Source organism: Geobacillus sp. GHH01 (assembly GCF_000336445.1).
GTDB lineage: Bacteria > Bacillota > Bacilli > Bacillales > Anoxybacillaceae > Geobacillus > Geobacillus zalihae.
In genome coordinates this window covers 2,992,501-3,046,390 of sequence record NC_020210.1, presented here as the reverse complement: position 1 = coordinate 3,046,390, position 53,890 = coordinate 2,992,501, and the positions used below count along the sequence as shown (strand labels likewise).

The window sequence follows — 53,890 nt, the reverse complement described above, 5'->3', positions numbered from 1 at the left end:
CAGCGCCGATCCGGTGAAAATTAAAGACGCGCTGGCGCAAACGAAAGATTTGCAGCTTGTCACTGGAACATTTACGGTCGATCAAAACCACAATCCTGTCAAATCGGCTATTATTTTGGAATACAAAGACGGGCAGCAGCAATTCAAAACGAAAGTGAATCCGTAATGAAAGGCTGGATGGATGCATGGACGGGGGAGGCCCCTAAGGGGCGCCCTCCCATCCGGCATTTCTTTTGGTCAACGACGAGTTTTCGTTAAGGAGCGTGCGATCATGGAACTCATTCAACAGCTGGTCAACGGCATTTCGCTAGGCAGCATTTATGCGCTCATCGCGCTTGGCTATACGATGGTGTACGGCATCGTCCGCCTCATTAACTTCGCCCATGGCGACGTCTTTATGATTGGTTCATTCGTCGGTTTTTACGCTGTGACGATGCTTCACGTCGGCTTTGTTCCGGCGCTGTTGCTGGCGATGGCCTCTTGCGCCGTGCTTGGGATGATCATCGAGCGGATTGCCTACAAGCCGCTGCGCAATGCGGCACGCATCGCGGTGCTTATTACGGCGATCGGCGTATCGCTCTTGATTGAGTACGTCACGATTTATTTGCGCGGGGCTCAGCCGGAAGCGTATCCGAGCACATTGCTTCCGGATCGGAACTTGGAGCTGTTTGGGATTGTCATCAGCAGCCAGTCGCTGTTCATCCTCGGCACGTCCCTCGTTTTGATGGTCCTTCTTCAGTTCATTGTTCACCGGACAAAAATCGGGAAAGCGATGCGCGCCGTCTCTCATGATGCGGAAGCGGCCCGGTTGATGGGGATTAATGTCGACAATACGATTTCGGCCACGTTCGCCATCGGTTCGGCGCTTGCGGGGGCGGCAGGCGTTATTTTCGGCATTTATTATACAAAAATCGAGCCATTGATGGGCATTCTTCCCGGATTAAAAGCGTTTGTCGCCGCCGTGTTGGGCGGAATCGGCATCATTCCGGGAGCGATGGTCGGGGGGCTTTTGCTTGGCGTCATCGAATCGCTCGTCAGCGGGCTTGGGTATTCGCTTTGGCGCGACGGAGCGGCGTTTGTCATTTTAATTCTCATCCTCATTTTCCGGCCGGCCGGATTGTTTGGCAAGAACGTACGAGAAAAAGTGTAAAGGATGGTAGGGAACAATGGCAACTTGGAAGCGGACTCGTGGATTTTGGGTTTCCGTCATACTGGCCTTCGCCTTTTTCGCTGTTGTCGAGTGGCTGATTGCAAGCGGGACGCTCAATGTGTTTTACGTCAACACGCTCTTTTTCATGGCGATCAACGTCATGCTGGCTGCGAGCCTTCACTTGATCATCGGCATCACCGGACAGTTTTCGATTGGACATGCCGGCTTTTTCGCCGTTGGCGCCTATGCCTCCGCGATTATGACGATGAAGCTGCAGCTGCCGTTTGCGGTCGGCGTCTTGACCGCTGGGGTGGCGGCGGCGCTCGCCGGCCTCATCATCGGCGTGCCGAGCCTGCGTTTAAAAGGCGATTACTTGGCGATCGCCACGCTCGGCTTTGGCGAAATTGTCCGCATTGCGCTCTTGAACATCGATTACGTCGGCGGGGCGAGCGGCATGACGGTGACGCATATGACGACATGGCCATGGGTGTTCGCCTGCTTGTTTGCCACCATTTTGGTGATCGCCAACTTCACGAACTCGACGCACGGGCGGGCGTGCATCTCGATCCGCGAAGATGAAATCGCCGCCGATGCCATGGGGATCAACACGACGTATTACAAAGTGGCGGCGTTTGCGATCGGTTCGTTTTTCGCCGGCATCGCCGGAGCGCTGTACGCGCATCACTTTTACATCATTCAGCCGTCGAACTTTGGCTTCCTGAAATCGTTCGACATCTTGATTTTCGTCGTGCTCGGCGGGCTCGGCAGCCTATCCGGCGCGGTGGTGGCGGCGGTGCTGCTGACGATCGTTTCGACGTTCTTGCAAAACTATCCGGAAACGCGGATGATCATTTACAGCATCGTCTTGATTTTGGTGATGCTGTACCGTCCAACCGGGCTGATGGGGACGAAAGAACTATCTTCGCTCTTCAAATGGCGGAAGGCAGCGCAGGGAGGAATGAATCATGGCGGCAAAAACACCGTTGCTTAAGGCAGAAAACGTCGGCATCCAGTTTGGCGGGCTGAAGGCGCTCTCCGGTGTGACGATGGAGCTGCATCAAGGGGAGCTTGTCGGGCTCATCGGCCCGAACGGCGCGGGGAAAACGACGCTGTTTAACTTATTGACGGGCGTGTATGTGCCGACTGACGGGCGGATTATGCTTGACGGCGAGACGTTGAACGGACTGCCGCCGTATAAAATTACGCGCAAAGGGATCAGCCGGACGTTTCAAAACATTCGCCTGTTCGGCGAGCTGTCGGTGCTCGACAACGTGAAAGTCGCCTACCATGCGCACGCCCGCCATTCGATCGCGAGCTCCATTCTCCGCCTCCCGTCCCATTTCCGCGGTGAAAAGGAAATGGAAGAAAAGGCGATCGAGTTTTTGAAAATTTTTCAGCTTGACGGCGTCATGCACGAGAAGGCGAAAAACTTGCCGTACGGCCAGCAGCGCCGGCTTGAGATCGCTCGGGCGCTGGCGGCGCAGCCAAAAGTGCTTTTGCTTGACGAGCCGGCCGCCGGCATGAACCCGCAAGAAACGAAAGAATTGATGAAGTTGATTGCGTTCATTCGCGAACGGTTTGCGTTGACGATTTTGTTGATTGAGCATGACATGTCGCTTGTGATGGGCATATGCGAGCGCATTTACGTGTTGGATCACGGCCAGCTGATCGCCGAAGGCACGCCGGAACAAGTGCGCAGCAACCCGAAAGTGATCGAGGCTTACCTTGGCGAGGAGGTGTCGTGACCATGTTGAAAGTGGATGGAATCGATGTGTTTTACGGCAACATTCATGCCTTAAAAGGCGTATCGCTTGAGGTGAACAAAGGCGAGATCGTCACGCTGATCGGCGCAAACGGCGCCGGCAAAACGACGCTTCTGAAAACCATTTCCGGGCTGCTTAGGCCGAAAAACGGCGACATCGTGTATGAGGGAGCCTCGATCGCCGGCAAGGCGGCGCAGACGATCGTCAAGCAAGGCATTTCCCACGTGCCGGAAGGGCGGCGCGTGTTCGCCAATATGACGGTCGAGGAAAACTTGGAGCTCGGCGCGTTTTTGCGCAAAGACAAAGACGGCATTCAACAAGACTTTGCCAAAGTCTTTCAGCTGTTCCCGCGCCTTGAGGAGCGGCGCAAGCAGCTGGCCGGCACGCTTTCGGGCGGCGAGCAGCAAATGCTCGCCATCGGCCGCGCGCTCATGGCGCGCCCGAAGCTGCTCTTGCTTGACGAACCGTCGATGGGGCTCGCGCCGCTTTTGGTCAAAACGATTTTCCGCATCATTCAGGAAATCAACGAGTCGGGGACGACGATTTTGCTTGTCGAACAAAACGCCCATATGGCGCTCTCCATCGCCCATCGCGCCTATGTCCTTGAATCGGGGCGCGTCGTCTTGTCGGGAACGGCGAGCGAGCTGCAGGCGAGCGAGCAGGTGAAGCAGGCGTATTTGGGTGGGCGTTGAGAAGCGATAGGCGGAAGAACGTCAGCGGAAAGCGGTTTAGGACGGTTGTGCTGCCGTGGAAAAAAAGAGGCTGACCCAAAAGGCCGTTTGTCTTTAAGATAGGCACAACATAAAGAAGCGGTCAGCACGCATATATGGAGACGGAAGAGGGCGTCCCCATCCTTTTGGGACACCCTATTTTTCTTGACCGTTTCGGCCGGCGAACGCCGGCTGGGATGGACGGACGGGAAACATCGGCGTCCGGGACGTCTCTGCTCTTGAAAAAACATGCCGCTTATTTGGGCGGCTGGCGTTGGCGGAGAGACCCCCGTCGCGCCAGCCCCCGCGCGGCTAGCGGCGCCGTTGTTGCCGCTCGGCCCGCTCCCATGCTTTTAGGTGCGGGTACGGGTCAAACGCCCATTCGGTATAGCCGTTGTCTTTGTACATGCCGTAGTGAAGATGGGGCGGAAATTTCCCCGCCGTGCCGGGCGGACCGTAGCCAGAGCTGCCGACTGAACCGATGATCGTCCCCGGCTCGACGATTTGCCCCTCGCGAAGATCGGCGGCGAAGCCGTTCAAATGGGCAAAGTAATGGTACGTGTTGTTGATGTCGCGGATGCCGATGCGCCAGCCGCCGTATTTGTTCCACCCTTTCAGCTCGACGATGCCATAGCACGTCGAGCGCACCGGAACGCCGTAGCCGGCGAAAATGTCGGTTCCTTCATGAATGCGCCGCCCGCCCCAGCCGCGCGCATCCCCCCATGTATCGCGGTAGCTGTAATTGGCCCCTAGCGGAAGCGGAAACACGTGGTTGTCCAATTTCAACGTCTGATACTTTTTATAAATTCTCGCCTTTCCTAAAATCAAGTCGACGGTTTTGGCGCGTTGGTAATAGTTCCAAAGCGCGATTTTGATATGGCGGTGATCGATGCCGTACGTCTGCAAATAGCGGGCCATGGCCATGATCACATCGTCATCGTCATCCGCCCGCGCATAGCCGTCGCCGTCTCCGTCCACGCCGAGGCCTCCAAACTGGGAGATGGTGAACAGGTCTGTATCATGCGGGTTTTTGTTCAGCGGCCCGGCCCATATTTCCGGCTTCATATAAATGCCGAGAACGCCGGTCGGTTTGGGCAAGTCGCGGCGCACTTGCCGGACGTTTCGCTCATACTGGTCAATGGCCGCAAAGTAATACCACGGGATCAAGGAAACGGCCTCGGCCTTTTTGTACAGCTCCATTCGCTTTTCATACACCGCTTCTTCCTGTTCCGCCGCCGAAGCCGCGCCGGCGGCGATCCACAGCATCGCTGCCGCCGATATGGCGGCAAGCCATCGATGCACGCGTATTCCCCCTTTCCGCCCGTTTCATATGTTTAGTTTGGGGAGAAACGGGAATTTCATAAATGTTAAAAGGAGGAAAATCGTCTGATGGACGATTTTTTTGTGTTTTCCTGCGCTTTTCATTATAATGAGAAATGAACAATCATCGACAAGTGGAGTGAGAACGATGGCGACGAAAGAAGAACACGTCCGCAAGCCGGACTGGTTGAAAATCAAGTTGAACACGAACGAGAATTATATCGGTTTAAAGAAGCTGATGCGGGAAAACCGTTTACATACCGTTTGCGAGGAAGCGAAGTGCCCAAACATTCACGAATGCTGGGCCGTACGGCGGACGGCGACGTTTATGATTTTAGGCAGCGTCTGCACGCGCGCCTGCCGCTTTTGCGCCGTCAAAACCGGGCTGCCGACCGAGCTCGATTGGCAGGAGCCGGAACGCGTCGCGGAATCGGTGCGCATCATGAACTTGAAACACGTCGTCGTCACCGCCGTCGCCCGCGATGACCTAAAAGACGGCGGGGCGGCGGTATTCGCCGAAACAGTGCGCGCCATCCGCCGGAAAAACCCGTTTACGACGATCGAGGTGCTGCCGTCGGATATGGGCGGGGTGTATGAAAACTTGAAAATTTTGATGGATGCCCGCCCTGACATTTTAAACCATAACATCGAAACGGTGCGCCGCTTGACTCCAAGGGTGCGCGCCCGCGCGACGTACGAACGTTCGCTTGAGTTTTTGCGGCGCGCGAAAGAATTGCAGCCGGACATTCCGACGAAATCGAGCATCATGGTCGGCCTTGGGGAAACGAAAGAGGAAATCATGGAAGCGATGGATGACTTGCGCGCCAACCATGTCGACATTTTGACGATCGGCCAGTATTTGCAGCCGACGAAAAAACATTTGAAGGTCGTAAAATATTACCATCCGGATGAGTTTCAAGAGCTGAAAGAAATCGCGTTGAGCAAAGGGTTCAGCCATTGTGAAGCGGGGCCGCTCGTCCGCTCGTCGTACCATGCCGATGAGCAGGTGAGCGAGGCGGCGAAAGCGCGGCAGTTGAAAGCGTAACATCCAACGAACGGCGCGAAAGCAAGCGTTGTTTCAGCGGCTGAAAGCATCATCCCGGCCGGATGAACGCGAAGAAACGGTCATGCCTTTCATCAAGAAGGCAGACCGTTTCTTTTCCCTAGCGCCCCGCTTTCGTCGCCCGCGGCGTGCCGTCGCGGAAATCGCGGTCTAATTCATCGTTTGTTTCGTTGATCATTTCGCCGTTTTCATTTTCCCCGTCGCTCAGTTTTTTCCCTTGCGGATATTTCAACATCCGCTGAATCGTCGCATCGAGAATTTGGTCGATGTTGCGCGTGTTCGAATCAAGGCGCCCGAAGCGCTCAATGTCCTTCATCAGCTGCGGATTGTCGGCGACATACACATGGTAGTAGCGTGGAACGACGGAAAGCGCTGTTTTTTTCACTTGATCGGCCGTTTGCTGCCGATTGTTCGTGTCCGCGTCATACACGACGAGCACTTCCTCATCCGTGACGAGCGTGGCGACGTCTTTGACGCCCGGTAGCTGGGTGCACAATTTGCTGATTAAATCAGCCGCTTTCTCGCGGTTGAAGGACGGCATGTCGTTATAGCCGTTTGCATCGCCGAGGATCGGGCTTTTTTGATGGCGGACGTAGCCGAAGTTGTTCATCGGCGTGTCATCGCCGTTGGGCACCCCGTTTTCATTGTACAGCTCGTTGCGGTCGGTGACATTGATCGTGTTGCCGCTCCGCTTGTAAATATCGGTGTTTTCGTCCTCGGCCGTCTGTGCGCAGCCGGCTAGGGCGACGGCCGCTCCGAACATAACGGCCAACCATGGTTGTCTCATCGTCAGCACCCCCTTCGCTTTTAGGGTGGCACACGGATGATGGTTTGATGACAGTAATTGATTGGGGGCGATGCATCGTTTATGATGGAAGTGGAAAGGCGAGGTGAGAACAGTGATTTGCATTAACAATCATTGTTACGAACTGGTGGAAAATGTGAAAAACGCCTTTAATGAAGAAGCCTTTCGCGCCCGATATGCGGACATTTTGGCGAAGTATGACTACATTGTCGGGGATTGGGGATACAACCAGCTCCGGTTGCGCGGGTTTTTTGACGACCATAACCAAAAAGCGACGTACGATACGAAAATCAGCACGTTGTCCGAATATTTGTATGAATATTGCAACTTCGGCTGCGCGTATTTTGTGCTGCGCAAGGTGAAACGGTAAGCACGGCAGCCGCCCGCTTGCCGCGAGCGGCTGCCTCGTCATTCGCCTTCGTTGTACGGAAACTGTTCGCTTTGATGCGGATCGTCGTGCGGCGGGTGGGCGGCTGGGTCGCGCCTTGGAATGTTTTGGTGGAACGATTTAAACTCGTAGTTGAAGGCGCTGTAATGCCGCTGGCCTTCCTTCCAAGGCGTGCTTTTGTTTTCGACCGGCGCGTCGTCGCGGCGCGGCGAGCCGTACGGCCCTTCTGGGAACTCTTCAGCGGTCAAGAAATTGCGCTGTTTCTCGACGACGGAAAAATCGGCGTATGTTTCCCGTTCCGCCATTCGTCTCACCTTCCTTCGTTCGTGGGCTGTTTCATAAGATGCCCGAAACCGAGGAAGGTTATGAGAGATACTCCTCCAAAAAGGCGCGCAAATCGTTGGCATCTTGTTCATGAAGCTGGTAAGCGTGCTCGATATAGCCTGGCTCCTCCAAATCGTCGCGCCCGAGAATGGCAAAGCGGTTGCTTTGCAAGTCGAGCACGAGCCACTTTCCGTAAAAACGATCCGTTTCGATGAGCGCCAAATCAAACCGCTGCCGCTCGCCGACAAAGCTGACGAAGCGGACGGCCGCTTCGACGGTGTCGTCGTATAAATAAAACCGTTCACCCATCATTTGAGCCCCTCCTGTTTTTTCGTCTATGTCCATCATAGCAGACAGGCGGCGAAAACGGGAGACAGCAAATCGCACAAAGGAACGAGGAGGGATGACGGATGTATTTTGTCGATCGCAAAAAACTGGAAGAAACGCTCAGCTACATGGAACAAATGCTGGACCGTTACAAGGCCGAGGAGCGATGGGACGAGCCGCTTCGGCAATTGGCGCTCGAACGGATCGCTCATATCGTCATCGAGGCGGTGTTGGACGTCGGCAATGCCATGATCGACGGGTTTATTATGCGCGACCCGGGCAGCTATAACGACATCATCGACATTTTGGCTGACGAACAGGTGATCTCGCCGGCGGATGCTGACCGATTGAAAGCGTTCATTGCCCATCGGAAAATGCTTGTGCACGAATATGCGCGCGTCGATCACGCGAAATTGCTCGCCGATCTGAACGAACATTTGCCGGCGCTGGAGGCGTATCCGAAGGCGGTGCGCGCTTACCTTGAAAACGAGCTCGGCCCGGTGTCGGCGTTTCGCAATTGATGGCGGGAAAGGAGAGCAAATGCATTGAAACGATACAACGGCTACCTCATTGATTTGGACGGGACGATGTACCGCGGCACCGAATGCATCGCTGAGGCGCGTACGTTTGTCAACGAGCTGCACCGCCGTGGCATTCCGTATTTGTTTGTCACGAACAATTCGTCGCGCACACCGGCGCAAGTGGCGGAAAAATTGCGTTCGTTCGGCGTGCCGGCCGAGGAGAAGCATGTGTTTACGACAAGCCAGGCGACGGCGAATTACATTTTTGAAAAAAAACCGGATGCTTCCGTGTATGTGATCGGTGAAGAAGGGCTCCAAACCGCCTTGGCGGACAAAGGATTCCGTTTGGCCGGCGAAGATGCGGATGTCGTCGTCATCGGGATTGACCGGCAAATTACATACGAAAAGTTCGCTGTCGCTTGTCTCGCTGTCCGAAATGGAGCGATGTTCATCTCAACCAACGGCGACATCGCCTTGCCGACGGAGCGGGGGCTGCTTCCGGGCAACGGGGCGCTGACGTCGGTCGTCGCTGTATCGACGCAGGTGAAGCCGACATTTATCGGCAAGCCGGAAAAAATCATTATGGAGCAGGCGCTCAAAGTGCTTGGCGTCCCGAAGGAGGACGTGCTGATGATCGGCGACTATTATGAAACCGACATTTTAGCCGGCATGAACGCTGGCATTGATACGCTTTTAGTCCATACGGGCGTTACGACAAAAGAAATGCTCGCCCGCTACGAACGGATGCCGACGTATACGGCTGATTCACTTTTGGAATGGCTTGACCGCTTGTAAACAACGCCGCTTTGCCAAAAAAGGCAAGGCGGCGTTTCATGTTGCTCGGCGCGGATGGAGGGCGCGCATGGGCGGAGCCGGCGTTACTCCGCATTGGCGGCCCGATGCGCCAGGCGGCTTGACGCCGCTGCGGCGATGGCGCCGACAATGTCGTCCAAAAACGTGTTGCATTTGCCGGTCGATTTATCATTTAAATATTGCAAAATGCCCGGTTTTTGCTTATCGATATATCCGTAGTTCGTAAACCCGATCGATCCGTACACATTGACGATTGACAGCGCCAAAATTTCGTCGACGCCATACAGCCCTTCATCGCGGCGGATGATCGACTGCAGCGGTTCATCGAGCCGACCGTCTTCGGCGAGTTTATCCAATTGGATGCCGGTTAGAATCGCATTTTGCACTTCGCGTTTCGAAATGACGCGGTTGACGTTTTCGATGCACTCCTCCATCGTTAAATCGGGATGATATTTTGATTGCAAGTAATAAACGAGCTCCGCAATTTTTTCCACGGTCACCCCCCGTTCCTCAAGCCAGCGCCGAGCCGTTTGTTCCAGATTGTTCATAATGAATTCGCTCATGAACTTCACCTGTTTCTTTTAGAAAGTCGTTTTCTATATATATGTATCATGTCATAAATAAGTCCGTCATATAAAGAAAAATGCTCATCGGCTTTTTTGGCGCCCGCTGTCATATATAAAAAGTAGCCCTCTTTTTCCGCGGCCATGCGCTGGCTGATCAGCATAGGCGCGTGAATGGGGCCGTTTCATGCTGGAGCGGAGGCGGAATCGGCTCATCGATGGGGCGGCGATGAGATGAAGGTGTGGAACGAGCGGAATGACTGGTTTCGGCAAAAAGGAAAAAGGAGGCGCGGCGATGGAAGAATGGGTGCGTGAACAGTATGGCATGCGCGTCGAGAGGTTGGAGCGAAGCGGACGGCATGCGGCCTTTTGGCATCGGCAGGAGCGTTTTTTGCTCGTTCCCGCCGATGGGCAAAGCGAAGCGGAAATGGAAGAGCGCCAGCGAATGAGCCGCTATTTGCGGGCAAAAGGAGTGGACGGCGTCGGAGAACTGGTCAAAACGACGTCCGGAACGTATATCGCTTCCTATAATGGACAGCCGTTGGCGCTCGTTCGCGCTCCGCTTCCGGCGGCTCGCTTTCGTTCGCTCGGAAGGGAATTGGCGGTGATGCATGAATGCGGGAGAACATGTCCATGGCCGATCGTCGCCTGCCGGCGCATCGGCCAATGGCGGGAGCTGTGGGCGAAGCGGATCGATCAAATGGAGGCGTTTTGGTCGAGCAAGCTCGCTTCCGGGCCGTCGTCGCTGTTTGATCGTCTGTTTATCGAATCGTTCCCGTATTATTTAGGCTTGGCGGAAAACGCGGTGCAATACGTGGCGGACACGGAGATTGACGAAGAACCAGGGCGCATCGATTACGCGGCATTTTGCCATGAGCGTCTCCCCGAGGCGAAGTGGGTTGGGGGGATCGAAGCGAAGCTGCCGACCGACTGGGTGTATGACCATTGCGCCCGCGATTTGGCGGAATGGGTGCGCCATTTGTACGAAAAGAGCGGACTTGGCTGTCAGCGGGCGGTGCGGCAGTTTTTTCAAGAGTATGAACATGCGGCGCCGCTGTCGCCGTTTGCTTGGAGACTCGTTTACGCCAGGTTGTTGTTTCCGCTTTCCTATTTTGAATGTGTCGAGGCATATTATATCGCTGTGGATGAGAGCGAACGGACAAGGCGGGAGGGGGAGTTGCGGCGCTTGCTCGATCGATCGCATGAATATGAACGATTTTTGGCCGCGTTTGCCAAGATCGCCGGCATCTCGAACCGCATCCGCCTGCCGGCGGTCGAGTGGCTGCCGCCGGCGTAACGCAGGGAAGACAGCTTCCCGCTTTTTTTTGGCCTAAACGAAAAAACGACCGCTTCCCTGCCGTTAAACCCTAAGGACAACTTCCCGTTTTTTTTCGGCCAAAGTTGTGATAAGATTTAGAAAAAACGATGCGGGAGGCTGCACCATGACGAAGCCGTATGTATTCATTACGCGAAAATTGCCCGAGGACGTGGTCGCGCCGCTTTTGGCCATCGCTGAAGTAGAGATGTGGCCCCATGAAGATATGGCCGTGCCACACGATGTGCTCGTGGAAAAGGCGAAACGGGCGACGGCCATCTTGCCGATGGTGTCTGATCCGATCGATGAAGACGTCTTGTCCGCCGGTTCGGCGCTCCGAGTCGTCGCCAATATGGGCGTCGGCTACGATAACATTGATGTAGCGGCGGCGTCCCATCGAGGCATTCTCGTTTGCAATACACCCGATGTATTGACCGATACGACGGCCGATTTGACGTTTGCGCTTTTATTGGCCACCGCCCGCCGCCTTGTCGAAGCGGCTATGTTTTTGAAAGAAGGGAAATGGAAAAGCTGGAGTCCGTTTTTGCTTGCGGGCGCCGATGTCCATCATAAAACGATCGGCATCGTCGGCATGGGGAACATCGGCCAGGCAGTGGCGAAACGGGCGAAGGGGTTTGACATGAACATTCTGTATTACAACCGCTCCCGCCGTCCGGAGGCGGAAGAGAAGCTTGGCGCCGTCTATCGTCCGTTCGCCGACTTGCTTTCAGAGAGCGATTTTGTCGTCTGCTTGACGCCGCTCACCTCCGAGACGCGCCATTTGTTCAACCGCGAGGCGTTCCGGCAAATGAAGAAGTCCGCGATTTTCATTAACGCGGCGCGCGGAGCGGTCGTCGATGAACAGGCGTTGTATGAGGCGCTGGTCGGCGGGGAGATCGCCGCGGCGGGATTGGATGTATTTGAACACGAGCCGGTCGCGGCCGATCATCCGCTCGTTTCGCTTCCGAACGTCGTCGCCTTGCCGCATATCGGCAGCGCCACGTACGAAACGCGGCGCGCCATGATGACATTGGCGCGCGACAATATCATCGCCGTGCTCGAAGGACGGCCGCCGCTGACGCCTGTGAACCGGATCTCATAAAAATTTTCATTGCCAAATGGCCGATCGTCTTTTATAATGTCTACTATAAAAATACAAATGTCTACTGTACGTAAACAGAAGGGGCGGGAATCATGGAAAAACCAATTTTGGTCGGATTGTTAGGATTAGGAACGGTCGGGAGCGGCGTGGTCAAAATTATTGAAAACCATCAGGAAAAGTTGATGCATCAAGTCGGGTGCCCGGTGAAGGTGAAAAAAATCCTTGTCCGGGATGTACAGAAACCGCGTGATGTCGCCGTTGACCCGTCGCTCCTTACGACGAGTGCGGCTGAGGTGATTGACGATCCAGACATTGATGTCATCATCGAAGTGATGGGCGGCATTGAGGAGACAAAAGAGCTGCTATTGCGGGCGCTGCGCCAAGGGAAGCATGTCGTGACCGCCAATAAAGACTTAATGGCCGTCTACGGGTCGGAGCTGCTTCGGGTGGCGGCGGAATACCGCTGCGATTTGTTTTATGAAGCGAGCGTCGCCGGCGGCATTCCGATTTTGCGCAGCTTGGTTGACGGCTTGGCGTCGGACCGGATTACGAAGCTCATGGGCATTGTGAACGGGACGACGAACTACATTTTGACGAAAATGTCGCAAAACGGTGCTTCCTATGAGGACGTGCTCGCTGAAGCGCAGGCGCTCGGGTTTGCGGAAGCCGATCCGACGTCAGACGTCGAAGGGCTGGATGCGGCGCGGAAAATGGCGATTTTGGCCCGCCTTGGCTTTTCCATGGACATCGACTTGGACGATGTGCAAGTGAAAGGCATCACTCAAGTGACGGAGGAAGACTTGAACTACGGGAAGCGGCTCGGCTACACGATGAAATTGATCGGCATCGCCCAGCGCGACGGGCAGAAGGTCGAGGTGAGCGTCCAGCCGACGTTTTTGCCGGATTCGCATCCGTTGGCGTCCGTGCACAACGAATACAATGCGGTGTACGTATACGGCGAAGCGGTCGGAGAGACGATGTTTTACGGGCCGGGGGCCGGGAGCTTGCCGACGGCGACGGCGGTTGTCTCCGACTTGGTCGCGGTGATGAAAAATATGCGCCTTGGCGTCAACGGCCGCTATGCCGTCGCGCCGCAATATGAAAAGCAGTTGAAGACGCCGGCGGAAATTTTCTCGAAATACTTTTTGCGCATTCATGTCAAAGACCAGGTCGGCGCGTTTGCCAAAATTACGACGCTGTTTTCCGAGCGCGGGGTGAGCTTTGAGAAAATTTTGCAATTGCCGCTGAAAGAGGATGGCCTAGCGGAAATCGTCATCGTTACGCATGACGCCTCGCAGCAAGACTACGAAGACATTTTGCAGCAGCTCGGCGATTTGGAAATCGTCGAACGGGTGCAAAGCTCGTATCGAGTGGAAGGAGAGAAACGGTAATGGCATGGAAAGGACTGCTTGACGCCTACGGCGATTTTTTGCCGCTCTCTGCGGCGACGCCGAGGCTGTCGCTTTGCGAAGGGAATACGCCGCTCATCCCGCTGCCGCGCTTGTCGGAGGAGCTCGGCATTGCGCTCTATGTCAAGGTCGAAGGGGCGAACCCGACCGGTTCGTTTAAAGACCGCGGCATGGTGATGGCGGTGGCCAAGGCGAAAGAGGAAGGAAGCCATACGATCATCTGCGCCTCAACCGGCAATACATCGGCTTCAGCGGCCGCCTACGCGGCGCGCGCCGGCATGCGCTGCCTCGTCGTCGTTCCGAACGGCAAGATCGCCCTCGGCAAGTTGGCGCAAGCCGCCATGTACGGCGCGGAAATTTTTGCGATTGACGGCAACTTTGACGAGGCGCTGAAGATGGTGCGCCGGTTGAGCGAAACGGCGCCGATTACGCTCGTCAACTCGGTCAATCCGTACCGGATCGAAGGGCAAAAAACGGCGGCGTTTGAAGTGTGCGACCAGCTTGGGCGCGCCCCGGACGTGCTCGCCATTCCAGTCGGCAACGCCGGCAACATCACCGCCTATTGGAAAGGGTTTAAGGAGTACCATGGAGCGAAAGGAACGGGCTTGCCGCAAATGCGCGGCTTTGAAGCGGAAGGAGCGGCGGCGATCGTCCGCAACCGGGTGATTGAACAGCCGGAGACGGTGGCGACCGCGATCCGCATCGGCAATCCGGCGAGCTGGGACAAAGCGGTCGAGGCGGCGAGCGAGTCGCGCGGGAAAATTGATGAGGTGAGCGACGCAGAAATTTTGGCCGCCTACAAGCGGCTCGCCCGGACGGAAGGCATTTTTGCCGAACCGGCGTCATGCGCGGCGATCGCCGGGGTGATCAAGCAGCGCGAACGGAACGAAATCGAACGCGGCAGCCTCGTCGTCGCGGTTCTCACTGGCAACGGATTGAAAGACCCGGCCATCGCCTTGGAGACCGCGGCGATCGAACCGATCGTGCTGCCGAACGATGAACAAGTTGTCTTGGAGCATTTGCAAGGGGTTGTCCGGGCATGAAAGAAGACGAGATGTTGAAGATCGTCGTGCCGGGAAGCACGGCGAACCTAGGGCCCGGGTTTGACTCGATTGGGCTCGCGGTCAATCGCTATTTGACGCTTGACGTCCGCTTGGCGGATGCGTGGTCGTTTGCGCCGAAAACGGCGGAAGTGAGCGGCATTCCGCGCGGGACGGACAATTTGGTGTATCAAGTGGCGGCGGAGACGGCGGACGTTTACGGCCGCCGGCTGCCGAGCTGTGCAGTCGATGTGTACAGCGACATTCCGTTTACGCGCGGGCTCGGGAGCAGCGCGGCGGCGGTCGTCGCCGGCATTGAGCTCGCCGACGCGCTGCTTGGGCTTCAGTTGCCGCGCGAGCAAAAGATGGAATTGGCGACCCGATACGAAGGACATCCGGACAATGTCGGCGCCTCGTTGTACGGGGGGCTTGTCATCGGCTGCTGCCGCGAGGCGGGCGTGGATGTCGTCCATATTCCACAATTGGATGTGGAGCTTGTCGCTATTATTCCGGAGTATGAACTAGAAACGAAAAAAGCGCGCGGGCAGCTGCCGGAACAATGGCCGAGAGAGCGGGCGGTCGAGGCGAGCGCCGTCAGCAACGTTCTCGTCGCCGCGTTGCTCACGAAAAACTGGGAGCTTGCCGGCCGGATGATGGCCGCCGATCTGTTCCATCAGCCGTATCGGAGACAGCTCGTTCCGGAACTCGAGCGGGCGGAGGCGCTCGCTCTTGAATACGGAGCGATCGGTGCGGCGCTGAGCGGAGCGGGGCCGACGGTGCTCGTCTTTGCCGAACCGGGCCAAGGAGAGCGGCTCGCGCGCCGGCTGCGCCCGCATTTTCCGACGTGCGAAATCGCGCGTCTTTCCGTCGAGCCGCGCGGCAGCCGCGTCTACAAGCTGGCGCTTGAAGCTTGAACCTTCTTGGGCGCCGGCGCGAACAGAAGTCCGTTCAGCGGCCTGGCCGTTTCGCCGCCGCGCTTGGGAGCGGGCGAAAGATATGACGGTTTTCCTTGCACAATTGGAAGGAAACGAAAACGGAGAAGCGCCCGATCAGGCGGGTTGTGGCTGCCCATCAAAAGCCTCCCCGTCGGCTCGCCGCCCCGCTGGCGATAAAAAAATCCGAACAGCGGCCGCTGTTCGGATTTTTCATATTAAAACACTTGTTCCACTTCGACGACGCCCGGCACTTCTTCAAACAAGGCGCGCTCAATTCCGGCTTTGAGCGTAATCGTCGAGCTCGGGCAGCTGCCGCACGCGCCGAGGAGGCGAAGTTTCACGACGCCGTCTTCGACATCGACGAGTTCGCAGTCGCCGCCGTCGCGAAGCAGGAACGGACGCAGTTTATCTAAAACTTCTTGCACTTGTTCTTTGATTTCTTGATCCGTCATTTCCATCGACTCCTTTCCTTAGTTTTTATTATAATCATAGTGACAAAAAAAATCTAATGATAAATTTTGCTTTTGCAAAGGGTGACAACGATGACATTCAAGCCGGTTGAAATTTGTGTGTACGGGGCTGACGTCATTTGCCCGGCATGCGTGCAGCTGCCGTCGTCGAAAGAAACGTACGAGTGGCTCGAGGCCGCGCTGCGCCGCAAGTATCCGGATCAGCCGTTTGTGATGACGTACGTCGACATTTTTGCGCCGCCGGCCGATGACGAGGAGAAGCGGGAGCTCGCGCAGACGATCGTCGAAGAAGATTGGGTGTATCCGGTCGTGGTGATCGAAGGAAACGTCGTCGCCGAAGGCAACCCGCGGCTCAAGGCGATTTGTGCAGAAATGGAAAAATTCGGGTATCAACCGTCGGCGCCGGAAGGGAAAAAGGCGGAATGAACTCCGCCTTTTTCGCCGAATAAGGGCCAGTTGTGCTGTCAGTACCCATGGTGATGCTTGTACATCCACAAAATGCCTGATTTCAACAAACGCGGCACCCGGCCGGTGAGCGGGCGGTCGGCGAGCAAGCCGAAGCCGTGCTTTTTGCCGAGCGAGCCGAGAATGCCTTTTAATTTGATCGGCGGGAATTCGCTCGGTGGTTCTTCGCCGTTCCACCGCTTTTGCAGCACTTGGACGATTTGCTCGGCTTGCGCTTCAGCGAGCTGGGCGCTCGGGGAATGCGGCAGGCTCGCACAGTCGCCGACGACGTAGGCGTTTTCATAGCCGGGGATGTGATGGCGCTTCGTCAGCACGACGCGGCCTTGCTTGTCCTTTTCGACATTCAGTTCGCGGACGACGCGGTTGGGCTGAATGCCGGCCGTCCAGACGATGACGTCGCACTTGACCGGCTCGTCGTGGTTGTACAAGACGCCAGGTTCGACTTTCGTGACGTTGGAGTTGCGGACGATTTCCACCTTGTGTTCAACGAACCATCCTTCCACATAATCGCTCAACCGTTTCGGAAACATCGGCAAAATGCGCTCACCGCGGTCAAACAGCTTGATGTGCAAGTCCGGACGGCTCTCCGCCAGTTCGCTGGCCAGCTCGACGCCGCTCAATCCCGCGCCGACGATGCCGACCGTCGCTTTCGGCGGCAAATTGTTCAGCGCTTCATAGGCGGCGCGCGCCTTATCGATCGACTGGATGCTGTACGTATGCGCCTCGGCGCCCGGCACCCCGTGGTATTTGTCTTCGCAGCCCAATCCGATCACGACATCATCGTAGCGGACGCTGCTCCCATCCTTTAAATGGACGAGCTGCTGGTCGAGATCAATCGAGACGACTTCGCCGAATTGGTACACAAGCTGCGGATGTTCCGGAAACGGGACGCGGATGTGATGGTCGCTGACCGTTCCCGCGGCCAAGGCGTAATATTCCGTTTTTAAACAATGGTACGGAACGCGGTCGATGAGGATAATATGAATGTCGTTTGGCAATTCGTCCGGGAGGAGGCGCTGCAAAATGCGCATATTGCCGTATCCTCCGCCAAGCAATACAAGTTGTCTCATCGTGAAAAATCCCCTTTTGTCGAGTTTCTAAAGCCGACAATGCCATAGAAAAGTATAACGAAATTGTGACAAAAGAACAATCATTTTTCCGCTTCCTCGATCGAACGAGCATGTTCATTGACGCCGCGCCGGAAAACCGCTACGATGGGAAGCAGGAAGGTGAACATGCGCATGATGTTGCCAATCATCGAATTTTGCATCAGCAACTTAGCCAGCGGGTCGTACAAAGCAATGGAAATGTTGGAAAAGGATCCGAACTTGGACATCATTGAATACAGTTGCTTAAGCTATTGCACACGCTGCGCGGAAACGCTGTTTGCGCTCGTCAACGGCGAGTTTGTCAGCGGCGAAACGCCTGAGCAGCTCGTGGAAAATATTTATCGGCATCTCGAGGAAAACCCAATGTTTTAACGAAAAAAGGAGGATGTCCGCGATGCGGCATCCTCTTCAATGTATAATGAAAAAACGGGGGATATTCCCATTGTGCCCAGGAGATGCCGCCATTATACATGCGAAGCGCAAAAAATGTTCAGGAGGGAGTCATGTGCGTTCTTTTTCGTTTACGAAAATGCATGGATTGGGTAATAGCTACATATACGTTGATCTGTTCCGGGAAACATTGCCCGAGGAGGAGCTGCCGGCGATCGCCCGCAGCGTCGCCGATGTCCACACAGGCATCGGCTCCGATGGCTTGATTCTCATTTGTCCATCGGAGAAAGCGCCAGTCAAAATGCGCATTTTTAACAGCGATGGCTCGGAAGGGAAAAACTGCGGCAACGGCTTGCGCTGCGTGGCGAAATACGCGTACGAGCACGGCATCGTCAGCGACCGCACCTTTTTGATTGAAACGCTCTCCGGGCTTGTCGAAGCCCGTGTTGCAGTAGCAGATGGCGAAGTGACAAGCGTGACGGTCGATATGGGCGAGCCGCGCCTTGAGCGGAGCGCCATTCCGATGCTTGGTCCGGAAGCGGAGCGGGTCGTCGCCGAGCCGTTTGCCATCGCTGGGGGCGAATATGAAATTACGGCGGTGTCCATGGGCAACCCGCATGTGATCTTTTACGTTGATGACATCCAAAAAGCGCCGGTGACGACGCTTGGCCCGCTCGTGGAAAAGGACCCGCGCTTTCCGGAAGGGGTGAACGTCGAGTTTGTCGAAGTGGTGAACGAGCGCGAGCTTCATTTCCGCGTCTGGGAGCGCGGCTCCGGCGTGACGCAGGCGTGCGGGACCGGAGCGTGCGCGGCGGTCGTCGCTTCCGTGTTAAACGGCAAAACGGCGCGCGGGGAGGAAACGGTCGTCCATTTGGCCGGCGGCGATTTAACGATCGTATGGGGGCACGACGGGCGCGTGCGCATGACCGGTCCGGCGGAGACCGTGTGCACCGGCGTTTATTACTACCGAGGCGGGCGGAACGGTTGAGCATCGAAAGGCAAAGACGGTATACTATGAAGTAAGATCGGAATCATTCAAGGGATTCGCCCCATCTGAGCCGTCGGGTGAAAGCGGGCGAACCTGTCGAAAAACGGCCAAGTTGTTTGGCCAGTGTCAACCGTTAAAGGAGGGATCATGGATGGCAGAGGCAGTTATTACGCTGACAGAAGCGGCAGCGTTTCAAATCAAAGATATGATGAAAGAGCAGGAAGAAGAGGGCGCGTACTTGCGCGTCGGCGTCCATGGCGGCGGCTGCAGCGGGTTGTCGTACGGCATGGGCTTTGACCATGAGCGGCGTGAGGATGACATCGAATTTGAGCAGCACGGCATCAAAATTTTGGTGGACCGCGACAGCGCGCCGATTTTGCGCGGAACGGTCATCGACTATAAACAGTCGCTGCTTGGCGGCGGGTTTACGATCAACAATCCGAACGCCATTGCGACATGCGGCTGCGGCTCCTCGTTCCGCACAGCGACCAATGCCGGCACGCCGGAGCAATGCTAAGCAGGCGGGATGACGTCCATCCGCCCGGCAGAGGAAAACGGCCTGCCTTGCCGTGACGTCGGGCTCTTGAGAAGGCCGGTTTTCGCCGCACGGCCGGTTGAAAACGCGGGCGTGTACCGACTGGCGAAATGTTGGAAGGGTGGTCTTTCCCTCACGAAATTGGGGAAAACGGCCGCGCTCCAACATCGGCCTTTTCGGGAGCGCCAAAGGAGGAGAAACGATGAAAGGACAAATCAATGTCATCTTGGCGCTTGTCTTGGCGCTCATTGTGGCGCTGCTGGCGGTGGCGAATGTCGAGCAGGTGACGATCCATTATTTAGTCGGCGAAACCCGCTTGCCGCTCATTATCGTCATTTTAGGTTCGGCCGTCCTTGGCGGCCTTGTCGTCGGCATGCTCGGATGGGTGCGTTTGTTCAGCCTGCGCCGGCAGGTGAAGCTGCTCGAGAGAGAGCGGGAGGAATGGACGAAAAACAAGGCTGGGAATACTGATGGCGAGTCGGTTTCGCTGGAGCGAGAGGGATGAGGCATGAGTATGGCGCCCCCAACAAAGAGGGGCGCCTTTTGCTTGAAAAACGGGTGTGGACGGGGCGGGCTATATGAATGGCTCCAATCAGTCGGGATGCGGCGTTAAGGCGAAATGCCGAGCGCCCCTTCGCTTCCGCTTGTTTTCCCGACGGAGCGCCATTAAAACAGCGATGTCGAGTGCGCCGGCTGCATCCGCGCCGTCGGGTCGATGTACGTTTTGGCGCTGCTGATGGCGATCGGCGCTTCGCCAAAGCCGCAGGCGATCAGCTTGATTTTCCCGTCGTACGTGCAAATGTCGCCCGCCGCATACACGCCGGGGATGTTCGTTTCCATCCGCGAGTTGACTTTGATCGCATTTTTTTCGATGTCAAGCCCCCAGTTTTTGATGGGGCCAAGCGAAGAAATAAAGCCGTAGTTGACAATGACGGCGTCGACATCGATCGTTTCTTTCGTTCCTTCTTTCACATGCTCGAGGATGACTTGGCGGATGGCGTGTTCATCGCCGACGAGTTCAACGGGCACAAACGGCGTTTTCACTTGCACGCTGGACTTCTTGAGCTGCTCGACGCTATGTTCATGGGCGCGGAATTTGTCGCGGCGATGCACAATCGTGACGCTTTGGGCGATCGGTTCGAGCATGAGCGACCAGTCAACAGCCGAGTCGCCGCCGCCGCAGACGAGCACGCGCTTTCCGGAAAACTGCCCCAAGTCGTTGATGAAGTAATGCAAGTTTTTTCCTTCATAGCGGGAAGCGCTTTCGATTTCGAGCCGACGCGGCTGAAAGGCGCCGTTTCCGGCGGTGATGATGACCGTTTTCGAATAATGGATTTGTTGATTGGTGACGAGTTTAAACGTTCCGTCCTCCTGCTTTTCGAGCGTGTCGACCGACTCGTTTAGGCAGACGGTCGGCGAAAATAGGTTCATCTGCTCTTTCAGCTGGTTGACAAGCTCTTGGGCGCGCACTTTCGGAAATCCGGCGACATCATATATGTATTTTTCCGGATATAACGCGGCCAGCTGCCCTCCAAGCTGCGGAAGGCTTTCGATAATTTTGACTTTCATTTGCCGCAAGCCGCCGTAAAACGCGGCAAACATCCCAGTCGGCCCGCCGCCGATGATCGTGACGTCATACATCGTGCGATCTTCTTTCATCAACATCCCTCCCTGCATGAAATGGATGGCTGCACAACTCTATCTTACCATAAATCGACGCTGTCCAAACGAAAGAAATTTTTTAGGACAAAACGGCGAAAAAAGTCTTGAAATGGGAAAGAAAAACGACTAATATGATGAGTGGAGAAATTGTTAACGTTTTGTGACAGTCTCCCGACATTTTTTTGGCAAGGAACGTGAAGTATTTCACAAATTTTGCTCAATAAAAACGGGGGCCGCAGCAAAAGCTATAAGAAACGTGTGGAAAAAAATTAAAAAGGGTGGAAGTGATTCAGGTGAGAAAGCCAAACGTTGTCATTTTAGGCGCTGGCTATGGCGGGTTGATGACGACCGTTCGCCTGCAAAAGCTCATCGGCGTGAACGAAGCGAACATTACGCTCGTCAACAAGCACGATTACCATTATGAGACGACATGGCTTCATGAGGCGTCGGCCGGGACGCTGCATCATGACCGTGTCCGCTATCTGATCCGCGATGTCATCGACCGGAACAAAGTGAAATTCATCCAAGATACGGTGACGAAAATCATTCCAAACGAAAAGAAAGTGCTGCTTGAAAACGGCGAGCTGACGTACGATTATCTCGTCATTGCCCTTGGGTTTGAATCAGAAACGTTCGGCATCAAAGGGTTGAAGGAATACGCATTTTCGATCGCCAATGTCGACGCCGCGCGGCAAATCCGCGAACATATCGAATACCAGTTTGCGACGTACAACGCGGAAGAGGAAAAGAAAGAGGAGCGATTGACGATCGTCGTCGGCGGGGCGGGATTTACCGGCATTGAATTTTTAGGCGAGCTCGCCAACCGGATGCCGGAGCTGTGCCGCGAGTATGACATCGACCCGCACAAAGTGCGCATCATTTGCGTGGAGGCGGCGCCCACGGCGCTGCCGGGCTTCGATCCGGAGCTCGTCGAGTACGCGGTCAGCCAGCTTGAGCGCAAAGGAGTCGAGTTTCGAATCGGCACGGCGATTAAGGAATGCACGCCGGATGGCATCATTGTCGCCAAAGGTGATGATGTCGAGGAAATTAAAGCCGGCACAGTCATTTGGGCGGCCGGCGTGCGCGGCAGCCGCGTCATCGAGGAATCTGGATTTGAAGCGGCGCGGGCGCGCATTAAAGTGGACCCGTACTTGCGTGTCCCGGGGCATGAAGACATTTTCGTCGTCGGCGACTGTTCGCTCGTGATTGATGAAGAAACGAACCGCCCGTATCCGCCGACGGCGCAAATCGCCATGCAAGAAGGCCAGCTGTGCGCGAAAAACTTGGCGGTGCTCATCCGTGGACAAGGGGAGCTGGAGCCGTTTAAGCCGGATATTAAAGGGACGGTTTGCTCGCTTGGCCATGATGATGCCATCGGCGTCGTGTTCGGCAAAAAGCTGTGGGGCGCCAAAGCGAGCTTCATGAAAAAAGTGATTGACAACCGCGCCCTGTATTTGATCGGCGGTTCGTCGCTTGTGATGAAAAAAGGCAAATTTAAATTTTTCTAATCGATCCAAAAAGCTCCCGTGATGGCGGGAGCTTTTTGCATGGCAACGAAACAGGGATCCGCCGCTCGATTGTCGAAATACAAACGGTGCATAACGATCGGGAGAAAAGGATGAGGACGATGGACAACAAACGAGGAAACGTTTGGATTGCGGCGGCCGGACTGGTCATAAACGAGAGCGGGGAATGGCTCGTTGTCAAGAAAAAATACAGCGGGCTAAAAGGCAAATGGTCGCTGCCGGCCGGGTTCGTAAAGCCGGGGGAAATGCTTGATGAGGCGGCGGTTCGGGAAGTGAAGGAAGAAACGGGGATCGACGCCGAACCGGTCGCGCTTCTTGGCTTGCGCACCGGCGTCATCGCTGGGGAGATCAGCGACAATATGGCGATTTTTCTGTTGCGCCCGCTCTCGCGCGACATCGTCGTGCAGACGGATGAGCTGTATGCCGCCGCGTTTTTAAGCAAAACGGCGCTTCAGAATGATCCGAACACATCAGGCTTGCTTCGCTATTTGTTGGCGCTCGAGCCGCTTGATTCCCTTTCGCTGCATGATGGACTCAATCCCGGCGATCCGTTCGGCTACACGAAATACCGCCTTTACTTCGAATCATCGAAATTGAAAGAATAGTCAAGAAAATAAAAGCGATCGAAAGATGTATCCGCTTACACGGACGAAAATGGGGGAGAATCGCCGTTTGTTTTTACAGAAAATTTTGATATATTAACAAAAAAGAAACGGAGGGGAACATCGATGACAAAAACATGGACCATAAACGACTGCCCGTACTGCGAGGGGCATGGATACGTTCAGCTGCTTTTGGGCGGATCGGAAACGTGCTACAGTTGCCAAGGAACCGGAAGCGATGGCGAAGAGGATGACGACCATTGACGTTCGTCTGAGGATATGAAACATCGTTTGGAAACAATCAGGCGATCATAAAGAAGAGAACGAACATTGACGGTCATCCGCCCGATCCAGTACACTGAAAACGGGTGTACGGGAGGTGAAGGGCGGATGCAAATGAGTTTGCCGGTTGTTTTGATTTCGATGGTTTTATTTTTTGTGTTGTTTTTTGGCATTGGTTTTTTGTTGAACATGATTTTGCGCATGACGTGGATTTTGGCGGTCTGCTTTCCGTTGATTGCGGTTTTCATTATTGATGATGTGCCGTTGACGCGCTATTTCACCGCGCCGTCCGAGGCGTTCGCCGCGCTCGGCCGGAAAATCACTTCGCTGGCGGCGGCGGATCTGTTGATTTTGTCAAGCGGATTTGCCGGCGCTCTTTGCGCCGGATGGGCGATCCGCATGCTGCGGGCGAAAGGGTATCAAATGTTTTAGAGCGTCTCTGCCTTGGGCAGGGGCGTTTTTTTTTGTGAACAGCGCTGATGAGCGCCTGAGCGGATCACAACGTCGGTTCGTGTATGTTTTTGGCAAAACGCACAAGCTTTGCGCTCGGGTTTCACAATGAGGTTGTTCATGGACGGTTTTTTCGTTTTTTGTCTCATTCGCAATGAATATTTCGATTTTGGATGGAGATAAATAGAGGTGTGAGAGGAGTTGAGAGCATTGAATGGGTTTAGGCAGTTCGTGCGCCGAACCGCGATGACGCTGCTGTTTTTGGCGGCGCTCTTTGCGACATTCGAGTCCGTTTCCGGGGTTGACGCGAAGACGGTTCTCCATCCCTTTCCGAGCGCTTTATCGATGGATCATCAGCCCGTCTGGGGAATGAAAGAGCTCGCGAAAAACGGGGGCCGCTCCGTTTTGCGGCTTGAGGATCATTTTGACTGGTCAAAATATCCTTCCGTTGAAGTGGTCGCCACCGGCTATACAGCCGGTATTGAATCGACCGGGAAAACGCCCGATCACCCTGAGTATGGCATCACGTACTCCGGCGTCCGCGTCAAGCGCGACCTTTATTCGACGATTGCCGCGGATTTAACTGTGTTTCCGATCGGCACGATTTTGTTCATCCCCGGATACGGGTTCGGCGTCGTCGCCGACAAAGGCGGGGCGATCAAAGGCCATCGCATTGACTTATACTATGAAACAGTCGAAGATGTATATAAATATTGGGGAAAACGAAAAGTCAATGTCTATATCGTGCAAAAAGGCGATGGCAAGCTGTCAGAAGAAGAGTTGAAGCGGCTGAACGAAGATGAAACGATGCAAGTGTTTCGTCAACAATATTTGGAATCGAAAAGTTAAAGGAGGGCTCCCGCTCGTCAGCCGCCAAGGAGCGGATCGCTGTCGTCAGCGGGAGGGAACAGCGCCGGATGCAAAAGCGGCGCCAATTTTTTTAATCCGACCAAGAGGCGCGGAGACGGACGGCAATAGAGCGATTCTTCCAAAATATGGATGTTCCCAGTGCGGACCGCCTCGGCCTGTTGGGCATTCGGGCGCGCCGTGACGGCTTTCGGGCTCATTTTTTTTGTCTGCACGCCGACCCAAACGAGCAAGATGTGCGACGGATTGCGGGCGAGAACGTCGTCCCATTCCGTTTGAACGCTCGCTTGCGGGATGTCGGAGAAAATGTTGCGCCCGCCGGCGAGCTCACTTAGTTCGCTCAGCCAGTTGGCGCCGCCCGGTGTGAAGATCGGCCGCGGCCACCATTCCCAATAAAGGCGGGACGGTTCAGCCGATGCGGCCCGCTCGCGATGCCAATCAAGCACGTCATGATAGCGGCGGACGAGTTCGGCCGCTTTTTTCGTTTCGCCAAGCGCCTCGCCAAGCCGAAGAAGGTCGTTGGCAATGTCATCGAGCGAATTCGGCGCCAGCACGAGATGCGGGAGCCCGCGCCGTTTGAGCTCCTCGACGTTGCGCTCCATGCCGGGCACGCTTAGGGATGCGACGACGAGATCCGGTTTGAGCGCCTCGACTTGATCCATATCAATGCGCAGATCCGGCCCGACTTTCGGCAGCTGCTTCACTTCCGGCGGCCAGTCGGACGAATCGTCGACGGCGGCGACATCGCCAAGGCGGCCGAGATAGGCGAGCAGTTCGGTGTTGCTTGGACAAAGGGAAACGATTCTCATCAGCGTCGGTCCTTTCTACATCATCGTGATGATTACGGATTCGCCTTGCCTTGCGTGATTTCCTGTCCGTTTCAGCTGATTTTTTTGCATGAACGCAAGGAGAGAAAAGTTAGATAGTCGAAAGAATCGCTTTGCTTCGCTATAATGAAGGTGGGAATGAATCAACATGGAAAGGGATGAGACGATGTTTACGGTAAAACCTTTGCCGTCGGTGGAGGAACGGGATGAAGCGCTTGTCATCGGTTTGTTTGAAGGGGCGAATTCATGGAGCGGCCTTGCCGGCGAATACGATGCCCGTCTTGGCGGACGGCTGTCGGAACTGCAGAAAGAAGGCGATATTTCCGCGAAGCGGGGGCGCATCGCCACCGTTCATCCATTTTTGCCGATGGGGGCGAAGCGGCTGTATTTCGTCGGTCTCGGCAAAAAAGAAGAGTTGACGTTTGAGCGGCTGCGCGAGGTGTTCGGCAAGCTGTTTCGCGCGTTGAAGCAGGCGAAGCGGACGAAAGCGGCGGTCGCGCTGGACACGTTTACGACCGAGGCCGTCGATGGAAACGAAGCGGCGCACGCCTTGGCGGAAGCCTATCACTTGGCGACGTATGAATTCCCTGGGTATAAGCAGAAAAAGTCACAACCGGACTACCAGCTCGAATCGCTCATCGTCTACACGGCGGCCGAAGCGGCAGAAATTGAAGCGAGCTTGTTTGTCGGTTCGGTATACGGGAAGGCGACGAATTCGGCGCGCACGCTTGTCAATACGCCGGGGAATTTGCTGACGGCGTCGGATTTGGCTGATTATGCCGTGAAGCTCGCGAACCGATACGATTTTGACTATGAAGTTTTGGAGAAAGAAGACATGGAGCGGCTCGGCATGGGAGCGCTTTTGGCCGTCAATCAAGGCTCGAAACAGCCGCCCAAACTGATCGTCTTAAAATACCAAGGAAAAGACGAGTGGGAAGACGTGATCGCCCTCGTCGGCAAAGGGGTGACGTTCGATACGGGCGGCTATTGTTTGAAGCCGCGCGACAGCATGGTCGACATGAAAACCGATATGGCCGGCGCGGCGGCGGTGCTCGGGGCGATGGAAGCCATCGGCGAACTGCGGCCGGAACAAAACGTGCTCGCCGTCATTCCGGCGACCGACAATATGATCAGCGGCGAGGCGTTCAAGCCGGACGATGTCATTACGTCGCTGTCCGGAAAAACGATTGAAGTGAAAAACACGGATGCGGAAGGACGGCTCATTTTGGCCGATGCGGTGACCTATGCGAAACAGCACGGCGCCAGCTATATCATCGATGTCGCTACGTTGACGGGCGGAGTGATCGTCGCCTTGGGCACGGACAAAACGGGCGCGATGACGAACAATGAGGAGCTGTTTGAGCAATTGCTTGAAGCGTCGATGGAAACCGGGGAGTTCATTTGGCGGCTGCCCATTACAGAAAACGACCGCGAGCGGGTGCGAAGCAGCAAAATCGCCGATTTGAACAACTCTCCGGGGCGCGAAGGGCACGCCATTATGGGCGGGGCGTTTATTGGCGAGTTTGTGGAAGATACGCCGTGGGTGCATTTGGATATCGCCGGCACGGCCGCCACAAAGAAAGACGGCGACCTCGGTCCGGCTGGGGCGACAGGCGTGATGGTGCGCACGCTCACCGCGTTTGTCGAGCGGTTTGAATAAAACGAACGCCGGCAGGCTGATCGACAGGCGCTGCCTTGGCGCAGAGGCGCCCAGTGTGAGGGCGGGGTATGCCGGCAGCGAACGAGCCGAAGCGGACGTGCATAGCTTCGGCTTTTGTTTGGCACGCTACTATAGTACATAGCAGGAAAAGCGAACAGAATGTAAATGTAGTGTAAATTTCGTGTAAAGTTTTTTGTTGTCTTATTGTAAATGCTGTGTAAATTGTTACAATAAGTAGCGGTGATTTTGATTTCGCAAATGGAGGGTGTCCGATATGATTTTTTCACCGAAAAAAGACGTTTTCTTCGACATGTTGTTTACGATTTCGGAAAATGTGAAGGAAGCGGCGCAATATTTTGTCGAGTATAAGATTCAAAGCGTAAGCGACTTGAAAGAATTTGCCCGCGTCATGAAAGAGTACGAACGAAAGGGCGATTCATTCATCCATGAACTGGTCGTCCAATTGAACAAAACGTTCATTACGCCGATCGAGCGGGAAGACATCCACCAGTTGGCGATGAAAATGGATGATGTGCTTGACGGGTTTGAGCAATGTTCGGCGCGGTTTGAAATGTTTTCGTTCACGGACATCGATGAACATATGGTGAAGTTTTTTGACTATATTTATCAAAGCACGATTGAAATTGTTCACGCCCTCGAACTGCTTGCGAACAAAAAATTGCTCGATATGCGCCAACATGCCATTAAAATCAAGGACTATGAAACGAAGTGCGACGAAATTTTGCGCGCGTCGATCAAAAACTTGTTTGTGACGCAAAAAGACCCGATTAAGCTCATCCAATACAAAGAGCTTTACGAAATGTTGGAAGAGATTGCTGACAGCTGTGAAGATGTCGCGAATACGCTCGAGACGATTATCATGCGCAACGCGTAAAAGGGGACGTTGTTTTTATGGATATGATTTTAGTCTTGACGATATTCATTGTGGTTTTCGCGTTGGCGTTTGACTTTATCAACGGCTTTCACGATACGGCCAACGCCATTGCCACATCGGTGTCGACAAGGGCGCTCACGCCGCGTCAAGCCATTATTTTGGCTGCGACGATGAACTTTATCGGCGCGCTCACCTTTACCGGCGTCGCAAAAACGATTACGAAAGACATTGTCGATCCATTCACCCTTGAGAACGGTTCTCTCGTCATTTTGGCAGCGCTGGTTGCTGCCATTGCCTGGAACTTAATTACGTGGTATTATGGCATTCCGAGCAGCTCGTCGCATGCACTCATCGGTTCGGTCGCTGGGGCAGCCATTTCCGCCGCTGGCTGGGATGTAATCCACTACCAAGGTTTTCTTAAAATTTTGGAATCATTGATTATTTCTCCATTTTTGGCGATGGGTGTTGGGTTTGTCATTATGAGTTTGTTTCGTTTCTTATTTAAAGACGCCAATTTAACAAGAACAACCAAAGGGTTTCGTCTATTTCAAGTTGTAACGGCTGCATTGCAGGCGTATACGCATGGAACGAATGACGCCCAAAAAACGATGGGCATCATTACGATGGCGCTGATCGCTGCCGAAATGCACCACTCAGATGTCGTGCCGGAATGGGTGCGCATTTCTGCCGCCTTAGCCATGGGATTGGGGACGGCTGTCGGCGGATGGAAGATCATCAAAACGGTCGGTGGAAAAATTATGAAAATCCGCCCTGTCAATGGGGCGGCAGCGGACTTATCCTCGGCGCTCGTCATTTTTTCCGCCACGTTGTTGCATTTGCCAGTCAGTACGACGCACGTCATTTCCTCGGCCATCATGGGGGTCGGCGCCGCCCAACGGGTGAAAGGCGTCAAATGGGGCGTCGCCCGCCGCATTGTGCTGACATGGATCATCACCTTGCCAGTGTCAGCGTTGATTGCTGGGTTTGTGTACCAGGTTCTCCGTTTATTTTTCTAACGAATGAAAGAGGGTGTCCCAACAGATCGGGACACCCTTTCTTATTGTTTTTCCTATGTTGTGTTTTGTTTAAGGAAAATTTCCCTTTTGGGTCAGACTCTTTTCGTGTTTAGGCCGCCGAACGGTCCGCGGCGGAGGAGCGTCCGATCGCCCGGCAAATCCTTGGGGCGATCAAGCCGGCGACGATCGACAACAAAATGTCTTTCGGCAGCGGGGCAAGCATCCAGCCCCACACCATGCCGTACGAAAGCCCTTCCGGCGCTTCCGCCCATAGTTTGTACGCCATGTACATCCAGTTCGTGCCGATGACATAGTTGATGACCATGCCAACGAGTGCGGCGGTGACGAAACGAGCTTTTGACGCCGGCTGCGGGCCGCGGTTGATGACCCATCCGGTCGCATAAGCGGCAACGATAAACGAAAGAATGAAGCCAAATGTCGGTTGGAAAATCATCGACAGTCCGCCGTTGAATTTGGCAAACACCGGCACGCCGGCGAGGCCGACGAGCATGTACACAATCATCGCCACCGCACCGAGCCGCCGCCCGAGCACCGCTCCGGCCAAGACGCAGAAAAACGTCTGCAGCGTAATGGGAACACCGCCGACGACAAGAAACGGCGCCCACGACGTAATGTTCGCCCCGATCGCCATCAAGGCGACGAACATGGCGGCGAGCGTCATGTCAATCGGTCGAAGTGAAGTCCGTCCTTCCATATGTAAACCCCCTTTTTTTGTCCGTTAACAAAATCGTACCGAACAACCGCTAGGCTGTCAATCCTCTTTTTTTCGGCGGATGATAAAGCGGCTTGGGGGGATGATAAGAAAAACGACTCCTCGAGCGCTTCATGCGGACAACGCGGCGAGGAGCGTGAAAGGAGGTCTTGTCAATGGATCGGTTCGTGCCGGATGAGGAACTGAAGCGGGCGAGCAAAATGGGGGCGAACGAAGACATCATCCATACAAGCAAACACGACGACGGCTACGATTTGCGCACCCCGGCGGAAATCGGGGCTCGGCAGCCGACGGATGAAAACGGCAATGCGTAAAAGAAGGGGTGCGGATCGACAGGAAAGAAAAACGTCTTGGACCGATTCGCGCCTCGAAAAAGCCGGAGGATCGAGCGAAAAAAGATGGCCGCCTCCCCATCGAGTTCCCTTAGAGAGGTCTTGTCGTTCTGATAAAATGCTGCCGGCTCGAATGTCGTGCTCGTTTTTCAATGGGTTTTTCGGCATGAAAAGAGAAGAAAATGAATTTATTGATTTTTATGAATAAATACCTATTTTTGATATGGTAATAAAGTTCCTTTTTTTTATTTCCAGTAAGATTTTAATTGTAAATATATAGTTTATTTACCATAACGTGTACTTGGTAAGAGACTGAGGTAGCGTCAAAAGTTCTATGAAAAACCCAAACAGACCATAAAATATAATAATTACCTGGAGGATTTACTCTTTTCAGAATAAATAAAGGGTGAACTCAATTTGTTAGAGATCGTTTTGATTGTATTGTTTTTGATCGGTTTGTTCGTTTTCGTGGTTTACTATGATATTGGCTGATTGAGAAGAATGAAAGCATTCGATATCTTTACAACCTCGGGATTCCCACAACGTTTATCGGCCTTTCGCTGCTTGTTCACGTCATTCCGCTATTCGTCTGTTTGTTCCGTTCTAATAAGAAAAATGTAGAGAAAGCCTGAATGTTGGATGCATTTTGATGAAGGAGAACCGGTTTCCATGAATCGAAAAAAAGGTTTGTCTTGTTTGTTGCCGTGCTGATGGTTATTTTCTTTTTCGTCTACATGTTTGAAGAACAAGTGCTGCGCTTTTTAGACTACAAGGCGGTCAAGCTGACGATGTTGATTTCTTTGATCACGATCATTGTCGGTGATATCATCTATCGACGTACGTAATCGGATGCGCAGTGTGAACGGAAGGAGCCGTCGGGAGACGATGTCCGGGCAAGTTCGTTGAGGCGTTGGTGCTGGACGGTGATGAGACGACGGCTTTTTTGGTTCACTAAAGTCGGCGGCCGGATCAAGAACCGTTTTTGTGTGAAAGGGGTTGTCTACCCGCTTTGTCTGGCGGGACAGGGCGCAAACGACAACACCGCTTCCAGCGCCATGCATGGTCTGGAAGCGGCGCCCGCCTCGATCGAAGCGGTGAATGGAAAAGATTCCAAAACGATCAGGGTGAAAGACGAGACTCACCTAAAAGGCGGAAACACGTTCCAACGCAAGCCGATGACGAGCTGGCAGCACGGAAACGCGCCAGGCGGCGGCGACAACGTCAGGCGGATGCCGTCGGGATTGAAATACACATCGGTTTTCGAGCGGATGCCAAGCGAGCGGATGAGGCGCTTCACTTCATCCGTTTTTCCTTCTTGGGCGGCCGACATGACCGAGGCCGCAAACGAACGGGATTCGGCCAGTTTTTTCAAAACGGTGGCAGCATCGTTCATCAGCGTCTGCGCCGTGGCGGCGGACTGGGAAAAGAGCGCCGGGTCGATCGGAGGGTACGGGCCGGCCGGCATCCGCGGGAACGGGGTGAACATGGCTGCTTGCGCCTCCTTTCCGGAAATGGAATCCGATATTACGATATGTGCAAACAGCCAAAAAGGAGCGAAGCCAAACGGCGATTTCGCTCCTTCTTTATGCATTGCGCAGGCGGGACGCTATAAATAGCGCAGCCATAAATAGGCATGCGACAGGAGCAAGGCAATGAGCGTGAGCGGCGCGCCGATTTTCAAAAAATCAACGTACGTAAAGCCATGCCCTTCGCGCGAGGCCATGCCGGCGACAATCACATTCGCCGAGGCGCCGATGAGCGTCCCGTTTCCGCCGAGGCAGGCGCCAAGAGACAAGGCCCACCACAGCACGTCAATCTGCGGGGCGTCTGGAGACAGTCCCATGCCGACTGCCATATCTTGAATGAGCGGGATCATCGTGGCGACGAACGGGATGTTGTCGATCGTCGCTGAGGCGACGCCGGACAGCCAAAGGATGAAATAAGCGGCCGTGGAAATATCGCCGCCAGTGACATCGAGCGTTTTTTCGGCCAATAATTTGATCAGGCCGATGTCAACGAGCCCACCGACCAAGACGAACAGACCGGCGAAAAAGAAAATCGTGCCCCATTCGATCGAATGAAAGACATCCTCCAGTTCGTGCTCCGGCACGGCGATGAGCATGAGCACGACCGCTCCGGTCATGGCGATGACGGCCGCATCGACATGAATGACCGAATGAAAAATAAAGCCAAGGACGGTCAGCCCGAGCACGGCGACCGATTTGCGCATCAGCTTCGCATCTTGAATATAATCGGCGTCGCGAAGCTCTATCAGCTTTTGAATCAACGCAGGATCGGTTTTCAGCTGCTTGCGGTAAACGAATGCGAGCAGCGCGACCGTCACAATGGCGATGACGATGACGATTGGCGTCAAGTTGAACAAGAAAGCGTTGAAATCGAGATGCTTGTTCGCCGAGCCGATCATAATGTTCGGCGGGTCGCCGATCAATGTCGCCGTGCCGCCGATATTGGATAAGAGCACTTCAGAAATCAAATAGGGAACGGGGGTGACTTGGAGCATCCGTGTAATTGAAAACGTCACCGGCACGACAAGCAGCACGGTGGTCACGTTGTCCAAAAACGCCGACAACAGCCCGGTCAACAGTGAAAGCATCACCAAAATGCGGACCGGGCGGCCTTTGGCGAGTTTCGCTGCTTTAATGGCCATGTATTGAAAAAAGCCGGACTTGCTCGTAATGCCGACCAAGATCATCATTCCGATCAGCAGCGTGATCGTTCCCCACTCAATATGGTGGGTGAACGCTTTTTCGATGTCAACGATGCCGAAGATGACCATGAGCGCCGCCCCGAGCAAGGCGATGACCGCGCGGTGGATTTTTTCAGAAATGATGATCGCGTATACAACCAAGAAAACGGCAATGGCAAAATAATATTGAAGATTTGACACGTGTGCGGCAGAATGATCCATTCGTACTCCTCCCTTTCCAGTTATGTCGTCATGTTGTGAAAACCGCTCCCGCACGCCGGGCATGTCCAATCACTGCGCTCGCTGGCGGCTTCACGAACATAAAACGTAAATGAACAATGCGGACAAGGGATTTCGCGCACCCGATCCATCAACATCCGCCGCCTCGGTTCGGCTGGAGCATTGGTGTCAATGATCTCGACATGGATGTCGTCGCGCGATTCGTCTTCCGCGATCACGTTTCCTTCCGCTTCATCTTTTGTGCGCCAGCGGCCGCCGAGCACATGCTGCTCAAGTTGGCTGTGCGAGGAATGTTCAAGCATTTCTTCAGCCAGTTTCATGTACTGGCGGTCCGTCAGCCCGCTGAACGGAAGGTTCTTCTTCTGTTTTTTCCAATACGCCCGCAGTTGGTCTTCGGTGAAAATCCATGTAACAATCTGATGAATCACGACATTTTTCATCCCATCCACCCTCCTTTTTCTTGATCATATCATAGAAGGCTGGTGATTTAACAGGAAATGCGGCTCAACCATAGCATTTCTTCAATGCATCAACCTTATAAATGCTGCTCTTCTCTTCACTCAAGAACCATCGGTTTAGGGGAAATGGTTGTTTTTCGCCGATCTTGTAAAGGGTGGGGGAGAAAAAACGATTGGCTTGAATGGGAAGCGTCCATCCGCCCTTCTTCTTTTTCGCCAAGGCTTTCGTTGATTCCTACGGCATCCGCCTCTTTTTCGCCATTTTCTGAAAAAAGAAATAAACAATCGCTTCTGCGTGATATAATAATAGTAAGACGGACGGCAACAGCGTGCCGGAAAGGGGGGAAGCGACGATGGACAGCCCGCAATATTTGTTTCTCGATTTTGAATTTACGATGCCGGAGACGAAAACAAACCCGAACGGGTTTTGCCCGGAAATTATTGAAGTCGGCCTTGTCGCGGTTGTTGACGATCAGATCATCGGCCAATTTTCTTCCTATGTGAAGCCGCTCCGCTTTCCGCAGCTCACGGAACGGTGCAAGTCGTTTCTCAACATCACCCAAGAACAAATCGACCGCGGAATGAGTTTTTATGAGCTGGTTTCCTTGCTTCGGCAATATGACCGCGAACGCCCGACGACAGTGATGACGTGGGGGAGCATGGATATGAAAGTGCTCCGGGAAAACTGCCAATCGGCGCAAGAGGAATTCCCATTCACGGGCGAGCATCGTGATTTAGCCATGGAGTATAAGCGGTTTTTCGGCAACAAAAACCAAACCGCGCTGCGCAAGGCGGTGCAAGAGTACGGCAATGAGGCGGTTGGAAAAGCCCATTGCGCGCTCGATGATGCGTTCACCGCGTATACGATTTTCCGGCTGGTGGAAAACGACAAAAAATATTTGGCGAAGACAAAGCCGCCGACGATTGGAGAACGGATTGATTTGACCCAGCTGCGAAAAAAATTCGCTTTATAGCCGGCTGCGTTGGCGGCGGCTTTTTTTATGTTATAATAGAAAGTGGACGATTTTTTAGGCAGAAAGGTTGTTTCCTTATGTGGCCATCGGTGCTGAATTTATTTTTGTACTTTCCAGAAGACAAACGTGAATACATTCCCGCAGCCATTTCGTTTGCTGTCTTCTTCTTGATGGCGGTGTTCACGATGCGGCTCATCATCATCATCTCCCGGCGGCAGGAGAAGGAAGCGAAGCGGCTCGAAGAACAGCTGCTTGGAAAACGAGAGGAACGGAAGGAGCCGCCCGGAGTATAAACGAGCCACCCTCCGGCAATACTGGCGGATAACAAGTGATGCTGGAGGGTGGTTCGTGTTGCGAAAAACGTACGGTGTGGTGCTGGCGGCAGCGCTCGTGTTGTCCGGCTGCGGCCAAGAGAATGGAACGAGCCGGACGGTGGAGATGATCAATGCGGATGGCGATTCGATCGGTACGATCGAGTTGACTGAACAGGCGGAAGGGGTGCGGCTGAAGCTTGACTTGGAAGGCCTCCCGCCGGGAGAGCACGCCATTCACATCCATGAAAACGGAAGCTGCAAACCGCCCGATTTCCAATCGGCCGGCGGTCATTACAATCCGGACGGGAAAAAGCACGGCCTTCTCCACCCGGAGGGGGCGCATGCCGGCGATTTGCCGAACATTATTGTGAAGGATGACGGCACGGTCAACGTCGAGTTGAAGGCGCCCAATGTGACGCTGAAAGAAGGAGAGAAAGGCTCGCTGCTTACGAAAGACGGAACATCGATCGTCATTCACGCCAAGAAAGACGACGGCATGACCCAGCCGGCGGGAGATGCCGGCGGACGGATCGCCTGCGGGGAAATCAAGTCGTCGTGAAACAGGGGCTCGCGCGCGGGCCCCTGTTTCACGTTGCCGGGGCAACGCTTCGCATGACAAATGCGAGAAAGTGACGGTTGCACAGCTTCTGCTGCACATGGATGGCGGAACGGAGCAACAGGTCCGGCGCTGCTTCTTTTCCCTTTCGCCATCCGCTTGGCCGCTCTTCTTTGGTGCAAAGCTATATAGATGCAACGAAATCGTTTAACATATCCTTGACGGAAAAGTGGCTCATCCATTTTTGACTGTCGAAGGCAAGCCGTAGGCTTGCCTCCGTCACGCTAAGGCGTGACGGAAGACCGAACAACGACTCGCTTAAAGACCCATTCATGGGTCTTTAAGCGGTGTTGTTCGGTCACTCGACAGTTGGATGAAATGACCGGTAAAAACGAAAAATGTTAAAGCTTTAAATTGCATCTATATAGCGCAGCGCCGTCGCCAGCCGCCGCAGCCCTTCCTCCAGCGTCGGGCGCGGGCAGGCGATATTCAAACGGATGAAGCCGACGCCTTCCTGGCCGAATTTGCTGCCGAACTCGACGGCGAGTTTTCCTGTTTCAAGGAGCCGACGCTTCAGCTCCGCCTCGGAAAGGCCAAGGCCGCGGCAGTCGATCCAGACAAGATACGTCGCCTGCGGCCGGATCACGCGGAGCGGCGGCAAGTGTTCCGCTAAATAGGCAACCGTCATGTCGATGTTTTGCCGCAAGTAATCAAGCAAGGCGTCAAGCCACGGTCCGCCATGGCGGTAGGCCGCTTCCGCTCCGACGATGGCGAACGCATTCAGCGTAAAAAAGCCGTGCCGCTGCTGGACGCGGCGGAACGCCCGGCGCCGCGATTCGTCGGGAAGGATGACTTCCGCTGCCTGCAAACCGGCGAGGTTGAACGTTTTCGTCGGCGCGCGGAACGTGGCGCTTTGCGCGGCCAGCTCTGGGTGGAGGGAGGCAAACGGCGTGTGTTTGGCTGGCGGGAGCGTCAAATCGGCGTGGATTTCGTCGGAAAGGACGAAGACGCCGTGCTTGAGGCAAAGTTCTCCCAGCCGTTCGAGTTCTTCTTTTGTCCATGATTTGCCTCCCGGGTTGTGCGGATGGCAAAGGATGAGAAGTTTGGCATCGGGCAGCTTTCGCTCCAAGTCGTCCCAGTCGATCGCATAGTTGTCTTCCTCAAGGCGCAGCGGACTGAATAGAAGCGTGCGGTCATGGCGGCGGACGAGATCAAACAGCGGCCGGTAGACCGGGGAAAAAACGATGATGCGATCCCCTGGTTCGGAAAACGCTTCGATGGCGGCGGCGACCGCCGGCACGACGCCGTGAGCAAACACGAGCCAAGACGGATCGATCGTCCAGTCATGACGGCGTTCAAGCCATTGGCACACCGCTTCTTTGAGTGAATCGGGAATGACGGTGTAGCCGAACACGCCGTGCTCCACCCGTTGCCGCAGCGCTTCTTGCACTTCTTTCGGTGCGGGAAAATCCATGTCGGCGACCCACATCGGCCATACGTCTTCGCGGCCGAACACGCGATGAACGTCATCCCATTTCACCGACAGCGTGCCCCGGCGGTCGATGACGCGGTCGAACGGAAACATGATCGCGCCTTCTCCTTTCTCAGCACGCGAACGATGCGGTCCTTTCCCTTCATCGAATGGAAACATTGTTGCATCTTCTCCCTTCTTTTTTTCGAATCGATGGCTTATAATGGGTTATATCATAGCATCAAGAAAGGTGGATGGCGGCGGCATGGACGGACGACAGTTGAATCGGCTTCTTCTTGAATGGATCGGCGCCTGGGACCCGTTTGGCCTTGGAAAAGACGCCTACGACGTCGAGGCGGCCAGCGTGCTCCAGGCGGTGTATGAGACGGAAGACGCCCGCACGTTGGCCGCCCGCATTCAGTCCATATATGAATTCGCCTTTGACGAGCCGATTCCTTTTCCCGACTGCCTAAAACTCGCCCGCCGGCTGCTTGAATTAAAGCAAGCGGCGTCCTGTCCGCTCCCGTGATGACGACAGGGAGCCGGCTTGGCGAAACCGACTGATGAAATGGAGGGATGCTGCGTGAAATTGAGCGAAAAAGAGCTGGAAATTATCGAAATATTGGAAAAAGACGCGCGAACGCCGATCGATGTGCTGGCGAAGATGATCGATTTGCCGGTCGAGGAAACGGAAGCATTGGTTCGAAAGCTGGAAGAGGCGAAAGTGATCGTGCAATATACGGCGCTCATTGACTGGCGGAAGGCGGACGGACGCGAAGGGGTGACGGCGATGATCGACGTCAAGGTGACCCCGAAGCGCGGCGTCGGCTTTGACGAGGTGGCGGAACGCATTTACCGATTCCCGGAAGTGAAATCGGTGTACTTAATGTCCGGCGCCTACGACTTATCGGTCGTGATCGAAGGGCGTTCGATGGCGGAAATCGCCCAATTTGTTTCCGAGAAGCTGTCGACGCTCGATTCTGTCATTTCAACGACGACCCATTTCATTTTGAAAAAATACAAACACGATGGCATCGTCTTTGACCAAGGAGATCAAGATCGCCGCATCGTGGTGTCGCCATGAAGCCGCAAACGAGAAAAACGTACGTGTCCAAGACGGTTGCGGGCTTGAAGCCATCCGGCATCCGCCGCTTTTTCGACCTTGCTTCCAGCATGGACGGCGTCATTTCGCTCGGCGTCGGCGAGCCGGATTTTGTCACGTCCTGGAGCATTCGCGAAGCGAGCATTTTGTCGCTCGAGCAAGGCTATACGTCGTATACGGCCAACGCCGGGCTCTTGGAGCTCCGACAAGAAATCGCCGCTTATTTGCGCCGCAAGTTTCATGTCGACTACTGTCCGGAGACAGAAATTTTAGTGACGGTCGGGGCGAGCCAGGCCATCGACTTGGCGCTTAGGGCGATCATCAACCCGGGCGATGAAGTGATCATCGTCGAACCGAGTTTTGTCGCCTACGAGCCGCTTGTCGTGCTCGCGGGCGGGAAGCCGGTGGCCGTTTGCACGTCTGGCGAAGACAAGTTTCAGCTCAATCCGGTGCACCTTGAACGGGCGATCACCGAGCGGACGAAGGCGGTCATCATCTGCTCGCCGAACAACCCGACCGGAACGGTGCAGAGCCGCACGGAGCTTGAAGCGATCGCCCGTCTGGCTGAGGCGCATGACTTGCTCGTCATTGCCGATGAAATTTACGCCGAGCTGACGTATGAAGGAGAGTACACGAGCATGGCCGCTGTTAGCGGCATGCGCGAGCGGACGATTTTGATTTCCGGTTTTTCCAAAGGGTTTGCGATGACCGGATGGCGGCTCGGGTTTGCGGCAGCGCCTGACGAGATTTTGCAGGCGATGTTGAAAATCCATCAGTATGCCATGATGTGCGCGCCGACGATGGCGCAATATGGGGCGCTTGAGGCGCTTCGCAGCGGAGAGCGCGATGTCGCCGAGATGCGCAACAGCTACCGGCGGCGGCGCAACTATTTCGTCGCCTCGCTCAATGAAATCGGGCTGCCGTGCCATTTGCCGGGCGGCGCGTTTTACGCCTTCCCATCCATCAAGCCGACCGGTTTGACGTCGGAGCAGTTTGCTGAGCGGCTGCTCATCGAAGAAAAAGTAGCGGTCGTCCCCGGCAACGTCTTCGGCCAAAGCGGGGAAGGCTATATCCGCTGTTCATACGCTTCATCGCTCGAACAGCTGCAAGAAGCCATTAAGCGAATGAAACGGTTTTTGGCGCGCCTGTAACTGGGGATGTTCCGCCGTCGGCGGGACATCTTTTTTTGGGGTTTGCTGTCGGTCTATGTTATAATACAGAAACATAGACGAAATTCATCAATAGGAGTGTTTCGCTTGTCAACGATCAAACGAGGAGCGATCGTGAAAGGGAAGGTGACGGGCATTCAGCCGTATGGCGCGTTCGTCCAGCTTGAGGACGGCATGCAAGGGCTGATCCATATTTCTGAAATTTCCCATCAATTTGTGAAAGATGTGCGCGATTACGTCCATGTCGGGGATGAAGTGACGGTCAAGGTGTTGGACGTCGATCGAAAGGCGAGGAGGGCGAGCCTGTCCCTAAAGGCGCTTGAACCCGCCGGGGAAAAGGAAAAACGCCATATGCGCATGAAAATGCCGCTCAAGTCGGGGTTTCGCCCGTTGAAGGAAAAACTGCGCGAATGGATTGAGCAGTCCAAGAAAGAAGATGGACCGAAACCATAAGAACCCTGCCGCCAAGCGGCGAGAGTCCATGACGCTTTTGGGCCGGGAGAGGCGCAAAAAGAAGACACCCACCGCCAAGCGGTGCGTGTCCCTTTGTGTTTCATTATGTGCGCGATGTCTTTGGCTCGGTGCGCCCAAGTTCTTCGGCCGGTTTAAATAAAAGCGCCAAGTTGATCAAGCCGGCGATGCCGACCAAGCTGTAGATGATGCGCGACCAAACGGAGTCTTGGCCGCCGAAAATGGCGGCGACTAAGTCAAATTGGAAAAAGCCGATCAGTCCCCAGTTAATGGCGCCGATAATGGTCAACAATAGCGCAATGCGCTGCAATGCTCCCATCTTGTTTGCCTCCTTTGGAAAATTTCTTTTCAACTTATAGGATGAATCGCAGTCGTGAAAAATATGCATCGTTTGCCGCCAAAGCAGTTGGCTTTACAACCGGTGGCAGGCGCTGCCATAATAGATTCAGGAAAAGGAGGGCATCCATATGCAAGAGTTTATTTTCCGCAACCCGACGAAACTGATTTTCGGAAAAGGGCAGCTCGAACGTCTCAAAGAAGAAGTGCCGAGCTACGGCAAGAAAGTGCTGCTCGTGTATGGCGGCGGCAGCATCAAACGAAACGGATTGTATGAGGAAGTCATGAAGATATTGGGGAATATTGGCGCCGAGGTCATCGAACTGCCAGGCGTCGAACCGAACCCGCGCGTCTCGACCGTAAGAAAAGGGGTGGACATTTGCAAGCGGGAAGGCGTCGAATTTTTGCTGGCGGTTGGCGGCGGCAGCGTCATCGACTGCACGAAAGCGATCGCCGCCGGGGCGAAATTCGATGGCGATCCGTGGGAGTTTATCACGAAAAAAGCGCCCGTCACCGGCGCCCTGCCGTTTGGCGTCGTCTTGACGCTGGCGGCGACCGGGTCGGAGATGAATTCTGGTTCGGTGATCACAAACTGGGAGACGAAAGAAAAATACGGCTGGGGCAGCCCGTTTACGTTCCCGCAATTTTCGATTTTGGATCCGACGTATACGATGACCGTTCCGAAAGACCATACGGTTTACGGCATTGTCGATATGATGTCGCATGTGTTTGAGCAATATTTCCACCATACGCCGAACACACCATTGCAAGACCGGATGTGTGAAGCGGTGTTGAAAACCGTGATCGAAACGGCGCCCAAACTGATCAACGATTTGGAAAACTACGAGCTGCGCGAGACGATCATGTACTCGGGCACGATCGCCTTAAACGGCTTCTTGCAAATGGGCGTCCGCGGCGACTGGGCGACGCACAATATTGAGCATGCCGTTTCCGCCGTGTATGACATCCCGCACGCCGGGGGATTGGCGATTTTGTTCCCGAACTGGATGAAGCATGTGCTCGATGAAAATGTCAGCCGTTTCGCCCAGCTCGCGGTGCGCGTCTTTGATGTCGATCCGGCGGGCAAATCGGAGCGGGATGTGGCGCTTGAAGGCATCGAGCGGCTGCGCGAGTTCTGGTCGAGCCTCGGGGCGCCGTCGCGGCTTGCGGACTATGGCATCGGCGAGGAAAACTTGGAGCTGATGGCCGATAAAGCGATGGCGTTTGGCGAGTTCGGCCGTTTCAAAACATTGAACCGCGATGATGTGCTCGCCATTTTGCGCGCTTCCCTGTAATGAGGCGATGCGGCGGTTTCGCGAATCAATCGATGATGGCGCCGGCTCGGCGACGGAATCTGCCTGAGCTGGCGCTTTTCCTATTTTCTTGGTTTGCCTGGGTGCGCTCCCAATCCCGCAGGACGGCGGAAAGGGAGGAGGGCGCGAAAAACAGCCGCCTCGCCCGAATCCATGGTTCTCGAATGAGGAAAAAGCACAACGTTGATTACGTTTCTTGAGGCGAGCAGCCTGAGCCCCTAGAAGGCTGGTGAAAAACGAGTTTTGTTCCCAAATCGGCGGCGTTTCATCAGGAAAGAAGACGAACTTCACAAGGTTTCTCTAATTGAAAAATGGTTGGGATAAGCTGTCTTTTTCGTTGCATCACCATCCCTCCAGGTGTCACGCAAGGAAATCGGCGCGGCGAACATGGCGAAAAATGAATCCGTTTCCAAAAAAGGTGGGCTGCTTGATTTCCCTTGTTTATTCCGCTAAAGTGAAAGAAGGCAATGATTCTTGAAGGGGAGGCGGAAATCGATGACCCACATTCGCTTTGACTATTCCAAAGCGCTCGCCTTTTTTGGCGAACATGAGCTTACATACTTGCGTGATGCCGTGAAAGTCGCGCATCATTCGCTTCATGAAAAAACCGGTGTTGGAAGCGACTTTTTAGGCTGGCTTGACTGGCCGGTCGACTATGACAAAGAAGAATTCGCACGCATCAAGGAGGCGGCGAAAAAAATCCAATCGGACTCTGATGTTCTTGTCGTCATCGGCATCGGCGGCTCGTACCTTGGCGCGCGGGCGGCGATCGAGATGCTGCACCATTCGTTTTACAACGCCTTGCCAAAAGAAAAGCGGAAAACGCCGCAAATCATTTTTGTCGGCAACAACATCAGCTCGACGTATATGAAAGACGTCATCGATTTCTTGGAAGGGAAAGACTTCTCGATCAACGTCATTTCCAAATCGGGGACGACGACCGAGCCGGCGATCGCCTTCCGCATTTTCCGCAAGCTGCTTGAGGAGAAATACGGCAAAGAGGAAGCGCGCCGCCGCATTTACGCGACGACGGACAGCAAGCGCGGCGCGCTTCGGACGCTCGCCAATGAGGAAGGGTACGAGACGTTTGTCATTCCGGATGACATCGGCGGCCGCTACTCGGTGCTGACGGCGGTCGGGTTGCTGCCGATTGCCGCAAGCGGCGCGGACATTAACGCCATGATGGAAGGAGCGGCCAAAGCGCGTGACGATTTCAGCTCCTCGGAGCTTGAGGAAAACGCCGCTTACCAATACGCCGCCATCCGCAACATTTTGTACAACAAAGGGAAAACGATCGAGCTGCTCGTCAACTACGAACCAGCGCTGCACTATTTCGCCGAATGGTGGAAGCAGCTGTTCGGCGAAAGCGAAGGGAAGGATCAAAAAGGCATTTACCCGGCTTCCGCTGATTTCTCGACCGATTTGCATTCGCTCGGCCAATACATTCAAGAAGGGCGCCGCGATTTGTTTGAAACAGTGTTGAAGCTGGAAGAACCGCGTCATGAGCTGATCATTGAAGCCGAAGAAAACGACCTCGACGGGCTGAACTATTTGGCGGGAAAAACGGTTGATTTCGTCAACACAAAAGCGTTCGAAGGGACGCTGCTCGCCCATACGGACGGCGGCGTGCCGAACTTGGTCATCACGTTGCCGAAGCTCGATGAATATACGTTCGGCTACCTTGTCTACTTCTTTGAAAAAGCATGCGCCATGAGCGGCTACTTGCTCGGGGTGAATCCATTTGACCAACCGGGAGTGGAAGCATACAAAAAGAATATGTTCGCCCTCCTCGGCAAACCAGGCTATGAGCAGTTGAAGGAAGAACTGGAGAAACGGTTGAAATAACAACGTGTTCCATCGCCAAGCCGCTGTTTTCTCGGGGGAGATGACTCGCGGCTCGACCCGAGTCGCGCCCGAAACGGCGGACGGAACGACGGAAAAAGCGCCTCTTCCCTTTTGTGGGGGAAGAGGTGTTTTGTTATACATACCGGATCGTCCGGCCTCACAATGCCCGGACGAGGGTTTATTGCTCCCTGCCGTTTTTCGCCAAGCGTCTGAAGCTGCCGCGGACAAATAATCCCCGCCGAACGGGAAACGATAAAAGAAAGGAGGGATTGTGCATGATTGAAATGCCATCGCGTTTGGAAGGAAAACAATTTCAACTGTACCATTTGGAAGAGCAATTAAAACCAATGGGATATACAATCGGCGGCGGGTGGGACTACGATCACGGCTATTTCGACTACAAAATCGCCGATGACGCGGGCTATCAGTTTTTGCGCGTGCCGTTTCGGGCGGTCGACGGGCAGCTTGATTCGCACGGAACGACGGTGGAGCTTGGGCGGCCGTTTTTGCTTGCGCATAAATACCAACGGGGCATCGATGATTTCGCCGATGTCGGCAACATCAGCGCCTCATTCAATCAGTTTGCCGAGCCGCAAGACCCGGATGCGACCGTACCCGAGCGATACATTTCCGTCGGAAAGGCGCTTGTCCAAGAGCTGGAGCGCCGCCTGCTCGATTAAGGGGCAAGCGCGAACAGGCGATCGCTTGGTTGAATCGGGCGGTCCGGTGCAACGGAAATCGCTCCGTGATCTCCATGGATGACGCCAAGCAGCGTCACGTTTTGCTTGAGCAGCTGCTGTTGAACGGCGGCGAATGGCTGGCCGATTTGCTGTTCGTCTGGCTCGAGAAGGCAGAGCGTCTGTCCGTCCAGGCGGTAAAGCGCCGTCTCCCACACGCTGGCGGCGCCCGGCGAGCGAAGGCTGGCGGCCATGGCGAAACTCGCCAGCAAGTTTGTCTGAATCACCTCATCCGCCCCGGCGCGGAAGGCGTTCTGGACGTTTCGGCCCGTTAGGATTTCCACGATGGCGTACACCGACGGGTTGAGGCTTTTGGCGGCAAGCAGCGTGACAATCGTATCTTTATCGGCTTCCGCTTCCGCTTTATGCGGATCGGCGGTGATGAGCAAAAAACGCGCTTCTTGAATATTGGCCTTCTCCAGCACCGCATCGTCGCTTGCCGTTCCTTTAATGAAATGAACCGGCGCGTTCAGAAGCGGGTGGGACGGAACAGTGGCGTCGATGAGAACGAAGCGCATGGAGGCGTCGTGCCGCGCGAGGCGGAGCAGCACCTCGCGCGCCCGCTCGTTCCAGCCGACGATCACCGCATGGCCGCGCTCTGTATACCGGAGCTGTCCGCTTGTAAAGGCGGTTTCCCGGGCGGCGGCCGCGGCGGAGACGGAAGCGAAATAAGCGGTGAGGATGCCGGTGCCAAGGATGATAAGCCCAATGGCCGCGAGTTTTCCGGCGACCGTTTTCGGGACGATGTCGCCGTAGCCGATTGTCGCCGACGTCACGATCGCCCACCACACGCCGTCGAACACCGTGCGGAACGTCTCTGGTTCAATGAAGCGCATCAGCGCGCCAAACAGCACGATCAACGCGCTTGCCGAGACAAACAGACGAAGCACGGGCGGCCAGCGCCAATACGATAACAGCACGTTCCTTGTTCTCATCGTCCACCCCTCTTTTGCTTTTGTCTTTTTTAGTGTGAGCCGTTTTTGCATAAACATTCCTGTTTTTTCCCATACTAGGAAACGGAACATCACAGAAAGGGGACAGTGGTCATGGATATGAACCGTGTCAAACAAATCGTTTCTTCCCCTGCCGATATCCCGGTATATTACAACGGCGTGTCGGTATGGATTGACGGGTATGATGAAGAAAAACAGACGGCGACCGTCCATTTGCGCGATGGCCGGCTTCATGAGCGCCGGGATGTGCCGGTTTCGGAATTGACGGAAGAGCGGGAGTGAAAAGGGGAGGCCGGCTGACAGTGCGGGAGCCTTCTTGCGTTTCCCGAGCGCGCTTGGTTCGAGTAAAGGAGTTTTCCGGCATGAAGCGTCCGGGCGGCCCGCAAGAAAACGGTTGTTGTTCGCCGTCTGTTTCGTGAACAAGACGGCTTTTCAGACGACAATCAGAGGGAGTCGGTGCAAGGACGTAGACATCGGATGAAACGTTGATGGAGCGAAAGACGGGGAAATCCGCCGCTTGCCGAACGACATGTCGGGCAAGCGGCTTCGTTTTGTCAGACAGCGGATTGGCGGCGCGTCCGGGCAACGCGCACCGTCAACAGCAAGGCGCAGGCGAAAAAGAGAAGATCATCCATTCCGTAGACGAGATGATCCCCTCCAACGGCAAACAGCGCGCTGCCGATCATCGGTCCGAACGCCATGCCCATATAGCGGAAAAAGTTGTACACGCCGATCGCTGTCGAGCGGTTCGCCTGAAAGACGTTCGTCAGCACAGTTGTTTGCACCGGGAGCGAAAGGCCTAAAAACAAGCCGAACAAGGCGATGGCCAAAACAAGCAGCGAAAGCGATCGTTGGGCCGCGATCAAGAAAAAGAAAATGGACAGCACGGTCAAGTACGATGCCGCCAAGAGGATGCGCCGCTCCGGGAAGCGTCCTTGAAGGCGCCCGCCGAGGAAGCTGCCGATGACGATCATGGACGACATCGCCAAGTACACCGTCCCTTTTTCCTGCGCCGACAGACCGTACCGATCCGTCAAGATGCTGGGCAAAAAGACGAGAAAATTATACAGCGAGTAATATTGAACAAATCCAAGCAGAACGATCGACGACCCGGCACGGCGGCGGAGCACTGAAGCGAAGTCGGAGAGGCGAAACGGGGACGAAACGGCCGTTTCCGGTTTCGTTTCCTTCAGCAGCAGGAAATTGCCGGCACCAACTAAGCCGCCGACGGCCACAAGCGCCAAAAAGACGGTGCGAAATGGAAAATGCTCTGCCAAAAAGCCGCCGACGATCGGCCCGACGACAGGGCCAAGTGAGACCATCATTTGAAACGTCCCCATCGCCCGCCCGCGCTCTTTGCCGGTGAACAAGTCGCCGATGACCGTGGCGGCGACGACCGACCCGGCTGCGATGCCAACGGCTTGCAAGGCGCGGAAAAACAAGAGCGCATAAATGGATGTTGAGAAAAAACAGCCGAGCGAAGCGGCGATGTAGATGACGATGCCGCCAAGCAGCACCGTCCTCCGTCCTTTCCGGTCGGTGAGCGGGCCATAGACGATTTGCATCATCGCCAGGAAGAACGTGAAAATGGAAATCGTCAAGTTGATCAAAAACGAAGAAGTCGCAAACGCCTCCCGCACTTCTGGTAAAATAGGAGTGTAAATCGTTTGCGTAAACGGGCCGAGAAACGCGGCGAGCGACACAAGATAGACGACAAGCTGGCGTTTCATCTCTTTCCCCTTTCTTTGTTTGTACATATGTATCATTATACTCTCGCTTTTTTCACTGATGGAAATAAAATGACTGTTTGCAAAAGGGGAGATGGAAAGATGGAATCATGTTTGATCCGCGATGCGGCCGCGGCGGATTTGCCGCACATCGTCCGCATTTATAATGAAACGATCCCAAGCCGGATGGTGACGGCGGACTTGGAGCCGGTGTCGGTCGAAAGCCGGCGGGCGTGGTTTGAGGCCCATGACCCGCACAATCGTCCGCTTTGGGTCGTCGAGGACGACGGCGCGGTTTGCGCCTGGCTCAGCTTTCAGTCGTTTTACGGCCGCCCGGCGTACCGCCATACGGCGGAGGTAAGCATTTATATCGCCGAAACGCACCGCGGCCGGGGGCTTGGGACGAAGCTGCTCGAGCGGGCGGTCGAACGGGCGCCCGAACTTGGGATCAAGACGCTGCTCGGCTTTATTTTTGCGCATAATGAACCAAGTTTGCGGCTTTTCTCCCGCTTCGGATTTGAACGATGGGGATATTTTCCGCGCGTGGCGGAATTGGACGGCGTGGAACGCGATTTGGTCATTGTCGGCAAACGGCTTGTATAGAATGGGGGGAGGCGGGGAAGTCATAAGTAATGAGGATGAACGGAAAGAGGGAAGGATATGAACGTCATGCCGATTCGGCTGTTTACGATCCAAGATGGGGAAGGATTTGTCGCTGACGCGTTTCAATGCCCGGTGACCGGCAATTTGATTTACAAATCGTCTGGCACGCCGTCCGTTGTCGCATATGCAGACTTGACCGACGAACAAATCATGCGCCTTGAGAAATACGGATTTCGGCGGCTCGGCGAGTCGCCGGCGCGGATGGAAAGCGGCCCGGACGGCATTGAAGAGCTGCTGCCGAGGCAATGAGGGAGAAAGAAAACGAGGTGAAAACGTTGAAGAAAAGGCCTGCCCGCTGGGGACAGGCTTTTTCTTTTCCCCAGAAGGCCGGCGAAACCCAACGGATTCGCTCGATCCGTTCGTGAGAAAGCTCAAGGGATGAAACTGCGGCGCTGCAAGGTTTTTTCAATTTGAAAAACATTGTTGCAAAGCCTGATATTCGTTCCATCACCGGCCGTTGATCATGTCAACCGGCGGATGAGCCAATAGAGCGCGGCGGCCGCCGCTAGGCCAAGCAGCGTATAAAGAACCGGACGGCCGGATCGTTCGAGCGGCGTTTTGTTCTCCAAAGCTGGCGGGTGATCGGTCTTGGCCGTCTTTTCCTTCGTCTGCGGCCGCGTTTCCGTCCCTGCCCCCTCCCTCTCTCCAGCGGCACGCTTGCCGTACATGCCCGCTCCGGTTCGTTTCGCCTCCTCGTACGCCTTGCGGACGCGCGCTTCGTATTTGTAATCGCCATAGTCATAAAAGTCTTCGACAAGTCCGGCTTTGGAGAGGTCTTCTTGCAGCAGGCGCTTGCCGACCCACACCCAGGCGAGCAGCCGCTGGTATTTGTCAAACAGCGCGTCTCCGTCGGTCTCAAGCAAAATGTTCCCTTGATGCAAGCGGGAACATGTAAACCGGCTTGCTTCTTTCCCATACGGTTCGACTTGGATCGTGCTCTCCGGCGTATCAATGAACAAAAACCTCGTCGTGTATACATGGCCGTTGACGCGGAATTTCGCCGTATCGCCGTCGATGCACTCGACCAATTCAGCCGGGTAGGTGCGGCCAAGGCGCAACGTAGAACGATCTTCTTTCTTCCCCAGTGTATGGCCGTCCAGGTCGATTCGCTCTGGGGTGAGATGCCGCTTGCATCGTTCATTGCCGTTGTATGTTTGAATAAGCTGGACAAGCTCTTGTTTCGTTTTCGCCTGCTTCGCCAGCGCAGTCGGCTCATGGAGCAAATACACGCAGTCGCTGCCGCGGAAGTGCCCGCCCAACTCATCAAGCTCGCCAGGGTGGGCAAAAGCGGAAATCGGGAACATCAACAGGAAACAAAACAAGAATATGACCATTCGTTTCAAAAACGATCCCTCCACTCGAAAAGCATTTCTTCCTCTTGAACAAAAACCGGATGTCCGCAATGGATGGGTTTCAGCACACGATCGCACATGTTATGCCGGTTTTTTCCGTTTTTCAGCGAAAAATCAAGCCAATATGGCCGTTATCGCGCTGTTAGGCGGTTTGCGTTCGTTCACGATAAAGTTTATCAAAAAAGTGGAACGATGAGGAAACATCTCGTCTGAGGGGGAGAGGATGACATGTCCAACTTGCTTTTCGATGATCAACCGTTGGTCATTTTGCCGCAACTCGCTTTGGCGATCGGGTTGAACGAAAGCATCGTTGTTCAGCAGCTGCATTATTGGCTCAAGAAAAGCGAAAACGTCCATGACGGCTATAAGTGGGTGTACAACACGTATGCAGACTGGCAGCGACAATTCCCGTTCTGGTCGGAAAGCACGATTCGCCGGATCATTCTTAAACTGGAAAAAATGGGGATCATCGTCGCGGCGAATTTCAACCGCTCCAAGATCGATAAAACGAAATGGTATCGGATCGACTATGACAAACTGGCTGAAATAACGAAAGAAATATCAGAAATGTCGGACGGACAACATGGGCAGGCGGCAGATGATGGCGTGATGACCGCGCACAATGGTGTTTCGATCGTTCAAGGTGCGGTTTCGTTCACTCAAAACGGGGTTTCGTTCGTTCACGATGAGGGTTTGACGACGCACGATGGGGATTCGATTGTGCAAGATGGCATCTCGGCCGTTCAAGGCGGCGCTTCTGTGGTTCAAGGGGGGATGTTGACGGCTCAAGATGGCATTTTGACGGTTCAAAATAGGGTTTTGCCCACTGAAGATGGGGGGTCGATGAGGCAAAGCAGCGTTTCGACGATTCAACAAGATCAGATTTCGGCCGTTTACGATGGCGTTTCGATCGGCCAAAATGAGCAGACGATGGGCGAAACAGTCCGTCCATTTGCGCAAAATGAACCATCCAGCTGGTCAAACTGGGCGGTCGAGGTGCTCAATTTGACAAGACCAATACCAGAGACGACAACAGAGATGACATCAGAGATCAAAAGAGAAGACGAAGAAGACGCGCGCGTGCGCACATACAAGGAGATCGTTCGCTTCTGTGAGGAAAACGGGTTTGGCGTGATCGGCGATTATTTGCGGGAAAAGATCAATGCATGGGTGGACGATGCGTCCGAGGAATTGGTGTTGGAAGCATTGAAAATCGCGGTGGAAAACGGCGCCAAACGGTGGGTGTACGTGGAAACGATTTTGCGCGACTGGACGGAAAAAGGGTATCGCACCGTGGACGAAGTGCGCGCCGCGCGGTTGGCGTTTCGAAAAGAGCGGATGAAGCAACGATCCGCCCCGCCTTCATCCGATGGCGGCAGAACGATGCGGAAACCGATCCGCACCGAGATCGTGCCGGATTGGCTGAAGATGGATTACAGCCAGCCGGAAGACGACGACTTTGACATCGAGCAGGCGCGCCGTGAGTTGGAGGAACGTCTGAAAAAATACAAAACCAACCCGGACGGATGAAGCCGAAGGGCGTAAGAGTCCGAGGAGTCTCATCTCATGACGGGACGTGAACCGAGCGATTTCTTGTGTGCCCCACGATTTGAGGTTCAGTCAGGTCGTTCACTGGTGCTGGCGCCCCTTCACGTTTAGATGGTGGGAGGCTTCTTTTGGGAATTTGTTCACAGGGGGATGGCTCATCGCCATCTCCCGAAACGAAAATAAAAAACCCTTGCACGGCAAGGGTTGGGCAAATGGAGCATACCGGGCTCGAACCGGTGACCTTCGCGCTGCCAGCACGACGCTCTCCCAACTGAGCTAATGCCCCAAAAAAGGATATGGATGATCTGTCCATGTCCCATTATATATATGGATGCGGACAATTGCAATCCTTTTTTGATCACCCGCTTTCAATATCAACGTGCACGACATCGTCAATGGAGCGGATGACGTAGTAAAGTTCGGCGGTCGAGCGCTTTTGGTCAATGACGGCTCTTAGTTTCAGCAAATGTTCATTCTCTTCAACGTCTTTAATGCGCATCGTTTTAATGTTGATGTCCTGTTGTTTTAAATGGTCGATGACCTTTGTAATGTTTTTGGCGTCCGCCACGGTGATTTGCAACAGCACCTCTTTTTCGCGCAGCTGCTTTGGTCCAAAAAAATTGATCAAAAACGGAATGAGTTCCACACTGACAATGAGAAGCGCGACGCCGAACGCCGATTCCCAATAGAAGCCTGCGCCGACCGCTACTCCAATCCCTGCCGCCCCCCAAATGATCGCGGCGGTCGTCAGCCCGGTGATGCTGTCGTTGCCGCGGCGCAAAATGACGCCTGCTCCTAAAAAACCGACCCCGGACACAATTTGCGCCGCCAGTCGAAGCGGGTCCATCGTAATATGGTCTTTGAGCGGAAAGACGTACGCCGATTCGATCGAAACGATTGTAAGCAAGCAGCTGGAAATGGAAATCACAAGACACGTTTTCAAACCGACCGGTTTTCGCTTCAATTCCCGTTCCAGCCCAATGATCAGCCCGAGAATGGCGGAAATCCCTAGTTTGAGGAACGGATCAAACATCATCGTTTCTCACCTCGTTCATGGTATAATGTAAGAAAACGTTCGTGAACCATTTTTGTCCGCCCTTCCGCATGAAAGTGGTAGATCAGGGCGCACACTCCTTTTCGTAGAAAGTGAGTTGGCAGAAACATGAAGCCGCCAAGCACAGCAAAGGCTTATGCCGCTCTATTCATCGGCGCGCTTGCCGTGTCAACATCGGCCATTTTCGTCAAATGGTCGCAGGCGCCGTCCGCGGTGATCGCCTTTTATCGGCTCTTTTTGGCCGTCGCCATCATGACGCCGTTGTTCCTCCGGCATCGAAGCGAACTCCGAGGCATCTCTCGGCGCGATTGGCTGTTTTCGCTTTGTTCTGGGGTTTTGCTTGCCTTTCATTTTATCCTTTGGTTTGAATCGCTCGACTATACATCCGTCGCTAGTTCGGTCGTGCTTGTGACGCTGCAGCCGCTGTTTGCCTTCGCAGGCGGCGCGTTGTTTTTCCGCGAACGGTTGACCGTCGGCGCGGTCGGGAGCGCGGTGTTGGCCATGATCGGCAGCGTTCTCATCAGCTGGGGAGACTTCCGCGTCAGCGGTGAAGCGCTGTACGGCGATGGATTGGCGCTGCTTTCCTGCGCGTTTGTCACGGCGTATTGGCTGTTCGGCCAAGAGGTGCGCCAACGGTTGTCATTGATGACGTATACCTATATCGTCTATGGCATCAGCGCGGCGGTGTTGTGGCTGTACGCGATGCTGTTTCGCCTTTCGCTGACGGCGTATCAGCTGACGGATTGGCTTTGTTTTCTCGCTCTCGCCGTCATTCCAACGCTGCTCGGCCATTCGGTGATGAACTGGGCGGTCAAATGGGTCAGCGCCTCGACGGTGTCGATGGCGATTTTATTTGAACCGATCGGCGCTTCCGCCTTGGCCTACTGGCTGTTTGGCGAACCGATCCGTCCGTTTCAATGGATCGGCGGTATTTTTATTTTAACAGGAATCGCCCTGTATTTGTGGGAGAAAAGCGAAAAAGGTCCGCTAACGGTGCAAGAACGTAGCGGACCCTAGCGTTCCGACGATAAAGGGCGGGCGGCGGATCGGCAGGCGGAATTCATCGAAGCCGCGGGCGAATTGGGACAGATAAGCGAAATCGACTTGCGTGATATCGGGAAGCAGGTAAGCGGATTTCGTCGCCCCCCGCTTTCGTTTTCGATTGAGCGCGGCGATGATGCCGTCTGCCGTCTGGATGCCGATGCCGTGCCCGTAAAAGAAGCCGTCGCCTAAGTAAATGGCATTTTCCCCTTGCCATTGCGGCGTCAGCGGATCGAATTCCGGGTTTTTAAAATAGAGGCAATCTCCGGGGAGAAAGTGTTCATCTTTTTTTGTTTGAATGCCAAGATCCCGGTCGGTATGCCAGTCATACAGCAGCAAATCCGCAAACAGCCGGTTGAATGCCGCTGGATCGATTACGTCAAGCACGGCCTTGTAAAACACGATGACGATCGCGGTCGCGCATTCAAACGCGTATCGCTCGCTATGGACAAAAATGTCCTGAATCGCTTCGGAAGCCGTGACATCTGGGCGAAGACGGAAGCCGCCGCGCTCGTCCCGCGTCCAAAAATCGCTGTTGCAGCGCGAAAAACGGAAAATGGCAAACCGCGCCCGGCTTTTCGCCAACTCGCCCGCCGCCCGAACAATGCGGTCGCGCAAGGCGATTTCAAATCGAAGCTGGTGTTTATTTGCATACGTATACAACTTAGGCGAGGAAACAAGGGCATCTAAGATTCGTTGTTCGCTGGCCGGAAGCGAAAACGAACTCGAAACGTCAAAGTTGATTGGTGATAACACGCGAATCAAAGTGAAGAAGCCTCCTTGATGAAAGGATCGCAACAACGATATAGATGCAAAACGGAAAAGTTCTCCACGTCCTTGACGAAAAAAGTCGCTTGCCTATTTCGACCGCCCGAGGCAAACAGCCGTCTTCTTCGCTGCACCTTGGCGTGGCGGAAGACGGAACGACTACCTGCTTCACAGACCCAGGCGTGGGGCTGGAAGCGGCGTTGTTCGGTCGCCTGACAGTCCATCCAGTCGCTCTGCAAAAGCCGTCGATGTGAAGGCGTCCAATCGCATCTATATAGCGATGCCATAGAAGAAATGTATGCACTCGCGCCGGTGTTCATTCCCCTTTTTTAGGAAAAGAACGCTTTCCTGTGGGATGGAGAAGAGGGAACGGGGATGGATCAGCGCGTCCTAAAATTTTTTTAAAAAAGGTATTGCTTTTTTCGAGTTAAGGTGGTATATTAGAAAACGTCGCTGATCAAAGAGGTTGTTTGACAGCGATGCGAAGCAAAAAAGCAGTTGACATCCAAAAAGATGTTATGCTAACATAAAAGAGCTGTTTGAGAGAGACAAAACAGTCGAAAGCTTGTTCCTTGAAAACTGAACGAAACGAAGCGCAATAGAAAAGCTGAGGCCGCTTTGGCCGAAGCTGGACAATACGGAAAAGCTGAGGCCCGCGGGTCGCCGCGATGGGCAAATGTTCTTCGCCTGCAGGGATTTACAATCCCGAAGGCGAAGGTTATTTGACCCCGAGC

At 54.6% G+C, this 53,890-nt stretch carries 65 protein-coding genes and 1 tRNA gene (1 of these 66 cut by a window edge); 45 read left to right on the top strand and 21 right to left on the bottom strand.

Going from position 1 to position 53,890, the window contains the following annotated elements; genetic code table 11:
- The 5 genes from GHH_RS15080 to GHH_RS15060 all read left to right on the top strand — a co-directional run.
- Window positions 1-166, top strand: partial view of an ABC transporter substrate-binding protein gene (locus GHH_RS15080; protein WP_015375737.1) — the 3' portion only. The gene continues 1,031 nt to the left of window position 1, outside the view; only the last 166 of its 1,197 coding nucleotides appear in the window; the start codon falls outside the window, past its left edge; the stop codon is at window positions 164-166.
- A gap of 105 nt (window positions 167-271) precedes the next feature.
- Window positions 272-1,150: a branched-chain amino acid ABC transporter permease gene (locus tag GHH_RS15075; protein WP_015375736.1), complete on the top strand. Its 879-nt coding sequence runs from the start codon at window positions 272-274 to the stop codon at window positions 1,148-1,150.
- Between the two features lie 16 nt (window positions 1,151-1,166).
- Window positions 1,167-2,141, top strand: a complete 975-nt coding sequence (locus GHH_RS15070) for a branched-chain amino acid ABC transporter permease (protein WP_015375735.1) — start codon at window positions 1,167-1,169, stop codon at window positions 2,139-2,141.
- Window positions 2,116-2,895 (top strand): ABC transporter ATP-binding protein, encoded by a 780-nt coding sequence (locus GHH_RS15065; protein ID WP_015375734.1) that lies wholly within the window; start codon window positions 2,116-2,118, stop codon window positions 2,893-2,895. The genes GHH_RS15070 and GHH_RS15065 overlap by 26 nt, the downstream gene beginning before the upstream one ends.
- A gap of 2 nt (window positions 2,896-2,897) precedes the next feature.
- Window positions 2,898-3,605, top strand: a complete 708-nt coding sequence (locus tag GHH_RS15060; protein ID WP_015375733.1) for an ABC transporter ATP-binding protein — start codon at window positions 2,898-2,900, stop codon at window positions 3,603-3,605.
- Window positions 3,606-3,935: 330 nt separating this feature from the next.
- Here GHH_RS15060 and GHH_RS15055 read toward each other — a convergent pair whose 3' ends face one another.
- On the bottom strand, window positions 3,936-4,925 hold the full coding sequence (locus GHH_RS15055; protein WP_015375732.1) for a M23 family metallopeptidase: 990 nt from the start codon (window positions 4,923-4,925) through the stop codon (window positions 3,936-3,938).
- A 166-nt stretch (window positions 4,926-5,091) separates the two neighbouring features.
- On the opposite strand from GHH_RS15055, the gene lipA reads away from it, so the two are divergent.
- A complete protein-coding gene (gene lipA, locus GHH_RS15050) occupies window positions 5,092-5,988 on the top strand; it encodes a lipoyl synthase (RefSeq protein ID WP_015375731.1) in 897 nt (298 codons plus the stop codon).
- 118 nt (window positions 5,989-6,106) lie between these two features.
- Here lipA and GHH_RS15045 read toward each other — a convergent pair whose 3' ends face one another.
- Window positions 6,107-6,793, bottom strand: coding sequence for a YhcN/YlaJ family sporulation lipoprotein (locus GHH_RS15045; RefSeq protein WP_015375730.1), 687 nt, complete (start codon window positions 6,791-6,793; stop codon window positions 6,107-6,109).
- Between the two features lie 112 nt (window positions 6,794-6,905).
- Between GHH_RS15045 and GHH_RS15040 the strand changes: the two genes are divergently transcribed.
- Window positions 6,906-7,181 carry a YutD family protein gene (locus GHH_RS15040; protein WP_013144326.1) on the top strand — a complete coding sequence of 92 codons (276 nt, stop codon included), beginning with the start codon at window positions 6,906-6,908 and terminating at the stop codon, window positions 7,179-7,181.
- 38 nt (window positions 7,182-7,219) lie between these two features.
- On the opposite strand, the gene GHH_RS15035 is transcribed toward GHH_RS15040, so the two are convergent.
- Both GHH_RS15035 and GHH_RS15030 read right to left on the bottom strand, forming a co-directional pair.
- On the bottom strand, window positions 7,220-7,504 hold the full coding sequence (locus GHH_RS15035; RefSeq protein ID WP_013144327.1) for a hypothetical protein: 285 nt from the start codon (window positions 7,502-7,504) through the stop codon (window positions 7,220-7,222).
- 58 nt (window positions 7,505-7,562) lie between these two features.
- The gene (locus GHH_RS15030; protein WP_011232440.1) at window positions 7,563-7,835 is read right to left on the bottom strand and encodes a DUF3055 domain-containing protein; all 273 of its coding nucleotides are present in this window, start codon (window positions 7,833-7,835) and stop codon (window positions 7,563-7,565) included.
- Between the two features lie 98 nt (window positions 7,836-7,933).
- Between GHH_RS15030 and GHH_RS15025 the strand changes: the two genes are divergently transcribed.
- Together GHH_RS15025 and GHH_RS15020 are read left to right on the top strand one after the other, a co-directional pair.
- Window positions 7,934-8,371 (top strand): DUF86 domain-containing protein, encoded by a 438-nt coding sequence (locus tag GHH_RS15025; RefSeq protein WP_011232439.1) that lies wholly within the window; start codon window positions 7,934-7,936, stop codon window positions 8,369-8,371.
- Window positions 8,372-8,395: 24 nt separating this feature from the next.
- Window positions 8,396-9,166, top strand: a complete 771-nt coding sequence (locus GHH_RS15020; protein ID WP_011232438.1) for a TIGR01457 family HAD-type hydrolase — start codon at window positions 8,396-8,398, stop codon at window positions 9,164-9,166.
- Between the two features lie 83 nt (window positions 9,167-9,249).
- On the opposite strand, the gene GHH_RS15015 is transcribed toward GHH_RS15020, so the two are convergent.
- Complete coding sequence (locus GHH_RS15015; protein ID WP_011232437.1) at window positions 9,250-9,747, bottom strand: phosphatidylglycerophosphatase A; 498 nt, start codon at window positions 9,745-9,747, stop codon at window positions 9,250-9,252.
- A 295-nt stretch (window positions 9,748-10,042) separates the two neighbouring features.
- Here GHH_RS15015 and yutH point away from each other — a divergent pair, with 295 nt between their 5' ends.
- The 5 genes from yutH to thrB all read left to right on the top strand — a co-directional run bounded on the left by yutH (window position 10,043) and on the right by thrB (window position 15,527).
- Complete coding sequence (gene yutH, locus GHH_RS15010; protein ID WP_014196663.1) at window positions 10,043-11,044, top strand: spore coat putative kinase YutH; 1,002 nt, start codon at window positions 10,043-10,045, stop codon at window positions 11,042-11,044.
- 145 nt (window positions 11,045-11,189) lie between these two features.
- Window positions 11,190-12,164, top strand: a complete 975-nt coding sequence (locus GHH_RS15005; protein WP_015375729.1) for a D-glycerate dehydrogenase — start codon at window positions 11,190-11,192, stop codon at window positions 12,162-12,164.
- Window positions 12,165-12,256: 92 nt separating this feature from the next.
- Window positions 12,257-13,555, top strand: a complete 1,299-nt coding sequence (locus GHH_RS15000; protein WP_011232434.1) for a homoserine dehydrogenase — start codon at window positions 12,257-12,259, stop codon at window positions 13,553-13,555.
- Window positions 13,555-14,616 (top strand): threonine synthase, encoded by a 1,062-nt coding sequence (thrC, locus tag GHH_RS14995; protein ID WP_015375728.1) that lies wholly within the window; start codon window positions 13,555-13,557, stop codon window positions 14,614-14,616. Before GHH_RS15000 ends, thrC begins: the two co-directional genes overlap by 1 nt.
- Window positions 14,613-15,527, top strand: a complete 915-nt coding sequence (gene thrB, locus GHH_RS14990) for a homoserine kinase (RefSeq protein ID WP_014196662.1) — start codon at window positions 14,613-14,615, stop codon at window positions 15,525-15,527. Before thrC ends, thrB begins: the two co-directional genes overlap by 4 nt.
- 236 nt (window positions 15,528-15,763) lie before the next feature.
- Here thrB and GHH_RS14980 read toward each other — a convergent pair whose 3' ends face one another.
- The gene (locus GHH_RS14980) at window positions 15,764-16,006 is read right to left on the bottom strand and encodes a NifU family protein (protein ID WP_011232431.1); all 243 of its coding nucleotides are present in this window, start codon (window positions 16,004-16,006) and stop codon (window positions 15,764-15,766) included.
- 84 nt (window positions 16,007-16,090) lie between these two features.
- On the opposite strand from GHH_RS14980, the gene GHH_RS14975 reads away from it, so the two are divergent.
- Window positions 16,091-16,444, top strand: a complete 354-nt coding sequence (locus tag GHH_RS14975; RefSeq protein ID WP_015375727.1) for a YuzD family protein — start codon at window positions 16,091-16,093, stop codon at window positions 16,442-16,444.
- Window positions 16,445-16,482: 38 nt separating this feature from the next.
- Here GHH_RS14975 and GHH_RS14970 read toward each other — a convergent pair whose 3' ends face one another.
- Window positions 16,483-17,553 (bottom strand): NAD(P)/FAD-dependent oxidoreductase, encoded by a 1,071-nt coding sequence (locus GHH_RS14970; RefSeq protein WP_011232429.1) that lies wholly within the window; start codon window positions 17,551-17,553, stop codon window positions 16,483-16,485.
- A 171-nt stretch (window positions 17,554-17,724) separates the two neighbouring features.
- On the opposite strand from GHH_RS14970, the gene GHH_RS14965 reads away from it, so the two are divergent.
- The 4 genes from GHH_RS14965 (at window position 17,725) to GHH_RS14950 (ending at window position 20,010) form a co-directional block, all read left to right on the top strand.
- The gene (locus GHH_RS14965) at window positions 17,725-17,964 is read left to right on the top strand and encodes a YuzB family protein (protein WP_011232428.1); all 240 of its coding nucleotides are present in this window, start codon (window positions 17,725-17,727) and stop codon (window positions 17,962-17,964) included.
- Between the two features lie 133 nt (window positions 17,965-18,097).
- On the top strand, window positions 18,098-18,970 hold the full coding sequence (gene dapF, locus GHH_RS14960) for a diaminopimelate epimerase (RefSeq protein ID WP_011232427.1): 873 nt from the start codon (window positions 18,098-18,100) through the stop codon (window positions 18,968-18,970).
- Between the two features lie 151 nt (window positions 18,971-19,121).
- A complete protein-coding gene (locus GHH_RS14955; RefSeq protein WP_011232426.1) occupies window positions 19,122-19,487 on the top strand; it encodes an iron-sulfur cluster assembly accessory protein in 366 nt (121 codons plus the stop codon).
- A 220-nt stretch (window positions 19,488-19,707) separates the two neighbouring features.
- Window positions 19,708-20,010, top strand: a complete 303-nt coding sequence (locus GHH_RS14950) for a lipopolysaccharide assembly LapA domain-containing protein (protein ID WP_011232425.1) — start codon at window positions 19,708-19,710, stop codon at window positions 20,008-20,010.
- Between the two features lie 161 nt (window positions 20,011-20,171).
- On the opposite strand, the gene GHH_RS14945 is transcribed toward GHH_RS14950, so the two are convergent.
- On the bottom strand, window positions 20,172-21,170 hold the full coding sequence (locus tag GHH_RS14945) for an NAD(P)/FAD-dependent oxidoreductase (protein WP_190299993.1): 999 nt from the start codon (window positions 21,168-21,170) through the stop codon (window positions 20,172-20,174).
- A gap of 281 nt (window positions 21,171-21,451) precedes the next feature.
- Between GHH_RS14945 and GHH_RS14940 the strand changes: the two genes are divergently transcribed.
- The 5 genes from GHH_RS14940 to GHH_RS14925 all read left to right on the top strand — a co-directional run bounded on the left by GHH_RS14940 (window position 21,452) and on the right by GHH_RS14925 (window position 24,876).
- A complete protein-coding gene (locus tag GHH_RS14940; RefSeq protein WP_015375722.1) occupies window positions 21,452-22,675 on the top strand; it encodes an NAD(P)/FAD-dependent oxidoreductase in 1,224 nt (407 codons plus the stop codon).
- 119 nt (window positions 22,676-22,794) lie between these two features.
- On the top strand, window positions 22,795-23,298 hold the full coding sequence (locus GHH_RS14935; protein ID WP_041470750.1) for an NUDIX domain-containing protein: 504 nt from the start codon (window positions 22,795-22,797) through the stop codon (window positions 23,296-23,298).
- A gap of 123 nt (window positions 23,299-23,421) precedes the next feature.
- On the top strand, window positions 23,422-23,559 hold the full coding sequence (locus GHH_RS19245) for a YuiA family protein (RefSeq protein ID WP_013144343.1): 138 nt from the start codon (window positions 23,422-23,424) through the stop codon (window positions 23,557-23,559).
- A gap of 126 nt (window positions 23,560-23,685) precedes the next feature.
- Entirely contained in the window at window positions 23,686-24,009 is a 324-nt protein-coding gene (locus tag GHH_RS14930; RefSeq protein ID WP_015375720.1) for a YuiB family protein, read from the top strand.
- Between the two features lie 228 nt (window positions 24,010-24,237).
- Window positions 24,238-24,876, top strand: a complete 639-nt coding sequence (locus tag GHH_RS14925) for a 3D domain-containing protein (RefSeq protein WP_013144345.1) — start codon at window positions 24,238-24,240, stop codon at window positions 24,874-24,876.
- Window positions 24,877-24,893: 17 nt separating this feature from the next.
- On the opposite strand, the gene GHH_RS14920 is transcribed toward GHH_RS14925, so the two are convergent.
- Window positions 24,894-25,703 carry a cobalamin-binding protein gene (locus GHH_RS14920; RefSeq protein WP_015375719.1) on the bottom strand — a complete coding sequence of 270 codons (810 nt, stop codon included), beginning with the start codon at window positions 25,701-25,703 and terminating at the stop codon, window positions 24,894-24,896.
- Between the two features lie 184 nt (window positions 25,704-25,887).
- Between GHH_RS14920 and GHH_RS14915 the strand changes: the two genes are divergently transcribed.
- From GHH_RS14915 to GHH_RS14905, 3 genes are all read left to right on the top strand, one after another.
- Window positions 25,888-27,381: a leucyl aminopeptidase gene (locus GHH_RS14915; RefSeq protein ID WP_020278461.1), complete on the top strand. Its 1,494-nt coding sequence runs from the start codon at window positions 25,888-25,890 to the stop codon at window positions 27,379-27,381.
- Window positions 27,382-27,655: 274 nt separating this feature from the next.
- A complete protein-coding gene (locus GHH_RS14910) occupies window positions 27,656-28,276 on the top strand; it encodes a DUF47 domain-containing protein (RefSeq protein WP_015375717.1) in 621 nt (206 codons plus the stop codon).
- Window positions 28,277-28,293: 17 nt separating this feature from the next.
- Window positions 28,294-29,292, top strand: a complete 999-nt coding sequence (locus tag GHH_RS14905) for an inorganic phosphate transporter (protein ID WP_015375716.1) — start codon at window positions 28,294-28,296, stop codon at window positions 29,290-29,292.
- Window positions 29,293-29,401: 109 nt separating this feature from the next.
- Here the strand turns inward: GHH_RS14905 and GHH_RS14900 are convergent, their stop codons facing one another.
- Window positions 29,402-30,007: a biotin transporter BioY gene (locus GHH_RS14900; protein ID WP_011232414.1), complete on the bottom strand. Its 606-nt coding sequence runs from the start codon at window positions 30,005-30,007 to the stop codon at window positions 29,402-29,404.
- A gap of 173 nt (window positions 30,008-30,180) precedes the next feature.
- Between GHH_RS14900 and GHH_RS19240 the strand changes: the two genes are divergently transcribed.
- Both GHH_RS19240 and GHH_RS19235 read left to right on the top strand, forming a co-directional pair.
- Window positions 30,181-30,339: a hypothetical protein gene (locus tag GHH_RS19240; protein ID WP_011232413.1), complete on the top strand. Its 159-nt coding sequence runs from the start codon at window positions 30,181-30,183 to the stop codon at window positions 30,337-30,339.
- A 710-nt stretch (window positions 30,340-31,049) separates the two neighbouring features.
- Window positions 31,050-31,202, top strand: a complete 153-nt coding sequence (locus GHH_RS19235; RefSeq protein ID WP_014196648.1) for a hypothetical protein — start codon at window positions 31,050-31,052, stop codon at window positions 31,200-31,202.
- 293 nt (window positions 31,203-31,495) lie between these two features.
- Here the strand turns inward: GHH_RS19235 and GHH_RS14895 are convergent, their stop codons facing one another.
- The 3 genes from GHH_RS14895 to GHH_RS14885 all read right to left on the bottom strand — a co-directional run bounded on the left by GHH_RS14895 (window position 31,496) and on the right by GHH_RS14885 (window position 33,744).
- Window positions 31,496-31,843, bottom strand: a complete 348-nt coding sequence (locus tag GHH_RS14895) for a hypothetical protein (protein WP_011232408.1) — start codon at window positions 31,841-31,843, stop codon at window positions 31,496-31,498.
- Window positions 31,844-31,963: 120 nt separating this feature from the next.
- Window positions 31,964-33,286 (bottom strand): ArsB/NhaD family transporter, encoded by a 1,323-nt coding sequence (locus GHH_RS14890; RefSeq protein ID WP_015375715.1) that lies wholly within the window; start codon window positions 33,284-33,286, stop codon window positions 31,964-31,966.
- Between the two features lie 20 nt (window positions 33,287-33,306).
- Complete coding sequence (locus GHH_RS14885; RefSeq protein WP_011232406.1) at window positions 33,307-33,744, bottom strand: hypothetical protein; 438 nt, start codon at window positions 33,742-33,744, stop codon at window positions 33,307-33,309.
- 371 nt (window positions 33,745-34,115) lie between these two features.
- Between GHH_RS14885 and kapD the strand changes: the two genes are divergently transcribed.
- The 3 genes from kapD (at window position 34,116) to GHH_RS14870 (ending at window position 35,609) form a co-directional block, all read left to right on the top strand.
- Window positions 34,116-34,736, top strand: coding sequence for a 3'-5' exonuclease KapD (kapD, locus tag GHH_RS14880; RefSeq protein ID WP_015375714.1), 621 nt, complete (start codon window positions 34,116-34,118; stop codon window positions 34,734-34,736).
- A gap of 77 nt (window positions 34,737-34,813) precedes the next feature.
- Window positions 34,814-35,029: a hypothetical protein gene (locus GHH_RS14875; RefSeq protein WP_011232404.1), complete on the top strand. Its 216-nt coding sequence runs from the start codon at window positions 34,814-34,816 to the stop codon at window positions 35,027-35,029.
- Between the two features lie 55 nt (window positions 35,030-35,084).
- The gene (locus tag GHH_RS14870; RefSeq protein ID WP_015375713.1) at window positions 35,085-35,609 is read left to right on the top strand and encodes a superoxide dismutase family protein; all 525 of its coding nucleotides are present in this window, start codon (window positions 35,085-35,087) and stop codon (window positions 35,607-35,609) included.
- A 406-nt stretch (window positions 35,610-36,015) separates the two neighbouring features.
- On the opposite strand, the gene GHH_RS14865 is transcribed toward GHH_RS14870, so the two are convergent.
- On the bottom strand, window positions 36,016-37,191 hold the full coding sequence (locus GHH_RS14865; protein ID WP_041470749.1) for a MalY/PatB family protein: 1,176 nt from the start codon (window positions 37,189-37,191) through the stop codon (window positions 36,016-36,018).
- A 151-nt stretch (window positions 37,192-37,342) separates the two neighbouring features.
- Between GHH_RS14865 and GHH_RS14860 the strand changes: the two genes are divergently transcribed.
- From GHH_RS14860 to yugI, 4 genes are all read left to right on the top strand, one after another.
- A complete protein-coding gene (locus tag GHH_RS14860; RefSeq protein WP_011232401.1) occupies window positions 37,343-37,606 on the top strand; it encodes a DUF1871 family protein in 264 nt (87 codons plus the stop codon).
- A 54-nt stretch (window positions 37,607-37,660) separates the two neighbouring features.
- A complete protein-coding gene (locus tag GHH_RS14855; protein ID WP_015375711.1) occupies window positions 37,661-38,161 on the top strand; it encodes an Lrp/AsnC family transcriptional regulator in 501 nt (166 codons plus the stop codon).
- The gene (locus GHH_RS14850) at window positions 38,158-39,330 is read left to right on the top strand and encodes an aminotransferase (RefSeq protein WP_015375710.1); all 1,173 of its coding nucleotides are present in this window, start codon (window positions 38,158-38,160) and stop codon (window positions 39,328-39,330) included. Before GHH_RS14855 ends, GHH_RS14850 begins: the two co-directional genes overlap by 4 nt.
- Window positions 39,331-39,435: 105 nt before the next feature.
- Window positions 39,436-39,801 (top strand): S1 domain-containing post-transcriptional regulator GSP13, encoded by a 366-nt coding sequence (gene yugI, locus GHH_RS14845; RefSeq protein ID WP_015375709.1) that lies wholly within the window; start codon window positions 39,436-39,438, stop codon window positions 39,799-39,801.
- A 103-nt stretch (window positions 39,802-39,904) separates the two neighbouring features.
- Here yugI and GHH_RS14840 read toward each other — a convergent pair whose 3' ends face one another.
- The gene (locus GHH_RS14840; RefSeq protein ID WP_011232397.1) at window positions 39,905-40,138 is read right to left on the bottom strand and encodes a DUF378 domain-containing protein; all 234 of its coding nucleotides are present in this window, start codon (window positions 40,136-40,138) and stop codon (window positions 39,905-39,907) included.
- Window positions 40,139-40,286: 148 nt separating this feature from the next.
- Between GHH_RS14840 and GHH_RS14835 the strand changes: the two genes are divergently transcribed.
- From GHH_RS14835 to GHH_RS14825, 3 genes are all read left to right on the top strand, one after another.
- Window positions 40,287-41,450, top strand: a complete 1,164-nt coding sequence (locus tag GHH_RS14835; protein ID WP_015375708.1) for an iron-containing alcohol dehydrogenase — start codon at window positions 40,287-40,289, stop codon at window positions 41,448-41,450.
- 513 nt (window positions 41,451-41,963) lie between these two features.
- Complete coding sequence (locus GHH_RS14830) at window positions 41,964-43,313, top strand: glucose-6-phosphate isomerase (RefSeq protein WP_011232395.1); 1,350 nt, start codon at window positions 41,964-41,966, stop codon at window positions 43,311-43,313.
- 275 nt (window positions 43,314-43,588) lie between these two features.
- Window positions 43,589-43,993: a YugN-like family protein gene (locus tag GHH_RS14825; protein WP_013144366.1), complete on the top strand. Its 405-nt coding sequence runs from the start codon at window positions 43,589-43,591 to the stop codon at window positions 43,991-43,993.
- On the opposite strand, the gene GHH_RS14820 is transcribed toward GHH_RS14825, so the two are convergent.
- On the bottom strand, window positions 43,990-44,985 hold the full coding sequence (locus tag GHH_RS14820; RefSeq protein ID WP_015375707.1) for a TrkA family potassium uptake protein: 996 nt from the start codon (window positions 44,983-44,985) through the stop codon (window positions 43,990-43,992). The genes GHH_RS14825 and GHH_RS14820 overlap by 4 nt on opposite strands.
- A gap of 111 nt (window positions 44,986-45,096) precedes the next feature.
- Here GHH_RS14820 and GHH_RS14815 point away from each other — a divergent pair, with 111 nt between their 5' ends.
- On the top strand, window positions 45,097-45,285 hold the full coding sequence (locus GHH_RS14815) for an H-type small acid-soluble spore protein (protein WP_013144368.1): 189 nt from the start codon (window positions 45,097-45,099) through the stop codon (window positions 45,283-45,285).
- 272 nt (window positions 45,286-45,557) lie between these two features.
- On the opposite strand, the gene GHH_RS14810 is transcribed toward GHH_RS14815, so the two are convergent.
- Complete coding sequence (locus GHH_RS14810; RefSeq protein WP_041470590.1) at window positions 45,558-46,733, bottom strand: MFS transporter; 1,176 nt, start codon at window positions 46,731-46,733, stop codon at window positions 45,558-45,560.
- Between the two features lie 99 nt (window positions 46,734-46,832).
- Here GHH_RS14810 and GHH_RS14805 point away from each other — a divergent pair, with 99 nt between their 5' ends.
- Complete coding sequence (locus GHH_RS14805) at window positions 46,833-47,333, top strand: GNAT family N-acetyltransferase (protein ID WP_015375705.1); 501 nt, start codon at window positions 46,833-46,835, stop codon at window positions 47,331-47,333.
- Between the two features lie 57 nt (window positions 47,334-47,390).
- Window positions 47,391-47,642 carry a hypothetical protein gene (locus GHH_RS14800; RefSeq protein WP_011232390.1) on the top strand — a complete coding sequence of 84 codons (252 nt, stop codon included), beginning with the start codon at window positions 47,391-47,393 and terminating at the stop codon, window positions 47,640-47,642.
- 212 nt (window positions 47,643-47,854) lie between these two features.
- Here GHH_RS14800 and GHH_RS14795 read toward each other — a convergent pair whose 3' ends face one another.
- Entirely contained in the window at window positions 47,855-48,736 is an 882-nt protein-coding gene (locus tag GHH_RS14795) for a thermonuclease family protein (protein ID WP_015375704.1), read from the bottom strand.
- 237 nt (window positions 48,737-48,973) lie between these two features.
- On the opposite strand from GHH_RS14795, the gene GHH_RS14790 reads away from it, so the two are divergent.
- Window positions 48,974-50,275: a DnaD domain protein gene (locus GHH_RS14790; RefSeq protein ID WP_014196631.1), complete on the top strand. Its 1,302-nt coding sequence runs from the start codon at window positions 48,974-48,976 to the stop codon at window positions 50,273-50,275.
- Window positions 50,276-50,506: 231 nt separating this feature from the next.
- On the opposite strand, the gene GHH_RS14785 is transcribed toward GHH_RS14790, so the two are convergent.
- Window positions 50,507-50,579 (bottom strand) — tRNA-Ala (locus GHH_RS14785).
- 72 nt (window positions 50,580-50,651) lie between these two features.
- Entirely contained in the window at window positions 50,652-51,329 is a 678-nt protein-coding gene (locus GHH_RS14780) for an MgtC/SapB family protein (protein WP_011232387.1), read from the bottom strand.
- Window positions 51,330-51,455: 126 nt separating this feature from the next.
- Here GHH_RS14780 and GHH_RS14775 point away from each other — a divergent pair, with 126 nt between their 5' ends.
- A complete protein-coding gene (locus tag GHH_RS14775; protein WP_015375703.1) occupies window positions 51,456-52,364 on the top strand; it encodes a DMT family transporter in 909 nt (302 codons plus the stop codon).
- Here the strand turns inward: GHH_RS14775 and GHH_RS14770 are convergent.
- Complete coding sequence (locus GHH_RS14770; protein WP_015375702.1) at window positions 52,335-53,153, bottom strand: protein-glutamine gamma-glutamyltransferase; 819 nt, start codon at window positions 53,151-53,153, stop codon at window positions 52,335-52,337. The genes GHH_RS14775 and GHH_RS14770 overlap by 30 nt on opposite strands.
- An 89-nt stretch (window positions 53,154-53,242) precedes the next feature.
- On the opposite strand from GHH_RS14770, the gene GHH_RS14765 reads away from it, so the two are divergent.
- Window positions 53,243-53,410, top strand: coding sequence for a hypothetical protein (locus tag GHH_RS14765; RefSeq protein WP_236612571.1), 168 nt, complete (start codon window positions 53,243-53,245; stop codon window positions 53,408-53,410).
- The last annotated feature ends 480 nt before the right edge of the window (window positions 53,411-53,890 follow it).

What these genes read in the sequence shown, in the direction of transcription:
- GHH_RS15035 (WP_013144327.1), bottom strand. Translation starts at nt 7,504, where the DNA reads ATGGCGGAACGGGAAACATACGCCGATTTTTCCGTCGTCGAGAAACAG.
- GHH_RS14955 (WP_011232426.1), top strand. Translation starts at nt 19,122, where the DNA reads ATGGCAGAGGCAGTTATTACGCTGACAGAAGCGGCAGCGTTTCAAATC.
- GHH_RS15000 (WP_011232434.1), top strand. Translation starts at nt 12,257, where the DNA reads ATGGAAAAACCAATTTTGGTCGGATTGTTAGGATTAGGAACGGTCGGG.
- GHH_RS15030 (WP_011232440.1), bottom strand. Translation starts at nt 7,835, where the DNA reads ATGATGGGTGAACGGTTTTATTTATACGACGACACCGTCGAAGCGGCC.
- GHH_RS15005 (WP_015375729.1), top strand. Translation starts at nt 11,190, where the DNA reads ATGACGAAGCCGTATGTATTCATTACGCGAAAATTGCCCGAGGACGTG.
- GHH_RS14885 (WP_011232406.1), bottom strand. Translation starts at nt 33,744, where the DNA reads ATGAAAAATGTCGTGATTCATCAGATTGTTACATGGATTTTCACCGAA.
- GHH_RS14980 (WP_011232431.1), bottom strand. Translation starts at nt 16,006, where the DNA reads ATGGAAATGACGGATCAAGAAATCAAAGAACAAGTGCAAGAAGTTTTA.
- GHH_RS14890 (WP_015375715.1), bottom strand. Translation starts at nt 33,286, where the DNA reads ATGGATCATTCTGCCGCACACGTGTCAAATCTTCAATATTATTTTGCC.
- GHH_RS14965 (WP_011232428.1), top strand. Translation starts at nt 17,725, where the DNA reads ATGATGTTGCCAATCATCGAATTTTGCATCAGCAACTTAGCCAGCGGG.
- GHH_RS14945 (WP_190299993.1), bottom strand. Translation starts at nt 21,170, where the DNA reads ATGTTGATGAAAGAAGATCGCACGATGTATGACGTCACGATCATCGGC.
- GHH_RS14825 (WP_013144366.1), top strand. Translation starts at nt 43,589, where the DNA reads ATGATTGAAATGCCATCGCGTTTGGAAGGAAAACAATTTCAACTGTAC.
- yutH (WP_014196663.1), top strand. Translation starts at nt 10,043, where the DNA reads ATGGAAGAATGGGTGCGTGAACAGTATGGCATGCGCGTCGAGAGGTTG.
- GHH_RS14835 (WP_015375708.1), top strand. Translation starts at nt 40,287, where the DNA reads ATGCAAGAGTTTATTTTCCGCAACCCGACGAAACTGATTTTCGGAAAA.
- GHH_RS15025 (WP_011232439.1), top strand. Translation starts at nt 7,934, where the DNA reads ATGTATTTTGTCGATCGCAAAAAACTGGAAGAAACGCTCAGCTACATG.
- GHH_RS14850 (WP_015375710.1), top strand. Translation starts at nt 38,158, where the DNA reads ATGAAGCCGCAAACGAGAAAAACGTACGTGTCCAAGACGGTTGCGGGC.
- GHH_RS15015 (WP_011232437.1), bottom strand. Translation starts at nt 9,747, where the DNA reads ATGAGCGAATTCATTATGAACAATCTGGAACAAACGGCTCGGCGCTGG.
- thrC (WP_015375728.1), top strand. Translation starts at nt 13,555, where the DNA reads ATGGCATGGAAAGGACTGCTTGACGCCTACGGCGATTTTTTGCCGCTC.
- GHH_RS14800 (WP_011232390.1), top strand. Translation starts at nt 47,391, where the DNA reads ATGAACGTCATGCCGATTCGGCTGTTTACGATCCAAGATGGGGAAGGA.
- GHH_RS14815 (WP_013144368.1), top strand. Translation starts at nt 45,097, where the DNA reads ATGGATATGAACCGTGTCAAACAAATCGTTTCTTCCCCTGCCGATATC.
- GHH_RS14975 (WP_015375727.1), top strand. Translation starts at nt 16,091, where the DNA reads ATGACATTCAAGCCGGTTGAAATTTGTGTGTACGGGGCTGACGTCATT.
- GHH_RS14910 (WP_015375717.1), top strand. Translation starts at nt 27,656, where the DNA reads ATGATTTTTTCACCGAAAAAAGACGTTTTCTTCGACATGTTGTTTACG.
- GHH_RS14840 (WP_011232397.1), bottom strand. Translation starts at nt 40,138, where the DNA reads ATGGGAGCATTGCAGCGCATTGCGCTATTGTTGACCATTATCGGCGCC.
- GHH_RS14950 (WP_011232425.1), top strand. Translation starts at nt 19,708, where the DNA reads ATGAAAGGACAAATCAATGTCATCTTGGCGCTTGTCTTGGCGCTCATT.
- thrB (WP_014196662.1), top strand. Translation starts at nt 14,613, where the DNA reads ATGAAAGAAGACGAGATGTTGAAGATCGTCGTGCCGGGAAGCACGGCG.
- GHH_RS15075 (WP_015375736.1), top strand. Translation starts at nt 272, where the DNA reads ATGGAACTCATTCAACAGCTGGTCAACGGCATTTCGCTAGGCAGCATT.
- GHH_RS14775 (WP_015375703.1), top strand. Translation starts at nt 51,456, where the DNA reads ATGAAGCCGCCAAGCACAGCAAAGGCTTATGCCGCTCTATTCATCGGC.
- GHH_RS14875 (WP_011232404.1), top strand. Translation starts at nt 34,814, where the DNA reads ATGTGGCCATCGGTGCTGAATTTATTTTTGTACTTTCCAGAAGACAAA.
- GHH_RS14935 (WP_041470750.1), top strand. Translation starts at nt 22,795, where the DNA reads ATGGACAACAAACGAGGAAACGTTTGGATTGCGGCGGCCGGACTGGTC.
- GHH_RS14970 (WP_011232429.1), bottom strand. Translation starts at nt 17,553, where the DNA reads ATGAGACAACTTGTATTGCTTGGCGGAGGATACGGCAATATGCGCATT.
- GHH_RS14780 (WP_011232387.1), bottom strand. Translation starts at nt 51,329, where the DNA reads ATGATGTTTGATCCGTTCCTCAAACTAGGGATTTCCGCCATTCTCGGG.
- GHH_RS14805 (WP_015375705.1), top strand. Translation starts at nt 46,833, where the DNA reads ATGGAATCATGTTTGATCCGCGATGCGGCCGCGGCGGATTTGCCGCAC.
- GHH_RS14865 (WP_041470749.1), bottom strand. Translation starts at nt 37,191, where the DNA reads ATGTTTCCGTTCGACCGCGTCATCGACCGCCGGGGCACGCTGTCGGTG.
- GHH_RS19240 (WP_011232413.1), top strand. Translation starts at nt 30,181, where the DNA reads ATGGATCGGTTCGTGCCGGATGAGGAACTGAAGCGGGCGAGCAAAATG.
- GHH_RS14930 (WP_015375720.1), top strand. Translation starts at nt 23,686, where the DNA reads ATGCAAATGAGTTTGCCGGTTGTTTTGATTTCGATGGTTTTATTTTTT.
- GHH_RS14790 (WP_014196631.1), top strand. Translation starts at nt 48,974, where the DNA reads ATGTCCAACTTGCTTTTCGATGATCAACCGTTGGTCATTTTGCCGCAA.
- GHH_RS14900 (WP_011232414.1), bottom strand. Translation starts at nt 30,007, where the DNA reads ATGGAAGGACGGACTTCACTTCGACCGATTGACATGACGCTCGCCGCC.
- GHH_RS14810 (WP_041470590.1), bottom strand. Translation starts at nt 46,733, where the DNA reads ATGAAACGCCAGCTTGTCGTCTATCTTGTGTCGCTCGCCGCGTTTCTC.
- GHH_RS14895 (WP_011232408.1), bottom strand. Translation starts at nt 31,843, where the DNA reads ATGTTCACCCCGTTCCCGCGGATGCCGGCCGGCCCGTACCCTCCGATC.
- GHH_RS15065 (WP_015375734.1), top strand. Translation starts at nt 2,116, where the DNA reads ATGGCGGCAAAAACACCGTTGCTTAAGGCAGAAAACGTCGGCATCCAG.
- GHH_RS14820 (WP_015375707.1), bottom strand. Translation starts at nt 44,985, where the DNA reads ATGAGAACAAGGAACGTGCTGTTATCGTATTGGCGCTGGCCGCCCGTG.
- GHH_RS15045 (WP_015375730.1), bottom strand. Translation starts at nt 6,793, where the DNA reads ATGAGACAACCATGGTTGGCCGTTATGTTCGGAGCGGCCGTCGCCCTA.
- GHH_RS15070 (WP_015375735.1), top strand. Translation starts at nt 1,167, where the DNA reads ATGGCAACTTGGAAGCGGACTCGTGGATTTTGGGTTTCCGTCATACTG.
- GHH_RS14830 (WP_011232395.1), top strand. Translation starts at nt 41,964, where the DNA reads ATGACCCACATTCGCTTTGACTATTCCAAAGCGCTCGCCTTTTTTGGC.
- GHH_RS19245 (WP_013144343.1), top strand. Translation starts at nt 23,422, where the DNA reads ATGACAAAAACATGGACCATAAACGACTGCCCGTACTGCGAGGGGCAT.
- kapD (WP_015375714.1), top strand. Translation starts at nt 34,116, where the DNA reads ATGGACAGCCCGCAATATTTGTTTCTCGATTTTGAATTTACGATGCCG.
- GHH_RS14915 (WP_020278461.1), top strand. Translation starts at nt 25,888, where the DNA reads ATGTTTACGGTAAAACCTTTGCCGTCGGTGGAGGAACGGGATGAAGCG.
- lipA (WP_015375731.1), top strand. Translation starts at nt 5,092, where the DNA reads ATGGCGACGAAAGAAGAACACGTCCGCAAGCCGGACTGGTTGAAAATC.
- GHH_RS14920 (WP_015375719.1), bottom strand. Translation starts at nt 25,703, where the DNA reads ATGAGAATCGTTTCCCTTTGTCCAAGCAACACCGAACTGCTCGCCTAT.
- GHH_RS14860 (WP_011232401.1), top strand. Translation starts at nt 37,343, where the DNA reads ATGGACGGACGACAGTTGAATCGGCTTCTTCTTGAATGGATCGGCGCC.
- GHH_RS14905 (WP_015375716.1), top strand. Translation starts at nt 28,294, where the DNA reads ATGGATATGATTTTAGTCTTGACGATATTCATTGTGGTTTTCGCGTTG.
- GHH_RS15060 (WP_015375733.1), top strand. Translation starts at nt 2,898, where the DNA reads ATGTTGAAAGTGGATGGAATCGATGTGTTTTACGGCAACATTCATGCC.